General features: G+C 52.3%; 51 protein-coding genes and 1 tRNA gene (2 of these 52 only partly in view). 33 read left to right on the forward strand and 19 right to left on the reverse strand.

The window, feature by feature from the left end; all coding sequences use genetic code 11:
• Positions 1–264, reverse strand: partial view of a bifunctional serine/threonine-protein kinase/formylglycine-generating enzyme family protein gene (locus ONV78_RS07590; protein WP_216737135.1) — the beginning only. 1,923 nt of this gene lie to the left of the window's left edge; the window shows 264 of its 2,187 coding nt (coding positions 1–264); it begins with the start codon at positions 262–264; its stop codon lies beyond the left edge, outside the window.
• A 21-nt stretch (positions 265–285) separates the two neighbouring features.
• Positions 286–588: a hypothetical protein gene (locus ONV78_RS07595; protein WP_279502322.1), complete on the reverse strand. Its 303-nt coding sequence runs from the start codon at positions 586–588 to the stop codon at positions 286–288.
• A 499-nt stretch (positions 589–1,087) separates the two neighbouring features.
• Here ONV78_RS07595 and ONV78_RS07600 point away from each other — a divergent pair, with 499 nt between their 5' ends.
• From ONV78_RS07600 to ONV78_RS07615, 4 genes are all read left to right on the forward strand, one after another.
• Complete coding sequence (locus ONV78_RS07600) at positions 1,088–2,932, forward strand: carotenoid oxygenase family protein (protein ID WP_279502324.1); 1,845 nt, start codon at positions 1,088–1,090, stop codon at positions 2,930–2,932.
• A 73-nt stretch (positions 2,933–3,005) separates the two neighbouring features.
• Positions 3,006–4,619: a D-arabinono-1,4-lactone oxidase gene (locus ONV78_RS07605; RefSeq protein WP_216737138.1), complete on the forward strand. Its 1,614-nt coding sequence runs from the start codon at positions 3,006–3,008 to the stop codon at positions 4,617–4,619.
• 150 nt (positions 4,620–4,769) lie between these two features.
• Positions 4,770–5,804, forward strand: a complete 1,035-nt coding sequence (locus tag ONV78_RS07610) for a hypothetical protein (protein ID WP_279502325.1) — start codon at positions 4,770–4,772, stop codon at positions 5,802–5,804.
• Positions 5,805–6,174: 370 nt separating this feature from the next.
• Positions 6,175–7,575 (forward strand): undecaprenyl-phosphate glucose phosphotransferase, encoded by a 1,401-nt coding sequence (locus tag ONV78_RS07615; protein WP_216737184.1) that lies wholly within the window; start codon positions 6,175–6,177, stop codon positions 7,573–7,575.
• Here the strand turns inward: ONV78_RS07615 and ONV78_RS07620 are convergent.
• The 4 genes from ONV78_RS07620 to ONV78_RS07635 all read right to left on the reverse strand — a co-directional run bounded on the left by ONV78_RS07620 (position 7,572) and on the right by ONV78_RS07635 (position 12,302).
• On the reverse strand, positions 7,572–7,799 hold the full coding sequence (locus tag ONV78_RS07620; protein ID WP_279502326.1) for a hypothetical protein: 228 nt from the start codon (positions 7,797–7,799) through the stop codon (positions 7,572–7,574). The two genes, ONV78_RS07615 and ONV78_RS07620, sit on opposite strands and share 4 nt — an antisense overlap.
• 388 nt (positions 7,800–8,187) lie before the next feature.
• Positions 8,188–10,476, reverse strand: coding sequence for a polysaccharide biosynthesis tyrosine autokinase (locus ONV78_RS07625; RefSeq protein WP_216737140.1), 2,289 nt, complete (start codon positions 10,474–10,476; stop codon positions 8,188–8,190).
• On the reverse strand, positions 10,477–11,052 hold the full coding sequence (locus ONV78_RS07630) for a polysaccharide biosynthesis/export family protein (protein ID WP_216737141.1): 576 nt from the start codon (positions 11,050–11,052) through the stop codon (positions 10,477–10,479).
• A 59-nt stretch (positions 11,053–11,111) separates the two neighbouring features.
• Entirely contained in the window at positions 11,112–12,302 is a 1,191-nt protein-coding gene (locus ONV78_RS07635) for an outer membrane beta-barrel protein (RefSeq protein WP_279502327.1), read from the reverse strand.
• Between the two features lie 867 nt (positions 12,303–13,169).
• On the opposite strand from ONV78_RS07635, the gene ONV78_RS07640 reads away from it, so the two are divergent.
• The 9 genes from ONV78_RS07640 to ONV78_RS07680 all read left to right on the forward strand — a co-directional run bounded on the left by ONV78_RS07640 (position 13,170) and on the right by ONV78_RS07680 (position 24,293).
• Positions 13,170–14,507, forward strand: coding sequence for a UDP-glucose/GDP-mannose dehydrogenase family protein (locus ONV78_RS07640; RefSeq protein WP_216737143.1), 1,338 nt, complete (start codon positions 13,170–13,172; stop codon positions 14,505–14,507).
• Positions 14,508–14,630: 123 nt separating this feature from the next.
• Positions 14,631–16,493 carry a WecB/TagA/CpsF family glycosyltransferase gene (locus tag ONV78_RS07645; RefSeq protein WP_279502329.1) on the forward strand — a complete coding sequence of 621 codons (1,863 nt, stop codon included), beginning with the start codon at positions 14,631–14,633 and terminating at the stop codon, positions 16,491–16,493.
• Positions 16,490–17,614 carry a glycosyltransferase gene (locus ONV78_RS07650; protein ID WP_279502331.1) on the forward strand — a complete coding sequence of 375 codons (1,125 nt, stop codon included), beginning with the start codon at positions 16,490–16,492 and terminating at the stop codon, positions 17,612–17,614. The genes ONV78_RS07645 and ONV78_RS07650 overlap by 4 nt, the downstream gene beginning before the upstream one ends.
• 41 nt (positions 17,615–17,655) lie before the next feature.
• Entirely contained in the window at positions 17,656–18,966 is a 1,311-nt protein-coding gene (locus ONV78_RS07655) for an O-antigen ligase family protein (RefSeq protein WP_216737146.1), read from the forward strand.
• A 70-nt stretch (positions 18,967–19,036) separates the two neighbouring features.
• Positions 19,037–19,711 carry a sulfotransferase family protein gene (locus tag ONV78_RS07660; protein ID WP_279502332.1) on the forward strand — a complete coding sequence of 225 codons (675 nt, stop codon included), beginning with the start codon at positions 19,037–19,039 and terminating at the stop codon, positions 19,709–19,711.
• A gap of 30 nt (positions 19,712–19,741) precedes the next feature.
• Positions 19,742–20,773 carry a glycosyltransferase family A protein gene (locus tag ONV78_RS07665; RefSeq protein ID WP_279502333.1) on the forward strand — a complete coding sequence of 344 codons (1,032 nt, stop codon included), beginning with the start codon at positions 19,742–19,744 and terminating at the stop codon, positions 20,771–20,773.
• A gap of 130 nt (positions 20,774–20,903) precedes the next feature.
• Positions 20,904–21,890 carry a glycosyltransferase family 2 protein gene (locus ONV78_RS07670; RefSeq protein ID WP_216737149.1) on the forward strand — a complete coding sequence of 329 codons (987 nt, stop codon included), beginning with the start codon at positions 20,904–20,906 and terminating at the stop codon, positions 21,888–21,890.
• Positions 21,890–22,834, forward strand: a complete 945-nt coding sequence (locus tag ONV78_RS07675; RefSeq protein ID WP_216737150.1) for a polysaccharide pyruvyl transferase family protein — start codon at positions 21,890–21,892, stop codon at positions 22,832–22,834. Before ONV78_RS07670 ends, ONV78_RS07675 begins: the two co-directional genes overlap by 1 nt.
• Before the next feature lie 37 nt (positions 22,835–22,871).
• Positions 22,872–24,293 (forward strand): oligosaccharide flippase family protein, encoded by a 1,422-nt coding sequence (locus ONV78_RS07680; RefSeq protein ID WP_279502335.1) that lies wholly within the window; start codon positions 22,872–22,874, stop codon positions 24,291–24,293.
• 95 nt (positions 24,294–24,388) lie between these two features.
• Here the strand turns inward: ONV78_RS07680 and ONV78_RS07685 are convergent, their stop codons facing one another.
• Complete coding sequence (locus ONV78_RS07685; RefSeq protein WP_216737152.1) at positions 24,389–25,321, reverse strand: glycosyltransferase family 2 protein; 933 nt, start codon at positions 25,319–25,321, stop codon at positions 24,389–24,391.
• 699 nt (positions 25,322–26,020) lie between these two features.
• Here ONV78_RS07685 and ONV78_RS07690 point away from each other — a divergent pair.
• The 6 genes from ONV78_RS07690 (at position 26,021) to ONV78_RS07715 (ending at position 33,707) form a co-directional block, all read left to right on the forward strand.
• A complete protein-coding gene (locus ONV78_RS07690; RefSeq protein WP_279502338.1) occupies positions 26,021–28,036 on the forward strand; it encodes a hypothetical protein in 2,016 nt (671 codons plus the stop codon).
• Between the two features lie 406 nt (positions 28,037–28,442).
• Positions 28,443–29,999, forward strand: a complete 1,557-nt coding sequence (locus ONV78_RS07695) for an MBOAT family O-acyltransferase (RefSeq protein WP_279502340.1) — start codon at positions 28,443–28,445, stop codon at positions 29,997–29,999.
• Between the two features lie 36 nt (positions 30,000–30,035).
• A complete protein-coding gene (locus ONV78_RS07700; protein WP_279502342.1) occupies positions 30,036–31,058 on the forward strand; it encodes a hypothetical protein in 1,023 nt (340 codons plus the stop codon).
• 352 nt (positions 31,059–31,410) lie between these two features.
• Positions 31,411–31,680, forward strand: a complete 270-nt coding sequence (locus ONV78_RS07705; protein ID WP_127969502.1) for a LysR family transcriptional regulator — start codon at positions 31,411–31,413, stop codon at positions 31,678–31,680.
• Between the two features lie 172 nt (positions 31,681–31,852).
• Complete coding sequence (locus ONV78_RS07710; RefSeq protein ID WP_279502343.1) at positions 31,853–33,136, forward strand: cytochrome B6; 1,284 nt, start codon at positions 31,853–31,855, stop codon at positions 33,134–33,136.
• A 178-nt stretch (positions 33,137–33,314) separates the two neighbouring features.
• On the forward strand, positions 33,315–33,707 hold the full coding sequence (locus tag ONV78_RS07715; RefSeq protein WP_216737157.1) for a hypothetical protein: 393 nt from the start codon (positions 33,315–33,317) through the stop codon (positions 33,705–33,707).
• 307 nt (positions 33,708–34,014) lie between these two features.
• Here ONV78_RS07715 and ONV78_RS07720 read toward each other — a convergent pair whose 3' ends face one another.
• Complete coding sequence (locus ONV78_RS07720) at positions 34,015–34,581, reverse strand: outer membrane beta-barrel protein (protein WP_279502346.1); 567 nt, start codon at positions 34,579–34,581, stop codon at positions 34,015–34,017.
• Positions 34,582–34,923: 342 nt separating this feature from the next.
• Here ONV78_RS07720 and ONV78_RS07725 point away from each other — a divergent pair, with 342 nt between their 5' ends.
• Entirely contained in the window at positions 34,924–36,288 is a 1,365-nt protein-coding gene (locus tag ONV78_RS07725; protein WP_279502347.1) for a DEAD/DEAH box helicase, read from the forward strand.
• 58 nt (positions 36,289–36,346) lie between these two features.
• Here ONV78_RS07725 and dbpA read toward each other — a convergent pair whose 3' ends face one another.
• From dbpA to ONV78_RS07760, 7 genes are all read right to left on the reverse strand, one after another.
• Entirely contained in the window at positions 36,347–37,735 is a 1,389-nt protein-coding gene (gene dbpA, locus ONV78_RS07730) for an ATP-dependent RNA helicase DbpA (RefSeq protein ID WP_279502348.1), read from the reverse strand.
• Between the two features lie 182 nt (positions 37,736–37,917).
• Positions 37,918–38,127, reverse strand: a complete 210-nt coding sequence (locus tag ONV78_RS07735; RefSeq protein WP_011398470.1) for a cold-shock protein — start codon at positions 38,125–38,127, stop codon at positions 37,918–37,920.
• A 506-nt stretch (positions 38,128–38,633) separates the two neighbouring features.
• Positions 38,634–39,101, reverse strand: coding sequence for a hypothetical protein (locus ONV78_RS07740; RefSeq protein WP_279502350.1), 468 nt, complete (start codon positions 39,099–39,101; stop codon positions 38,634–38,636).
• A 17-nt stretch (positions 39,102–39,118) separates the two neighbouring features.
• The gene (locus ONV78_RS07745; protein ID WP_279502352.1) at positions 39,119–39,847 is read right to left on the reverse strand and encodes a DUF5818 domain-containing protein; all 729 of its coding nucleotides are present in this window, start codon (positions 39,845–39,847) and stop codon (positions 39,119–39,121) included.
• Between the two features lie 37 nt (positions 39,848–39,884).
• Positions 39,885–40,385: a tetratricopeptide repeat protein gene (locus ONV78_RS07750; protein ID WP_279502353.1), complete on the reverse strand. Its 501-nt coding sequence runs from the start codon at positions 40,383–40,385 to the stop codon at positions 39,885–39,887.
• A gap of 112 nt (positions 40,386–40,497) precedes the next feature.
• On the reverse strand, positions 40,498–41,421 hold the full coding sequence (locus tag ONV78_RS07755; protein ID WP_216737164.1) for a metallophosphoesterase: 924 nt from the start codon (positions 41,419–41,421) through the stop codon (positions 40,498–40,500).
• Complete coding sequence (locus tag ONV78_RS07760) at positions 41,418–42,335, reverse strand: LysR family transcriptional regulator (RefSeq protein ID WP_216737165.1); 918 nt, start codon at positions 42,333–42,335, stop codon at positions 41,418–41,420. Before ONV78_RS07760 ends, ONV78_RS07755 begins: the two co-directional genes overlap by 4 nt.
• Positions 42,336–42,431: 96 nt before the next feature.
• Between ONV78_RS07760 and ONV78_RS07765 the strand changes: the two genes are divergently transcribed.
• The 6 genes from ONV78_RS07765 to ONV78_RS07790 all read left to right on the forward strand — a co-directional run bounded on the left by ONV78_RS07765 (position 42,432) and on the right by ONV78_RS07790 (position 48,091).
• A complete protein-coding gene (locus ONV78_RS07765) occupies positions 42,432–43,415 on the forward strand; it encodes a putative sulfate exporter family transporter (protein WP_279502355.1) in 984 nt (327 codons plus the stop codon).
• A 282-nt stretch (positions 43,416–43,697) separates the two neighbouring features.
• Positions 43,698–44,213 (forward strand): hypothetical protein, encoded by a 516-nt coding sequence (locus ONV78_RS07770; protein WP_279502358.1) that lies wholly within the window; start codon positions 43,698–43,700, stop codon positions 44,211–44,213.
• Positions 44,188–45,441 carry a hypothetical protein gene (locus tag ONV78_RS07775; protein WP_279502359.1) on the forward strand — a complete coding sequence of 418 codons (1,254 nt, stop codon included), beginning with the start codon at positions 44,188–44,190 and terminating at the stop codon, positions 45,439–45,441. The genes ONV78_RS07770 and ONV78_RS07775 overlap by 26 nt, the downstream gene beginning before the upstream one ends.
• A 24-nt stretch (positions 45,442–45,465) precedes the next feature.
• The gene (locus ONV78_RS07780) at positions 45,466–46,101 is read left to right on the forward strand and encodes an Imm5 family immunity protein (protein ID WP_279502360.1); all 636 of its coding nucleotides are present in this window, start codon (positions 45,466–45,468) and stop codon (positions 46,099–46,101) included.
• Positions 46,102–46,189: 88 nt separating this feature from the next.
• Complete coding sequence (locus tag ONV78_RS07785; protein WP_279502361.1) at positions 46,190–47,071, forward strand: hypothetical protein; 882 nt, start codon at positions 46,190–46,192, stop codon at positions 47,069–47,071.
• Positions 47,072–47,341: 270 nt separating this feature from the next.
• Complete coding sequence (locus tag ONV78_RS07790) at positions 47,342–48,091, forward strand: protein-tyrosine phosphatase family protein (RefSeq protein ID WP_279502362.1); 750 nt, start codon at positions 47,342–47,344, stop codon at positions 48,089–48,091.
• 279 nt (positions 48,092–48,370) lie between these two features.
• On the opposite strand, the gene ONV78_RS07795 is transcribed toward ONV78_RS07790, so the two are convergent.
• The 3 genes from ONV78_RS07795 to ONV78_RS07805 all read right to left on the reverse strand — a co-directional run bounded on the left by ONV78_RS07795 (position 48,371) and on the right by ONV78_RS07805 (position 50,424).
• Positions 48,371–48,461 (reverse strand) — tRNA-Ser (locus ONV78_RS07795).
• 124 nt (positions 48,462–48,585) lie between these two features.
• Positions 48,586–49,410, reverse strand: a complete 825-nt coding sequence (locus tag ONV78_RS07800) for a protein-glutamate O-methyltransferase CheR (RefSeq protein WP_216737842.1) — start codon at positions 49,408–49,410, stop codon at positions 48,586–48,588.
• A 69-nt stretch (positions 49,411–49,479) separates the two neighbouring features.
• Positions 49,480–50,424 (reverse strand): chemotaxis protein CheV, encoded by a 945-nt coding sequence (locus ONV78_RS07805; protein WP_011398482.1) that lies wholly within the window; start codon positions 50,422–50,424, stop codon positions 49,480–49,482.
• Between the two features lie 179 nt (positions 50,425–50,603).
• Here ONV78_RS07805 and flgA point away from each other — a divergent pair, with 179 nt between their 5' ends.
• The 3 genes from flgA (at position 50,604) to ONV78_RS07820 (ending at position 52,237) form a co-directional block, all read left to right on the forward strand.
• Entirely contained in the window at positions 50,604–51,314 is a 711-nt protein-coding gene (gene flgA / locus ONV78_RS07810) for a flagellar basal body P-ring formation chaperone FlgA (RefSeq protein WP_279502365.1), read from the forward strand.
• A 125-nt stretch (positions 51,315–51,439) separates the two neighbouring features.
• A complete protein-coding gene (gene flgM / locus ONV78_RS07815) occupies positions 51,440–51,754 on the forward strand; it encodes a flagellar biosynthesis anti-sigma factor FlgM (protein WP_216737738.1) in 315 nt (104 codons plus the stop codon).
• An 18-nt stretch (positions 51,755–51,772) separates the two neighbouring features.
• Positions 51,773–52,237: a flagellar protein FlgN gene (locus tag ONV78_RS07820; RefSeq protein ID WP_216737739.1), complete on the forward strand. Its 465-nt coding sequence runs from the start codon at positions 51,773–51,775 to the stop codon at positions 52,235–52,237.
• 120 nt (positions 52,238–52,357) lie between these two features.
• Here the strand turns inward: ONV78_RS07820 and ONV78_RS07825 are convergent, their stop codons facing one another.
• A complete protein-coding gene (locus ONV78_RS07825; protein ID WP_279502368.1) occupies positions 52,358–53,116 on the reverse strand; it encodes a type II secretion protein ATPase in 759 nt (252 codons plus the stop codon).
• A gap of 346 nt (positions 53,117–53,462) precedes the next feature.
• Here ONV78_RS07825 and ONV78_RS07830 point away from each other — a divergent pair, with 346 nt between their 5' ends.
• The 4 genes in view from ONV78_RS07830 to ONV78_RS07845 are tightly spaced (at most 53 nt apart) and all read left to right on the forward strand, a layout consistent with a single transcriptional unit that may run on beyond the window.
• Positions 53,463–54,743, forward strand: a complete 1,281-nt coding sequence (locus ONV78_RS07830) for a GGDEF domain-containing protein (protein ID WP_279502370.1) — start codon at positions 53,463–53,465, stop codon at positions 54,741–54,743.
• Positions 54,743–55,333, forward strand: a complete 591-nt coding sequence (locus ONV78_RS07835) for a peptidylprolyl isomerase (protein ID WP_279502372.1) — start codon at positions 54,743–54,745, stop codon at positions 55,331–55,333. Before ONV78_RS07830 ends, ONV78_RS07835 begins: the two co-directional genes overlap by 1 nt.
• A complete protein-coding gene (gene mnmC / locus ONV78_RS07840; RefSeq protein ID WP_279502373.1) occupies positions 55,330–57,210 on the forward strand; it encodes a bifunctional tRNA (5-methylaminomethyl-2-thiouridine)(34)-methyltransferase MnmD/FAD-dependent 5-carboxymethylaminomethyl-2-thiouridine(34) oxidoreductase MnmC in 1,881 nt (626 codons plus the stop codon). Before ONV78_RS07835 ends, mnmC begins: the two co-directional genes overlap by 4 nt.
• Positions 57,211–57,263: 53 nt before the next feature.
• Positions 57,264–57,671: the 5' portion of a CBS domain-containing protein gene (locus ONV78_RS07845; protein ID WP_279502375.1), read on the forward strand. Its footprint extends 168 nt past the window's final position; the window shows 408 of its 576 coding nt (coding positions 1–408); it begins with the start codon at positions 57,264–57,266; its stop codon lies off the right edge, out of view.

A 57,671-nucleotide genomic window follows, 5' to 3' on the forward strand; every position in this document is an offset into this window, starting at 1 on the left:
CATGGAAATAAAGAACGTGTCTTCAAAAGGCGCAATGTCGTATATCTGGATGATATTCGGGTGATTCAGCTTGGCGGTGATTTGCGCTTCCTGAATAAACCGTTGACGAAACTCTTTGTTGAGACAGATAGCCGGAGAAATAATCTTGATGGCGACGATGCGGTCCGCGAGAAGCTGTCTGGCCTTAAACACTTTGGCCATTCCGCCTTCAGCGACTTCATCAAGCATTTCATAGTTGGGAATTTGAGGAGATACGGTGATCACGCTGCAGCTCCAGTCCATTAGTCACTTATCGGTCATTCGATGTTCAAGCATACCGGCGTAAACGGAGCTTGAGTCCTTTCCTTCAGAAAGCGCGTGTGCACGCATTTTCAGGGTATGTCGGGCGCGAAGCGCGCCGCTGATGATCCGCGCCCTAACCAAGGGCGACATGCCCGCATTATGACAAACAGAATTTAGAACGTGAAGCATTGCGCCTGAAAGCCCTCCCATAATTAATGCAGTGATCATCATGGCGACGGAAATTGACTGGGCAGTTAGGATCCGCATCCATAAGCGATAAGTTATCACCATTACTTTCAACAACATGGACAACGCGTCGCGGGACCTTCCTCCGCACGCTATTTCAAGGGCGACACCTTAATCAGTTTCGGCGCTGAGCTCGATTGGCCGTTTACCCTAGGGACTGTGGACAATCGTTAATTCCGTCGTTATATCCGACAAAAACGAACTTATTGCTTTCGTTAATTGGACATTTAATGGCCATATGCTATCCCTTATAACTGTGATGCGACTATCAGTCATGTTTTCTTCATTCGAAGAAGCGTGAGTCAGATGTAATCCCAAACGACCGGATCGAACGACCGGCCGGACAGGGACCAGCGCCCTGCCCCGCCCAAGGTTATGCACATGGATAAGTTGGATCGCCCCATCGCAATATCCTCTTCATGTCGCCTCGCCCGGATTGAATAACTACGCCGTCTATTAACTACGGAGAACACCATGCCTTGTTCATAGGGCGCCCAGCTCTTTTTATTTAACACCGTTCATATTTAACGTTTCTATTCATAACGCACAGGGAAAGAGCATGAATCGAAGAGATTTCATCAAGACAGCCGGAGCCGTCTCACTACTGCCTAATGCGGCGCTGGCGTACTATCCCTCTTTGCCGGAGTCCTCATTTCCGACTTCGATTATGCAAGGAGATCTGACCCCATCCGAGGGGGTGCTGGACATCATCGCCGGCGCCCTGCCTGGCGACATACATGGCCATGTATTTATGGCGGAAGGAATTCCGCTGGAGCGCAATCAGCTGACGCCCACGGGCAAAGGCGCCCTCACCCGCCTCGACTTCGGCCCCAATGAGACAGCCTTCAAACGCAAAATGATCGAAACCCATTCGTCCATCATGCAGGAGCATGTCAGCGGGTTATTCGACAAATTTTATTTACTGGGAGGCACGGTCTATTACAGCCCGAATCTGGGCTTTATGAACTACTGCAACACCGCGCCGAATTATATGGGAGATAACCGCTTCGCACTGAGTTACGAGGGCGGCCCTCCCTATGAGTTTGACGCCGTGAGCCTGGACTTGATTACGCCTGTCGGCAATCCCGGCGAGTGGCGCACCAGCCTTCCGCCCATCGCAGACGCTCTGACCCCAGATAAGTGGCTATTCCCTCAAGTGCGCACCACCGGGCATCCGTTCTTTGATCTGGAGCGCAGCGAATGCTTCACCATCAATTACGGCGGAGTCATCGGCGAGCTGGGAACTTCCGACGGTTATCTACGCCTGATCAGGTGGAATCTGCAGGGGGCGCTGGAGGCCTGGAACGTGGTCAGTCGTCAGGGCGCCAACGCTTATTTGACCGCCACCGCCCACTCCCTTGGCGTCACGCGCAACCATATTCTCATCTTCGAAACCGCGGCCAGGGTGGAAGCCACCCGCATCATGGGAACCCGCATCGTCATTCCGCAGAAGCACCGCACTCCCGTGTGGATCATCCGCAAAGCGGATCTGGCCAGCGGCGCGGAGCAGGTCGTTGCGGATTATATCGAGCTGGACTTCGATACCTCCGACATCATGTGCAACTACGACGACTACGATGGTGAAGTCACCCTATACGGACAGTATCTGGGAGCGATGGATAAGTCCGAACAGCAGTTTTACCTTGAGTTGCTGCACTTCGGCGGCTGGGTTCCTTCCGAGGTAGCCGGGTATCCCACCGCGCCGGTGGATGTCGGCGGACTGGTGCAGGCGCGCATTAAAGTCAGCGCTGATTCCGCCTGGGAGATCAAAGAAGATTTTCGCCTTATCCGCGATGAATATCTGTTGTGGGACATGAACGACCCGGCCTATCGGGGGCATTTCCAGTTCCCAGAAACCTTTGACCATATTTACTGGGCCGCTATTGGCTATCGTCCCGAACACCTGGTCAAACGGGTGGCTGACGCCTATCGCAAATATCCCAACCGTCTCTTCAATAACGACAACCTGCCGCAAACCGCCATTCCTTCTGCGCTGGTGCATATGGATTGCCGCAACATGCTCATTGCGGACGCCTATCAGTTCCCCGAAGACTGCGTTATGCGCACGCCGCAGTTTATGTCGCGGCCAGGCTCTCTGGCTCAGGATGACGGCTATATCTTCACCGCCGTCGTTCGCAAACACCCCAGCGGCCCTCAGTCCAATGGCAAAGAGTTCTGGCTGTTCGACGCGCGCAATCTGGCGCAGGGACCGGTGTGCATACTCGGACACCAGGATCTGAGCTTCGCCACCACCAACCACGCCCTATGGCGGCCGGAAATCGGGCCGCGCCCGGCTGACGCCTACAAAGCCGATTACGCCGACTTTTTCCGCGAAAAAATGCCATGTCACTCACAACAAGTCAGGGAGGTCTTAGAAACCTACATTCTTCCGAGATTCAGCTAGACGCATATCAGGCAGTTCATGAATGCGCTGGTTCGGCCCACAAAAAATAAGCATAAGTTTTTGGAGAACGAACATGACGCGTATAAAAACCAGTCTTTTATTGCTGATCCTAATTCTTGTTTCCGGCTTTTCCGTATCCTTGTACTCCCGCAATCAGGAGTCCGAAAAACTTCAGAACTACCAAGGCACCTATGAGTGCTCGCCTGGGGCCATTTATGACCCCGCATCGATAGAAGAAGTACAGGACATCGTCCGCAACGCGCTGGCCGAAGGCCACACTGTGATGACCGGCAACCGCAAGTTCGCCAGTCAAATTGACGCCGCCTGCACGCAGGACGGCGAGGTCCAGATCACCTTGAAAAACATGGACAAGGTCGTCTCCTTCGACGCCAGTTCCAAAACTGTCACCGTACAGGCGGGCATGCGCTTCAATGACTTGAACGAATTCCTGCGCAGCCAGGAGTTGGCGGTGAATATGGTGACGGAGCTCGGCACCTTCACTATCGGCGGCATGCTTGGCAGCGGCACCCATGGGTCCACCCTGGCCAAGCCCAGCAATATGATCGCCGATTATGTCACGGAGCTGAAAATCGTCGACGGACTTGGCGATGTGCGCACGCTCACAGGCGAACAACTTAACGCCGCCCGGGTGAATCTTGGCGTTCTGGGCGTGGTGGTGGAAGTGACCATCCAACTGGAAGACGCCTTTAAAGTCGCCGCCAGCGTGCAAGGCTTTCGCTTCGACGACAAGCTGGAAGACGTTATCCTCAATATCGCCCGCAGCAACTATTCCGCCAATATCGCCTGGTTCCCCGGCCTCGGCAGATACACTGTCACCACCTACAACCCTGTGCCGCTGGATACTCCCGGAAACGCCTACAACGCTCAGGCCGACGTCTCCGACGCCCAGGAATTCTTCTTCGGATTGCTATTTGACGCACTGCACGAAGTGCCAGGGTCCGGCTTGCAATGCCTGGCGGCGGCGGTGAGATTCAGCAGTCGCTCCACCTCTTATTATCGCGATGTGGACACAGGGAAAGTGCTGGAGTCCCCCATTGGCCACTCTGATCGCATGCAATATTTCAAATGCAGAGACCCCAATAAATGCATCTGGGATCGCTTGCCAATCGCCCTGCAGGAAGTCGCAATCCCTATTGACGATTTACCTTCATGGATCGCTGACGTTAGAAAAATACTCGCTGCGCATCCACGCACCTGCTTTCCTCTAAACGGCATTTACTTTCGTTTCGGCAAAGCCTCTCCAAGTTATCTCGGCATGAACGCAGGGCGCGACTCCGCCTATCTCGGCATCGAATACACGCTGAGACAGGAAGGCGCGGCGGTTCCCAAAAACTATTTCGTAAACCTTGAAATAGAACAAATGTCCTTACGTAAATATCACGCGCGACCGCATTGGGGGAAAAACTCCGTGGCGATATTTGAGGATATGCCGACTCGCTATCCTAAATGGAATGACTTCCTCGCGTTTAAAGCGGAAGTAGATCCTTACAATATTTTCACAAATCCATTCTGGCGCAGAGTCAGCGGCGAAGATCCGCTCAACAATTATTTAACTCCAGGCTGTAATGCAAGAGGCGAATGTTATTGCCAGGCGGATGAACATTGCGCAACAGGAACCTCCTGCACCTCCGGAGCCTATTACGGCGACGCCAATATATGTCGATAAAGAAATATATATAACGATGTATTAATTCGGCAAAAAGACCGCCAGCTACGTCAGTTCAATATATGTACGCCGGCGGTTTTTCAACCTACCTGGAACTAGACCAAAAGATATAAATCTTTTTATGGATAGCAATTTATCCGGAGATTGAAAATGATATTACGCGCCTTAACCGTATTAATGACTTTGTTCATTAATTATGCTGTCGCCACCACTTTGGACGATATTAAGCCACATTCACCAACACAAAGCCCTTGGAATGAGCAGTGGTTTTATTACATAAACGATCCAGCCGTAGGCTATATAAAGGTGAGCCTGCAGACTTACATCATGGGCGACGCACCCAGCCTGCAGGAAAAAGGCTATATTCACGTGGTGTTTACGCCTCGGGTGGGGGCGACCAGGGTCTATGACTATTTTTTTGACGATGTGCAGCTATCTGACGGGGACCCAGAGGAACCCTACTCATTCAGCTATAGCATTCCAGGTGTGGTGGAAGCGAATCAGAACCGCATTGAGCTGACCCTTCCGGACCTCTATTTCACGTCCGAGAAGCTAGGCTCCGACAAGCATTATTGGGGTTGGCCAAACCCAGGAGCGAGCCCCTTTGGATTATTAGCTGCGCTACCTTTTATTGAAAATCAATGGTTCGTTTTCAGCCTGGGAACGCCGACCCGTTATGTTTACAGCGACCCTAATAGTAGTTTTTCTGGTTCAGGCACGGCTTATATTGATCGGCAGTGGAGCGTTGATCAAGCTAGTAGCTTTGCCTTCATTATGGCTACAGATAAAGACGTGAACCTTTTAGTTTCAGGCGGGCGCGATGGAGCGCTGCCACTTGAGCTATGGGCTGGTAGATACCTATCAGACACCCAAAACGTGACACTTCATCCATCTTTACAAGGTTTAAGCGTACATAGAACAATCAATGCGTGTGAAGGTAAAATAACAGTTGAATTTAGTAAACTTACGCATAAACTTGTGGTCCAGGCCGAGGCCGACCCGGCAGACTTTTATGTTTCCGAAATGCCGTCCACAGTCGTTTTTAATTCAGCCCAACCTGCTATGAAAACGATGAATGCAGAAATATCCGTTGACTTATACCGCTTTAATAAACTGGTGGAGCAAACGCATTTGCCGCAGGGAATTTTAGAGTTTGGCGGAGATTGGTATTGCGGTCGCAAATAAACAATCTAATTGAAAATATGGCTAAATGTCCGATTTACGGAATACAAAATAATCGTTAGTTTAGTCGCCGATCCTCGTTCTTAGTTTTATTTAATAAAAAATATGTAATCTGATCACTGTATAGTTAGCCGAACATGTACGGAGTTGGGTCACAACGTAATAAGCAGTCACCAAATCAGTGCATTTATAGCACTGTGGAATGTACGCATATATATAAATAAGCGCAGTTTATGTTGTGGCCCGGAAAATGCCTTTATAAAGAGAGTCTAGCAGGCCGGAATCCTGTTTCGCCGGCGTCCAGGAGGAGTTACTGATCATGGGAATCTTTCAATTTAGCGGTTCGAAGACTGAACCGGAGCTAAGCTCTGGCATGTCGCCACTTATTCGGCCGCAATATTCAAAAATTCTCGCTCTATTTCGCGCAATAGATAGCATAGCTATCCATTTTTGCTTGCTGGGAACGTTAGCGCTTTTTGACGTGGCCTGGAATGAATCTTATTCCTGGTTGAGCATCATGTTCGTTATTACGTTCGGCTTTTGTGCGGAAATTAGCCAGATTTATTATCTTATGCGCGGACTGACCACCGGCAAGCTTGCATGGTACGTCGTTAGATCCTGGATGTTCGCATTAGTGCTGATCTCGCCTTTCGCCATCCTGGGCCTGCTGCCGAATATTAATTTGGAAGCGCTGGCGTATTGGGCGATCGCGGTACCGACAGGCCTGGTAAGTCTGCACTTGTTGCGGCGCGTAGCGCTGTTCAGCATCCGCAGACGCAACGTCAGCTCCAAACGGGTAGGTATTGTCGGCGCCACAACTCTGGGCGTCAGACTGTACGACTCTTTGAGCAACATGCCCTGGCTCGGCTATAAAATCGCCGGCTTTTACGACGACCGCATAGATATGACGGATTTGACACGTCGCGTCACTATTGAAGAAAAAGCCCTGTGCGGCGGCTTCGACAAGCTCTATGAGGATGTCCATAGCGGCAAGGTGGACACGATTTACATCACTCTGCCCATGTGCGCTGAGCGTCGAATCAAAGACATGATGGACAGACTCGCGGACACCACCGTCACCGCTTACGTCATTCCTGATTTCTTCAGCTTCAACCTGCTGTACTCGCGACTGACCACCATTCGCGGCATTCCCGCTATCAGCGTTTACGACTCTCCGCTGGTGGATCACGGCTTCGCCAAGCGTATGACGGATATTGCTATGGGTCTGTTCTTTATACTTGTGACGGCCATTCCAATGCTGATTATCGCTGCGGCGGTGAAGCTGACTTCACCGGGCCCCGTGCTCTTCAAGCAGACTCGCTACGGCATTGGCGGCGGCCCGATCAAGGTTTGGAAATTCCGCTCAATGACGGTCTGTCAGGACGGCGACAACATTCAACAGGCCACCAAGAATGACTCCAGATTGACCAAGATTGGCGGCTTCTTACGTCGCACTTCTCTGGATGAATTGCCGCAGTTTTTTAATGTTCTTGGCGGAAGCATGTCTATTGTCGGCCCTCGCCCTCATGCCGTTGCGCACAACGAGTATTATCGCCAACACATTAAAGGCTATATGCTGCGCCACAAGGTCAAACCCGGCATTACCGGTCTGGCCCAGGTCAACGGCTTCCGCGGAGAAACAGCGGAAATGAAAGATATGTCCGGCCGCATTTGGTATGACTTGGAGTACATTCGCCACTGGTCTCTGGGCATGGACTTCAAGATTATATTCATGACCGTCTTTAAAGGTTTCGTGGGCAAAAAAGCTTACTAAGACCACTCCGAATTCAGGCCTTTCCCACCAATCCGGGAAAGGCCGCCCTCTCCTCTCCCCCACGCTATTTTCATTCCTGCAAAGCTTTGTAATTTCAACAAATAAGCATCAAGAAACACAACGCCAAACTGGTGGTCCAATGATGGATTGGAAGGACGGGCATTACCCGCCAGCTTATGCTCACACACCTCAATCTGCACATCAGCCCAGTCATATCTCAACATCTCTATCCATGCCCGCCAGCCCTTAGCAACGTCTCTCTTATTTCTTACTTCTTAATCCTTCTCTACCCCAACCACACTGCCGCCTCCTGCGGAACAAACAAAACTATAACTACAGCTAAGACATAGTTTATAACGGTAGTTTTCAGGCCCTGATGACGAGAAAGGGACAAACGATAAAAGAAGCGCCTTCCTCTATATAAGTCTCATAAGGCGTATATGGATTGATATATGACGAAGGAGCAGCAAAGAGCTGAGCTCCTCGCAACTCCAGCCCATGCATGAATGCTAACGATAGGATGCTAAACGACAGTGTTCGATAGGGCTTAATCTCACGCACAAAAAAGCCCGCATATAAGCGGGCTTCGCGTGATTCAGATTACTGGAGCAACTACACTCCGGTTGGCTCAACCCGACGCTTGGTTTTCGCCGCCGTCACGCTCGTTTCCTTAAGCGGATAAGTGTTGTAGGAAGAATAATGAATGTACTCATGCTGATTCTTACGCTTCGCTACATCAATCTGATTCAATACCGCGCCTACAAGGTTGGCGTTAACTTCACGCAGACGCTTGATGCCTTTCTGAATGAGCGGCGCCGGCGTATCTTCAGACCTGATGATATAAACCACTGCGTCTGAATAGGAAGACAATACCAACGAGTCACTCACCGCCTGAGTAGGCCCAGAGTCGATGATAATGCGATCATAACGCTTCTTGAGAACAGCAAGAACCAAGTGGAAACGATTACTGGAAATCATCTCCAACGGATTAGTGGGCTGCGTCCCCGCTGTCAAAACACTTGCCTTGGTGCCATTGAGGCGGTGCAGACAGTGCTCCACTTCCGCAGTGCCAGCCACCAGGTCAGACAGCCCAGGCGTGTCTGGCGACAAACCAATCGACTTGGCCAGCATAGAGCGGCGCATATCGCCATCTATCAACAGCACTTTTTCGGTCTGCCCCAGAGCTTCCGCCAGATTCAACGCCACAGTGGTTTTACCTTCACCCGGAACCGTAGACGTCACCAGAATCACCTTATACGGCTGATCCACACGGGATAGAATCAAGCTCGTGCGCAAGCTGCGAATAGATTCCGCAAAGTGACTATGCATGGAGGACAGGAAACCCTCAAACGCCGCTTTCGACTTCTTACTTTTCACTAATGGCAGCAGCCCCAATACCGGCAGACGGAACTTCTCCTCGATATCAGCAGTACTGCGAATAGTGTTATCCAGAGCGTCACGAATGAAAGCGCGCACAATACCCAAACCAAAACCGGCCATGATCAGCATAAGGAAGATCATTTTCTTGTTGGGCTTGTAAGGTGAGCCAGGCGGAATGGCGGAATCGATGATGCGCGCATGCGCCGCCTGCAAGCCTGTCGCCTCGTGAGTTTCCTTAGCGCGCGACATGAACAGATCGTATAGCTTGCGGTTGGTCTCCACCTCTCTTTCCAGTTCACGCAACTGGAACTCCTTCCGGTTTACGCCCTGCAAACTGTTCTTAGCCTGATCAAGCTGTCTGGCGATAGAGCGCTCGTTTTCCACCGAAATCTTATAGGCGGATTCAATGCCCCGCGCAGCGCGCTGCAACTGAGTTTCCAACTCTGATTTGATGGACTTCAGCTCCGCCATCGCAGAAATCATTTTCGGGTGCTTCTCGCCGTAACGCTTGCTCAGCTCATCCACTTTACGCTGAGCATCGTCCTGCCTTTCCTTCAGAGAACGTACCAACGGGTTCTCCAGAATCGCCGGCAACTCCAACAGATATTCAGGAGGCGGCGTTTCGCCAAAAATAGTCATCTGCTGATATACGTTGGCGGCTTCCATACGCACCCGACGCGCTTCAACATTACGTTCGGTCAGTTTGGACAGCTCTTCCGCGTTCAGGGTTTTAACCCCTCTTACGTCCACCAGTTTCTCCGCCTCACGGAACTCCTGCAAACGCTTCTCCGACTCACGCAGCTTCTCACGCAACCCTTCCAAACTCTCGCCCAGCCACATGGTCGCCTTCTCCGTCAGCGCCATTTTCGCCGCCAGATGACTTTCAATAAACTGCGTCGCCGTAGCATTGGAGATCAACGCCGCCACCTTGGGATCTCTGGCGTCAAACCGAACTTTCACCAACTGAGTATTGCGCACAGGATCAATCGTTAACCGCGACATAAATATGCCGACAACGGCTTCAAACTTGGCCTTTTCAGACAGCGGTTTCTTATTGATGCGCAGGAAGTCGAGCGTTTCAGGTTCAAATGGCCACACAGACTCAATCTGCTCCAGCGGCACCCACTCTTTCCAGTTGAAAGCCTTTTGGCGGAATGGATCAAACTCCGGCATATTGACCAACTCCAGCCGCTTCACCACTTCTTCGGCCAGACTGCGGGAACGCAGAATCTCGTATTGGGTTTGCAGGTATTCCTGGTTATTGCTGTTCAGGCCATATACATCCTGAATGTTAATAACTTTAGGCTGGTTGTTTTCGATCAGTACAGTGGTGGTCGCCTGATACATCGGCTTGATGTACTTGAGCGCCACATAGCCGGCGCCGCCCGCCAGCAAGACCAGAAACACGATGCCCCACTTGTATTCAAGAATAGCGTTCCAATAACGTCGAAGATCGATGATCTCTTTGTCGCCGGGCGTGTCCGCCAGATGTCGCGGCGGCGTTGATCTTAAGTTATCCATTTAAAAGAAACTCTCTTCCACAATAATAATGTCCCCTGGATGCACGCGCGTGCTCTGGTCCGCGGGACGCTGGGTTTGATTCGGATCGTTTTCGGTAATGATAAAAATCTTGTTCTTGTTTGCGCGGTTGGTGAAACCGCCGGCCAATGACGCAGCCTTACGCACGGTCAGCCCGGGCTGATAGGAAAATCCGCCCGGATTCTTTACTTCGCCGTTAATAAAAAACTTCCTGTACTCCAATATGGTGACGCTGACCTTGGGATCGACCAAATACCCGTCCCTCAAACCATTTGCGATAAGCTCCTGCAATCGACTCACCGTCAAACCAAGCACCTTAATCTCGCCCAAAAAGGGATAAGAGACCGTACCTGCATCGCTGAGCCGCGCCTCCAGCGTCAAATCGCTTTCGCCATACACTTGAACACGCACATAATCTCCTGAGCCAAGCGTATACTCAGACAACCCCTCTTCCGCAAAACTCCGTTGCGCCGGAATCAATATTGAAGCCAGCAGCATCAAAGCGGATAGAAACACACCGCTGACCATGGCTACCCAATGCTTCCTGTAATGATTCATCCAAACACCACACCTGTATAAATTTCGACACGAACAAGATACTTTATCCGCATTTAACTTTAAAACCCTGCATTAACATATATGGTCGCCAGATTGCGTGTATGCGAATAGCTGTCCAATGTTGAATCTCTGTCTTTAAAGTTCCATGACGCGCCGACGTTCAACCATGCCCTGAATGCGTAATCCAACGCCAGCGTCGCTTCGGAGGTATCGTCCTTACGGGACTCTGGGTCATTTTCGTACACATCGCGGGTCCAGTTGTATGCGACCTTGCTCGTAATCCGATCGTTCCAGTTGTGGGTCCAGGATGCGCCAACGCGCTTCTCGTCAATAAAGTCGCCTCTTCCATATGACTCTTCAGCGCTACGCTCTACTGTGAATCGCAGCTTTGAATAAGGCTTCAACGCCCAATCGACAATGGTCTCCCAACTGGCGCCGGAAAAGTCTTCGCGACTTTCATCTTCAAAACGCTTTTCCGCGCGGCCGACTTTAAACGTGGCCTTGGTGATATCTGTAGCGGCCCAGGAAACCCCGGCTAAAAACTTGTAGTAATCGCTGTCTTTGCTGCCGCCCGCGCCATCTGCAGGAGACGGGTCATTCATGTAATCCGTGTGTGTCCGCGACACATCCAGCACCAGACCGGTCTTGTTCCCCACCCGCCAGAAAAAGCCAGCTCCGGTTTCGAGAGTGCGGCGATCACGCAGACGGGTTTCGTCCCGCTGATTGGTGTATTCAGTCTGTGCACCAGCCAGCTTCAGCGTCAGGCGGCCATCAGAGGTCTTGGAGCCGAAAGTATAGGTCAACGCAGCAGCGGAGCGATCATACTCAATCAGGTCTTCCAGTGGCGCCACGTCAGGGCCCTGCTTAATACCGGTGCCCCGATCTTCATGCCCTGCTTCAAAACGACCCAGCAACTCCAGCGTGTTGCGATGGTTCAGGGTCCAGAACGCCTTGCCGTTGACGAAATGGTCGATGTAGTCGTCGGTGTGGGCGCTGGCGTAACTGCCAGAACTCATTTTATAACCGAGATAGTAGCTATCATCGCCTTTCAGCGCCTCCAGCATCACGCCGGTGGAGACGATAGTGACGAAGGACTCTTTCTTGTCGTCCTTCTGCAGATAGATGTTATCGTTATACTTTTCTTCCACCTTCACCTGTGGGTAAACATTGACAGGCCCGGCGGAGAAAGAAAACGGCTCCGCAGCCGCCCACGCCGAAGAGCCGCTCAGTGCGGCGATGCAGGCAGCCAAAATACGAAGCTCGCCGCGACGATCGCGGACGGATTTTTTTATATGCTTGTTAAAGTTAAAAAGAAGTTTAGATTTGGTACTACCGCCAACTGTCATTCTTCATAGTCCTTTAGCATTACTTGAGATTGTTAGCACTTAAGAAAAACATGATAATTCGTTTCGTCTTGATCATCAGATGACTAAGCAGGAAGCATGCCTGCGGCAAAAAAACGCCGCGCGCATTAAAACATGTCCACTCTTAAGTTCATTATGAAAAATTTTATAAGGTTCCACTTCTGTGAGTGGGTCGCATTATATCGTTTAATACGGATGAAACCTTATAAAATTCAGCAAGAATGTACTCCTATACGTATAAAATGCCGGAAACACACACATATATTTCCTTTGTACTAGCCAAAAAGTTCTATAAATAACATGGCAGTACTTCTGGTATTGTAATAGGGGTCTGTATTCGTCCGTGAAGCAGCTTTTAACACAATAATGTTTCGGAAAGACAATTTCATTTCATGAAAGGAATTTAATGTATCTTCGCGTATTACAGCTTGGTTACGGCGGCTACAGGCCCCGCGCCGCCCCAAAGAGGAGCGGTCGCGACAGAATGTATTCTCTGGGGCTCCATTTTGATGCAAAAAGAGTTTACATCTCAAATTCTTTAAGCAATTTTATGGCGGCCTCAACCTGATACAACCCCGACTCTACTATTCCGGGGTGCGATTAATGAACAATTTCATGCTGTAAGTAAAACCTGTAATAAATCTGGCGTATTTTTTGTAAGTCTTCATTTAAGCGGAATGTCGAATATTATTTACGCGCCGCCGAATACAAAAAAACAGCCAATTGCTGAATTAATCTTCAAGGAGAAGAGAATTGAAAGTAACAGTATTTGGAATCGGTTATGTAGGCCTTGTTCAGGCGGCCGTGCTTGCCGATGTCGGACACGATGTAATGTGCGTCGATGTCGACGAGGCGAAAGTTGAGAACCTGAAGAAGGGGATCATTCCAATTTACGAACCTGGTCTGACGCCTATCGTAGAGGCTAACTTTGAAGCGGGCCGGCTAAAATTTACGACCGACGCCAAGTTGGGCGTCGAGCATGCTGAAATTCAGTTCATCGCTGTCGGCACGCCGCCGGATGAAGACGGCTCCGCGGACCTCAAATACGTTCTGGGCGTCGCCGCCACCATCGCCAGCTACATGACCTCGCCAAAGCTGGTAATCAACAAAAGCACCGTTCCAGTCGGCACCGCGGACAAAGTAAGCGCCGCTATCGCTGCGAAATTGAGCGAGCGTGGCGAAAACATTGACTTCGACGTCGCCTCCAACCCTGAGTTCCTGAAGGAAGGCGCGGCGGTCACCGACTGCATGAAGCCTGACCGCATCGTTGTAGGCTCTGAGAATCCAGGGTCCGTCGAAAAGCTGCGCGAACTCTATGCGCCCTTCAACCGTAACCATGATCGTATGATTGTTATGGACGTACGCTCGGCTGAACTGACAAAATACGCCGCCAACTGCATGCTGGCGACGAAAATCAGCTTCATGAATGAAATCGCCAATCTGGCGGAAAAGCTCGGTGCGGATATAGAGAACGTACGTAAAGGCATCGGATCTGACCCACGTATCGGTTACCACTTTATCTATCCAGGCTGCGGCTACGGCGGCTCCTGCTTCCCTAAAGACGTGCAAGCCATGGTTCGCGCCGCAGACAGCATCGATTTCGACGCGCAGTTGTTGAAGGCGGTGGAGTCGGTCAACTACCGCCAGAAAGAAACGTTGTTCAAAAAAGTCAGCGCCTATTTTGATCACAAGCTGGAAGGCAAAACCATCGCGTTATGGGGACTGTCTTTCAAGCCCAACACCGACGACATGCGCGAAGCCTCCAGCCGCGTGCTGATGGAAGCACTGTGGCGCGCAGGCGCGAAAGTCCGCGCATATGACCCGGAAGCCATGGAAGAAACCCAGCGTATTTACGGGGCCCGCGACGACCTGTCTCTGGTGGGCACCAAAGAATCCGCGCTGCAGGGCGCCGACGCGCTGGTGATCTGCACCGAATGGAAGTCTTTCCGAGCGGCGGACTTTGCAATGATCAAACAAACATTGCAGAGCCCGGTCATTTTCGACGGTAGAAACTTATACGATCCTGAAACCGTGAAAAAGTACGGACTGGATTACTACGGCATCGGCCGCGGTCTCAGCATCGCTCGCTAGTCGTATACGCCCACGCCCGCCTGTAACGGCGACGTGGGCGCGGTTCGCCTCAGGGCGGCGACACCGGCCTGTTATTAACTCAAACACCAGATATTGATCTCAAAGTTTTAAGGGACTGTCAGAATGCTTAACGAAGCCACAACCACCAACGTCGGCGGAATCAGGACCAGTTGTCTCGACCGCAAACAACTCGCGTTGCTGGTGGGGGAAATCTGCCAAAACTACACTCCGGACCAGTCGGCGTTTTTGATTTTCTCCTCGAATGGGCAAGCGATTTCATTGGCGGGCTCCGACCCCGCTTACCTTGAACTGATGAACAATGTCGATCTGGTGCATGCGGATGGACAAAGCGTCGTAACCTTGTCCCGTTGGTTCTCTGAGCGCCCTATCGCAGAACGTTCGGCCACTACGGACATGATTCACGACATCCCGGTTCACTACGCCCCTACTCTCAAGCACTTCTTTTTGGGCGGCCTCAAGGACGTTGTGGAACAGGCGGCGAAAATCTACAGCGACACCTACGCCAACGCAGAAATCGTAGGCGTACGCGACGGTTATTTTTCAGCGGCGGACGAATTGAACATCGTGGAGGAAATCAACCAGTCCGGCGCAGACGTGCTTTGGGTTGGTCTGGGCAAACCCAAAGAGCAAGAGTTCTGTATTCGCCACAAAGACAGATTGAAAGTACCGGTGGTGATCAGCTGCGGCGGTTGCTACAACTTTTTAACTGGACACTATAAAAGAGCGCCGGAATGGGTGCAGAACAACGGTCTGGAGTGGGTGCACCGCATGGTCCTCAATCCACGCAAACTGTTCTGGCGTTACTTGATTACCAATCCTCATACGATTTATCTGGCCTATAAAAACCGCTACCGCGGCGACAGAGATACGGAAAGCAAGAAAGTGCTGTTTCTGCTGAAGACGTTCTCCAAAGGCGGCGGCGTGGAACGCGTATCCGCGAATCTGGCCACCAGCTTAAAAGCCCAGGGATACGATCCCGAGTTTTATGTTTTCTTCTCTGGAGAAGAAGACATCAGCCAACTACGTCAGGATTGGCCCGTCACCTTGGTGGAACCAAGCCGCAAGAGCCCGCTTAAACTTATCGGCGAATTTTTGAGATTTCGCCGTCATGTGAAGAATAATCGCATTGGCGTGGTTATCTCATCAAAAGAGACCGCCAACCTGATCAGTCTGATCTCGCTCATGTTTTTGCCGCGGGTCATGAAGCTGTTCACCCGCCATTGCGCCTTTGACGTTTCAGACCAAAAGCTGGCGCCGCGCAGCATCAAAGCGCTGTACTGCATGTACGCGCTGACCCGCAGTCGCATCGTTACTGTCTCAGAAGATCTCGCGCACCAAATCAAGGCGTTCCTGCCCTATAACCGCAACAAGGTCGTAGCGCGGGCCAATCCGATTATTGATGAGCGCATCTTTACCCTGGCGGAAGAGTCCGCGCCGATACAGGGCGACTATCTCTGCGCAGTGGGCAGATTGTGTGAACAGAAAGGCTTCGATTTGCTTCTGGACGCTTACAAACAAGCGCTGACTATACAGCCTGCATTACCCAGGTTGGTTATTGTGGGCGAAGGCGATGACCGCGCAGCCCTGGAAAAACAGGCGGCGGATCTCGGACTGACCGACAAAGTGATCTTCTACGGTTTCACTCCCAATCCATACGCGATCATCAAGCACGCCAAACTGTTTGTCATGTCGTCTCGCCATGAGGGCCTGCCTACCGCATTGGTGGAAGCCATCGCCCTGGGCGTGCCAGTGGTTTCCAGCGACTGTGAAACCGGCCCCCGTGAATTGCTGGACAATGGTCGTTACGGCGGCCTGGCGCCCAACCAGAACCCGACTGCATTGGCGCAAGCCATCGTTGATAACTTAACGACACCCATAGCGCCTGAAGCGGAAGCAGTGAGCAAATACCGTTACGCCGACGCCGCCGACGCTTACATCAAGCTGTTCGGAGAGCGGATGGCATGAAAACCCAAAGCGTAGCCATCGTCCTGCATGACCTGCGGGGCGGCGGCGCCGAAAAAATGATGGTGCGTCTCGCCAATGCGTTGGCGGAACAGAATACAGCGGTGACCATGGTCCTGCTGACAGAGGGCGGTGTAAACAAAGCGGAGCTATCCTCAGCCGTAAAGCTGGTGGAGCTTGGCTCCCCGCGCACCTTGAGTTCCGTACCCAGACTGGCGGCTTATTTGCGTGAAGCGCAACCAGACAGAATTCTATCTGCGCTAACCCATGTGAACGTGGCCGCCGCCCTGGCCTGCGCCATGACCGGCATGCTGCGTCGTCTGGTGGTGAGCGAGCGCAACACCTACTCCCTGGACAAGAAGGTCAACACTGGCGCGGTGATGAAATTCACCTACTGGCTGGCCCCCAAAATTTATCGTCGCCTGCCAAACCCGATCATCGCGGTATCCGGCGGCGTCGCACGTGATCTGATTGAGACTGAGTCGCTGCGTCCCAAAGACATTGTCGTGGCGCCCAATCCGGTTTTAACCGCCAAAGTTCTTACCATGATGGACGAGCCCGCCAGCCACCCGTGGCTACAAGATCCCGCCATACGCGTCGTCGTCGCAGTGGGAAGGCTCAGTCATCAAAAAGGGTTCGACACGCTCATCCGCGCCTTTGCGCAAGTCGCAGATATCGCCAACCTGAAACTGGTCATCTTTGGCGAAGGCGAGCTACGTGAAGAGTTGAGCGCGCTCGTCAGCCAACTGCAACTGACGGAAAAAGTCGATCTACCCGGTTACGCCGCCAATCCTTTAGCGGAAATGAAAGCGGCGGATCTGTTCGTGCTGTCCTCGAGGTTTGAAGGAAGCCCCAACGTCCTGGTGGAAGCCATGGCCACAGGCGTTCCCGTATTGGCGACCAACTGCCCCTCCGGACCGGATGAAATTCTGGACCAGGGTCGTTTGGCCCCGCTGGTGCCGGTTGACGACGTCAACGCCATGGCGCAGGCGTTGCGCAAGTGCATGGAGCACCCCAGCGACAACGCTGAATTGAAAAACCGGGCTGATCGCTATCGCGACGCCCTATCCGCTCAAGCCTACAGTGCGGTATTAAACGGTTCTGTCACTGTCTGGGGGCGTTGAATTCGGATGTCATCGGTTAACTGCGAAAACGGGCGTATCTTGTGACGATTACGCGCAATCAGTTAAGAGATTTTTTTCTCGGCTTGGTCATGTTCTATTACTCCGGCTTTATGTCGTTCCTGACCGGATTAGTGTCCGGAGGCGGCAGAAGCGGCCACGGCGGCGCGGAAATGATCGCGGAGTCCGCTAGCGGCAACATGGTGCGCCAGTTAGTGGGGCTCAGCATACTGGGCATAGGCGGTTATTTCGTGCTGCATCTGCGCGACCGCTCCCTGGGCACCTTTGTGTCGCGACATATTTACTGGCTGATATTGCTCGGCTATATCGTGCTGTCCATTCTGTGGTCGGTCGAGCCCAGCGTGTCGGTGCGGCGTATCATCAGTCTTATGATCGTCTTTGTCGCAGCGCTGGCGCTGTTGCAAGAATACACGCCGGAATACCTGCTCAGCCTCATTGCAAGAATTCTGGGGTGCGCCGCCATCGCCGGGTTGATATACGCAGTGATATCTCCCCAGAACGGCTTTATTCAGGGCGGTCTGCGGGAAGGCGCGCTGCTGGGCATTTTCGGCGACAAAAACGCAGGCGCCCGCTGTTACGTGTATGCGCTCATGACGTTCTATGGCTTGCGCATGTATGAAAGCCGGCAGGATAGAGTCCTCATCGGCGGCCTGGTGGTGGCGATTATTCTGAGTAATTCCGCCACCGCGCTGGCCATGGTGTTTGGCGGCATGGGCCTGACCACTATCTTCAACGGCAGCCGGGTGATCGGCAATTCTCAAAAGACTTTCAATCGCCTCATCGTGGTGACGGTGGGTCTGTTGATCGGCGCCGTACTGGCAAACTATTTCTATGAACTGATTCTGCTGTCCCTGGGACGCGACCCGTCGCTGACCAACCGCACCATCATCTGGGAGCTATTGGGACCAAGTCTGGATGACCGCCCCACCTTTGGCTACGGCTACGGCGCATTCTGGGCCAGCGTCTATGTCGAATCGTTCGTCAAAGTCTGGGGCTTCATCGGCAACGCCCACAGCGGTTACGTCGAGACGCGCCTCAACGGCGGTTACGTCGGACTAATCATTTTGATCGCTACCTTCATGATGTCTTTCTGGCGCATCGCCCGCGCCTTTACCTTCCATCCTGAGTCATCCGTATTCGCATTAATGGCGAGCATGCTGCTGATTCAGGCGGCGGTCAACTATATCGGTTTCATCATCCCGAACCACGTGAGCTTCGACATGTTCATGTTCTCGATCATTGTCATCGTGGCGGGCAAGTACGGGCTTTCGCGAGAACTCTCGCCCACTCCGCTGTACGAAGTGCAGCCGGACCCAGCGGAGGCGCGCGCATGAGTCGCGTCATCCATAGCTGCGCAGGCTTGCGCAGTCGCGTTTTTGATTTGACGCCAGAATGGAGTTAGTCATGGTCTCACATGAATTCAAATGCATTTTTATCCATATCCCCAAATGCGCCGGCACCAGCATTGAAAGCGCTTTGGGACATCTTGACGGATACCAGGGACGCAATGGCCAGGATCACAGATCAATCAGGCTGATGGCGAAACCGCGACTTAACCTGCGCACGTTGACATCCAAAGCGCGCCTGCTGGATATGGCGCGCAGCGTAAGACATCAGCGCCGCAGCGACATGAACCCGAAAAACAAAATCACCGTTTCCGACGAGCAGTACAAAAACTACTTCAAGTTTTCGTTCGTTCGAAATCCTTGGGCGCGTGCGTACTCCATGTACAAAAACGTGATTCGCGACGAAGCCCACAAACGCACTTTTGGCATCGAAGGCGACATGTCTTTCAAAGACTTCATGCACGCTTTCGCCGGCAAAGGCATGCTGCGTCCGCAAACCTATTGGCTCAAGGATGACAACGGCGACATCTCCCTCGACTACGTCGGCCGCTTTGAAAACCTGGAGGCGGATTTCAAAGAAGCCTGCCAGCGCATGGGCGTTCAACACATTGAACTGCCCCATAAAATCAAGGGCGACGGCGAAGATTATCGGCAGTATTACGACGAGGAAACCAGGCAGCTGGTAAGTCGGATATACAAGGACGAGATCGAGTATTTTGGCTACACGTTTTAAGAGCCGACGGCAGCAATCAGGAATACTATCGTGACAACAGCAAACTCCGACATGACCGCAGAAGCGCCACTGGTCTCCGTCATCATGCCCGTCTACAACCGGGAAAAAACGGTTGCTCAGGCGATAGAGAGCGTGCTGACGCAAACCTTCGCCGACTTTGAGTTAATTGTGGTCGACGATGGCTCTACGGACCGCTCAGCGGAAGTCGTCAACGGCTTTTCGAAGGATACGCGCGTGCGTTACCACCTGCAGGAAAACTCCGGGCGCCCTTCCCTTGCTCGCAACAGCGGCCTGAAACTGGCGCGGGGGCAATGGGTGGCGTTTCTCGACTCCGATGATCGCTGGACGCCCACCAAGTTGGAGCGTCAGATCGCACTGCTGGAACAGTGCGCAGCCCAGGGCGTCAGTCTGGATCTGGTGATCAGCGACTACGAGGTCATGGAGAACGAGGTTGTGAAACATTCGTCGTTCTTCAAAGCCTATAGCGTTAACCAGCGTCTCGCGGGAGCTGTCGAGCAAACCTTTCCAGACGGCTGGACTTATCGTCAGCGCCCCTTCCTGCAAGCTCTGTACGGCCTGGGCTTCGCCGCCACGCAAGCGGTGCTGGTGCGCAGATCGCTACTGGAACGAGTCGGCGGCTTCGATAGCGAACTGGTGTTCGCAGAAGACAACGACCTGTGGATGACCATCTCTGAGCAAGGCCGGGTTGGCTGCTCCAAAGGCATCGCCTATACCTACGTGCATCACGGCGACAACATCACCAGCGTTAAATCCGACCGATTCTATACCGACACCATCAACGTGTTGTTTAAACATCTGGCCACCGCCAGAAAGTTAGGGGTGCCAATGGAGCCCCTGAAAGAAAGATACGCCAACTACTACTTATCTCTGTGCCGCAACAGATTGCGGGAGCAGCGCTGGAAGGAAGCCGCTTCGGCCTTTTACAGCGGCCTGCCCGGGCTGACCAGTAAACGCAACTGGAAAATGACTGCGCGTATTGGAATCACTGCATTGCAGAGCCTAACGACGAAACGCGCGCGACGTTCGGCGCAGCTGAGTTGAGCGTAAACATGACGCATCGAAGCCAACAAAAGCAAATCAGCGTAGAGAAACCTGGTATACGGAATGCCTGCAAAAAGGCGGTTCCGCTTGAACATTTTAGACAACCTCACACCATGGAGCTGGGCGACTTATGACGACAGTGGACATAACCATACTATCCTGGGACCGGCTGGAAGACACCAAAGCCGCGATCGCCAGCGCACTGACGCAAACCGGCGTGGAGCTACGCGTAATCGTTGTGGATCAGGGCTCAAAAACAGAGAGCCTGAATCAATTGCGCGCATTCTGCCGCCAATATCCGAACGTGGACCTCGTTTGCAACGTTAACAATCTGGGTGTTCCAGGCGGACGCAATCAGGCCGCCTTTCAGGGCAACGGCGACTATATCGTCGCATTGGACAACGACGCGGAGTTCACCGACGAACACCAAATCGCCAATGCGGTTGAAATCATGGAGCGACAAAAAGATCTCGCCGCCATTGGCTTTCGCATTCTGCGTTTTGGCACCCGCTGCGAGGACCTGAGCAGCTGGAGCTATACCCAAAACGCCCACGAATGGGGCGACAAACCATTCTATACCACGCATTTCGTTGGCGCGGGACACATGATTCGTCGTAGCGTGTTCGATCAGGTAAACGGCTACGACGACTCGCTGTTTTTCCTGCAGGAAGAAGCGGAGTTGTCGCGTAAGCTGATCAACTGCGGCTACAAAATCCGCTATTCGCCAGAAGTGGTGATCGGTCACAAGGTCGCCGCGGAGCGTCGGGTCAACTGGAACGGACCCCGCTGGCGTTTCCATGTGCGCAACCGTTTCTATATGGACGTTAAATTCAGAACGCCTTTCGCCTCTTTGTGCCTGGGCACACTGCTTACGTTATACAAAGGCTTACGCGCCGGACTGATCCTCGACTCCACCGTCGGCTTCATGCAGGGGTTAGGCATGCTGCCGCAGGCCATTGCCTCCTGGAAACTTCCCGGCGTCGCGTCAACGCCCGCGTCCAAAGCCTATATCGCCTCCTGTTCCCAGAACCAGGGCGTATCCAGATGGCGTCGTATTCGACATCGGTTCAAGAAGGCCGGCGTGGCGCCGGGCCAGCAAGCAGCGGAGAGCAAATAATGGGACAAATGATGGAGCCAACCGGAATCAATTCACTGCAACCTAACCGGGCGCGCTGGCGCGAACTGAAAGCGCAGTTACTTGAAACCTTCGGCTCGGAGCTGCGCGGCAAGAAAGTTGTCTATCTGGATTATCCGTTGCACCTGAATCTGGGCGACCTATTGATTTACAAAGGTACGCTGACGCTGCTGGAGGAACTGGGCGCGCAGGTGGAAATGAGCTTCTCCACCAGCAACGCCGACCGCTTTTTCCGCACGCGCATTCCAGAGGATCGAGTGCTGTTGTTACATGGCGGCGGCAACTTTGGCGACATTTACAGTATTCACCAGGCGTTGCGGGAAAAAGTAATTAAACAGTTTCCCAACAACCCTATCCTCATCATGCCGCAGTCCGTGCACTTCAATGAGCCTGAGAAGTTCCTGCAAAACTGCGCGCTGTATCGCGAGCATAAGAACCTCAAAATGTATGTGCGCGATCAGGAGTCCTTTAACTTCATGGCGCAGGCACTGGCGCCGGAGCAGCTGTTCATGGCTCCGGATCTGGCCACCATGCTGATCGACGAGTGGACCTGGCCGCAGCAAATGCCGGAACGCACGCTGATGTTCCGCCGTAAGGACTGCGAGTCCGTATCCAGCGCAGCCGCGGCGGACGCTTTCGACTGGAACTCCTTGTACACCTCTATGGATATGAAGAAGTTTCGTCTGTTCAATCGCGTTTCAGGACTGGAGCGTAAACACGACGTCAATCTGTTCACGTCGCCGCTGTGGGTGCGCTTCAGCGACGCCTTGATCAATAAGGCCGTGAATTTTTACCAGAGTTATGGACAGGTCGATACGGATCGTCTGCATGGCGCAATACTGGCTCTGCTGTTAGGCAGACCGGTGCTTTTATCGGATAACTGTTACAACAAAATCGACCGCTACGTGCGTTGTTGGCTGGTGTAATGGCGTTTTCGTCAGTTTGTAATACGGAGTCAATAGTGTGTTAAACCATCGGGCATGGAAGTTGATGTGGGTTTTCGTTGAAAAATTCAGCATCGTACTCATTTCCGTTTTCACTTTCTTCATCTACGCCAAGCTGCTGGGACCCGGCGAGCTGGGTCTGGCGCTGTTCGCCCTTTCCATCGGACAAGGCATCGGCGTTATTTATGTGGCTTTTCTGGAAGACCCGTTGGTGCGGCAAAACGATGTTCAGGCCGCTCACTTTGACTCCGCCTTCTGGGGCGGATTAGTAGTGAGTCTGGTCACCGCCACGGCCGTCATGATCGGGAGTCTGTTCGCCAGCGACGACGTACGCTTCCAATGGCTGATGTTCATCTCCGTGCTGCACATTCCCCTGCTAACCACCGGCCATATCTATGTCGCGGATCTGCGCCGCAAGGGCAAGTTCAAGTCTCTGGCGAAACGCACCATGGGCGGAAAGCTCATTGGCGCCGCAGTGGGCCTGACTCTTGCCTGGACCGGATACGGCAGCTTCGCCATTATCGTCCAGAGCGTCATTATGGCCCTCGTAAGTCTGGTGATCATGATGCGTACAAGTGAGCTGCATATTGGCTCCCAGTTCCGCATGTCCGTGTTTGGAGAGCTGTTGTCCGTCGGCTGGCCGCTGGCGTTGCGAGGCGCCAGCTGGGACGCCATGAACCGCGGCATCGCGATTATTTTGGGCCTCACCGCCGGTTCTGCGGCGGTAGGCGTATACGGTCTCGCCCGCAGAATGATAGACATGCCTCGCAGCGCTATTTATGGCGGCTTGCTCAGCTACGCCCTCCCGGCGTTCTCCAGAAATCAGCATGATCTGCCCAATTTGCAGAAAATGTTCTGCTTCACCACTCTCACCACCTGCTTCATCGTATTGCCGATGTTCGTAGGACTGGCCCTGGTGGCGCCGTACTTGATTCCCACATTGTTCGGTGAAGAGTGGCGTCCGGCTGCGCCGCTGATTCAGATTCTGGCGCTGGTGGCGGCGGTGGGCAACACCTTGATCTATGTTCCCACAGCACTGACGGCGGTCGCCAAGAACAAACTGACGCTACCGTCTGAGTTGATCGCCGCCGGTTCCGCCCTGGTCTTTACGGCGGTTATGGGTGCGGAAATGGGCGCCCTCGCAGGAGCTTGCGCCTTTATCGTGCATACACTGATCGCCTCGCCGGCAAAAGTAATTGGATTGAAGAAGGCGCTGCATATCGAGCCCAGCGAATGGCTGCGGACAGTGTACAAAAGCATCGTCGCCGCCACCTGTATGGTCGGCGCCGTCTACGCTTTCGTCACCTATTACTCCACACTGCATCCAGCGTTATTGTCAGCCACCATTATCGCCATCGGCATGATGACCTATCTGACCATGTATACACTGTTGCACAAAACCTGGGTCTCCGATCTGAAAGCCTTCCTGATGAAGTCTTAACGATCACGCTCAAGGGATACAAAAAAGCCGTTCCGGGACAATCCGGAACGGCTTTTTATTTGGGTCTTGAGTCGTCCTGAGTAGCGAGTCGGCGCTTAACTTTTGCCTGTGATCGCCAGCAGTTTCTGACGCCCCATCACCAGAGCCATGGCCGCCAGTGCCTTAGGGTGCGAAGCTAGAAGGTGCAGATCTCCACATGCCCACATCTTGCCGCCCATTTCCGCCGACTTCACATAGTTGCCGCGACGGCGATAGGCCATTAAAAAGTCAGCGAACATCCATAGTTTCATCTTGGCGACTTCTTTCTTGGGCAGCTGGAATTCACGCTCCACATGACGAATAAACTCCAGCTTGTGCTGCAGATTTTTCTCCATGTCGTCAGTGAGATTGTCGCCTTCATGGTTTTTGATCACCAGAATTTCCGGGACGGTATAACAGCCGCCCGCACGCGCCAGCGCCAGCCAGACAAACCGGTCTTCCGCAAAACGATAAGTCTCGGGAAATCCACCGACCTGCAGCACAGGGTCTTTTTCACAAATCACACTGGAGGTGCCGTTAATGGTGTTCTCCAGAATCAGGCCCTCAAAGCTGGGGCCCGTCTTCACGAGCTTTCTATGCCACTTCACTACACCGTTACATGACGATGACGTAAAGGTATCCAGCATCACGCAATCTTTGCCTTCCCGCACCAATTCATTCCACTTGGCGATCTGCATCTCCAGCTTGGCCGGCAGCCAATCGTCGTCGGAGTCCAGAAACGCCAGAATACGGCCGGTCGCCATCGCCATCGCGGTATTTCTCGCTGCGCCGGGACCGCCGTTCTCCTGACGCTTGAACTTGATGCGCGGATCATTGAATTCTTTTACGACCGCTTCCGGGTCATCTTTCGAACCATCATCCACCACCACAATTTCTCCGGGCAGGACGGTTTGCTTGTAAATGCAGTTAAGAGCTTCTCTCAGCTTATCGGCTCTGTTGTAGATGGGAATAATAACGCTGATATCAGCGGCGGATATTTCCTTACTCATGCAGCTCTCTCGTTTCCGTAATTCATGCTTTACCGGAATGCAGTTTTGTCGAATGGGGCACACTTTAAGTGCATTAACGATAATTTTCTAATGTTTCATTTCGCGTAAAAAAGTGACGACATGGTGTCTATTAACAAGTGAAACATTAGAAAATCCAGCATTGGCGCGGCGGGCTTGGGGCTCTTAAGCAAAATGCGCATAGATTCTCTTACATAAATTTAAGTTTCAACAAGCCTTATACCCTAGGCTTACTGGCCAGGACTATGCCAAGCGGGAAATTTAAGCATTTTTATCAATGGCTTATAGTAATTACCGAAGCAATAAAAACGCCATACATGATACCGCGCCGGAGATTTTTTCGTTGTACTCGTCGCACCTGTCGGTTGACACCCGCCACATGGCTGGCGTGATAGGTCGCGCATTAAGCTCCTTGTTAATGTTGTCTCGTGGAAAATCAGGTTTTGGCGTCCTATATTGACTGAAGGTTCTGTTTTTGCAGGTAAGTCGGGAACCAGCCGGTTCCTGTTTGATCGTTCCGCCAATGAAAGCCGGGCTCAACCCCGGCTTTATACATTCACCAGGGAGCCGGCCGTCTTTCCGACCGCCAGCTTCGGCATAAAGGGATATTTGATCATGAGACATCGAGTAAACAGCTCCTTCCGTCAGACGATAAATTCACATCGTTTTCGCGGTATAAGTATGTTGTTGAAACTGTTTTACATCGCAGCCATTTGTACAAGCTGCGCATCGCCACCACTCCAGGATGAATCGACGGACAAGGAAACCGTCCCTCCTGTCGTCATCGACGACCTTGAGCCGCCCTCCGCCGGACTGGATGCGACTATTACCGCAACCCCTTTGCTGGAATCCGTCAGTCTGGTTCTGGACGGCAGCACCGATCTACAACAAATGAATAACAAGGTGTACTACCGCAAGAAAGGAAACGGGAACTGGCATGACGCCTATTCTCTTGTTGCGGACCCTACCGATGACGCGCTTGCCGGCGGCATTATCGGCCTGGAGGAAAATACCGAGTATGAGGTAAAGGTATCTTTGCTGGAAAACGGCTCGGTTATTCAATCCTTCCAGGCGGAGTTTAAAACCTGGCCAACGGACCCGCCCATCAATCCGGAGAAGGTGTATTCCATTGCGGACATCTACGATGGGGGCATGCTGGATCTGGAAGCGCTAAATATCTCTGGGACAGCGGATGGATGGGCCAAAATTGTCGGCGACGGAAAAACCGTGATTGATGGCGGTTACGACAATTACACCGCCATTAAAATCGGCGGCGCCAGCTACGTGATGTTTGAAAACCTGAAAGTCAAAGGCGGTAGACTGCATGCCATCCACAGCCTGAAAGCTCATCACCTGCGCTTCCGCAATCTCGACGTCGCTGGCTGGGGCCGCACTTCCGGGGCGGTTAACGACGGTATCTCTTATGAGAAACCCAGCGATGATGACCCCATCAATTATGATTCCGCGTTCTGGCTGGAATCAACTGGCGTTGTCGTCGTCGAGCGCAGCTATGTGCATGACCCAAGAACCGGCGCCAACACCTGGGAGTTCGGACATCCATCCGGTCCCAATGCCTACCTGATCTCCACTAAGCATTCCGAACCGGCTTACCGCGGACAAGTTGTGTTGCGTTACAACGACTTCGTCGGCGGCGACAAGCATCGTTTCAATGATGTAGTGGAAAGCCGCTCCAACGGCTCCCGGGACGGTGGGTTTATTCGCGACAGCGATATTTACGGCAACTATTTCGCTTTCAGTAACGACGACCTGGTTGAGCTGGATGGCGGGCAGCACAATGTGCGCTTTTACGGCAATCGTTTAGAAGCTGGTTACAACGGTGTCAGTATCGCTCCCAACATGCGCGGCCCCAGCTTTATCGCCGGCAACCTGATCCACGACCTGGGGGACGAACGCGGCATGGCCTGGACCGCCTTCAAAGCGGGCGGGTTGACGGTCAAACCGGAAGGCACAACCTACCTGTTCCACAATACCGTCTACGCCAAGGCCAATAGCCTGCACGGCACCGGTTACTCCGGCGATCGCGCCTTCAACGCCGTCACTCGCAACAATCTGCTGGTCAGCAGCGCCGGGTGGTCAGAGCGTCAGTACAGCATTCGCGATATTGCCCAGGAGCCCGGTTCCGACTTCGATTTCGACCTGCTTTACAGCACGCAGGCGGCGACGGCCGTAGTACAAGCCTACGGCGGCGCGGAGGAGAACGGCGTAACCAATGAAACGCCGCACTTCCGTGACGCGCCTGCAGGCAAGTTCAATTTGTTGGAAGAAAGCGCAGCCATCGACAAAGGAACATATATCGCCAACTACTCCAACGAAGTGGTCGGGACCGCCCCGGATATCGGCGCCTTCGAGTACGGCGTGGCGAAAATGATCCCGGTGCGCCCAATCAAAATCACGTCGGATGCCTATCGCGTGGATCTGGACGCCCAGTCTCCCGGAGCCCAAACCATCAAGCTCAGCAACAGCGGTTCAGACACTGACTTCAAAGTATTGATCAATCAGCACGCGGACTGGATAAAAGTATCGCCGTCGAATGGAACGATATCCGGGGATGGAACCAAAGAGCTGGAAATCAGCATTGATTCACAAAAGATGGGGGGCTCCGATTCCAGAGCCGGCGCCATCATTATCAAGTTTGATGACGGCTATTCAATTCCTGTCTCTGTATATGCGGATTAACATGACAAGTTAACAACTTTTAATATACAAATTTTGCGAACCAAAACAGGGCGTTAAATATATAAAATGCGCCCTGATTGCACGCTTAATTATGAAAGTCTTCTCACTCTTTGATAAGTGAGAGGACTTTTGTCTCTAATGGTCTTTTTATTGCAGCAATCTGCTCGTAAACTAACGCCCGTGACGCATTCCTCACGCCGCCGCACAAGAGGAAAAGCGGACACTTTGTTATTAATTTCATAAGGCGCGGAGCAACAGGCGGCGCTCTGCTCAATCAGAACAACACCAGGATTTAATCCAACTTCCGCAACCATCAAACCTTGTTTTGACGGCGGCTTCTTATGGATTGAATTTGCTATTGTTTCTGCCTGCGCCCAATTAAATAATGCAGGGACGTTATTTAAGTATGCTATTTAATTCAAACGAATTTTTATTTGTATTCCTGCCCCTGTCGTTGTTGCTGTTTTATCTGGCGCGTAGAGCGCTGGGGAAACGCCCGGCGTTTATAGTTCTGTTTATTCTCTCCCTCGGCTTCTATGGCTGGTGGGAGTGGCGTTATCTGCCGTTGCTGATCGGCTCGCTGGCGGTCAATTTGTGGATCGCCGAACGCATACGCACCCGCAAGCAACGCAGCGACCTAGTGGTCGGCCTGTGCTTTAACCTGGGGTTGCTGGCCGTTTTCAAATACCTCGGATTCATCGAAGGCAATATCGAAGCCCTGTTCGGCATTGAGCTGGACTGGCCGAAACTGGCGCTGCCCATTGGTATTTCCTTCTATACCTTCCAGCAGATCGCCTTTCTGGTTGACGTTGCACGCAGCGACAGCGATGAAGCCACCGACCCCGCCCGCTATGGCCTGTTTGTGAGTTTCTTTCCGCAGTTGATCGCCGGCCCCATTGTTCATCACAAGGAAATGATGAACCAGTTCGAAGCGCCGCCGTCCAATGACAAGTTAATGCGCCTCGCCGCCGTCGGTCTGGCGATATTCGCTATTGGTCTGGCGAAGAAAACCATGATCGCCGACCCCTTGGGCGCATTCGCGACGCCATTCTTCGCCCGGGCCACCGAGGGGGGAGATATTCACTTCTTCATCGCATGGGCCGCCGCCCTCGCCTACACATTCCAGATCTACTTCGATTTCTGCGGCTACTCAGAAATGGCGATCGGCCTGGCGATGCTGTTCGGGGTGAAACTGCCCGCCAACTTCAATTCCCCATATAAGTCGCGCTCCATTATCGATTTCTGGCGTCGCTGGCATATGACCTTATCAAGGTTTCTACGAGACTATCTCTATTTCCCGCTGGGCGGAGGACGCGTATCGCGCTGGCGCCGCTACATCAACCTGATGATTGTCATGCTGGTGGGCGGACTCTGGCATGGCGCCTCCTGGACTTTCGTCATCTGGGGCGGCCTGCATGGCTCCTACCTGATGATCAACCACGGCTGGCGCGCCATTGCTGACAAACCGATGCTGAAGCCGCTGAAAGGCCTGATCAGCAACCTGTCTCTGCCAATCACGTTCTTCGCCGTGGTTATCGCCTGGGTGGTGTTTCGCGCAGAAAGCTTTGACGCCGCCATGGCGTTCTATAACGCCATGTTCGGTTTCCACGGCCTCTCCGCGCCGGAAGAATTCCGCCCGCTGGTTGAAGCATTGGGACTGCAGAACTCCGTTTTCCTGTTCGCCGAAAACTACCGCACGGATTTCTACATGGGACTGATCTGGACGTTTGGCGCCGCCGTCATCGCGTTCTTTGCACCCAGCACTTTGGAGCTGCTGCGCTCGGAGCGTCCCACAGCGGATTTCGACGAGATCGAAAGATCCTTGCCGGCGCCGCGCCGCTACCTGCCATCGCTGGTCAGTATGCGGGCGTGGAGTTCCATCGCGGTAGGCGTGCTGCTGTATATTTCCCTGCGCGCCATCAACGCGGCAGCGGAAACAGAATTCCTTTACTTCCAGTTTTAAAGCATCAGGACTCGTAACACGGAAACGACGTAAATCATGACCAAGATGAGTAACGAGACACCAGGCTCGCACGTACAAACTGATTCGCAACAGGAGCGCGGCAATCCGCTTAAGTTTATTATCGGCGCGCTGGCGACCGCGGCCGCCCTGATGGCGATAAACACCGCGATTACAGCCAGCACTATCGGCCGTCCGACCGCATCGTCGCAGACACTGTGCGATCAAGTGAACGCCCGCATAGACCTGGCTGAGCGCATGCAAGGACCCAATCTGTTGCTTATCGGAGGCTCCGGCGTACGCGCCGGATTTTCCGCGCAAATGCTAAGCGACGAACTCAATCTCAATGCGCTGAACTTCGGCCTGCAAGCCTCCATGGGTCCAGACCTCACGCTGAGTGAAGCCAAGCGCGCGCTGAAGCCCGGAGACACCGCATTACTGGCGTTTGAGTATCCCCAGTATAAGCACGATAGCTGGAATCCTATTGAGCTGAACTACGGCTTGGGTTGCGCAGCGACCTGGTTCAAACAGAAGCCGCTGCCGGAGATTGTCGAAGGACTGATGGCCACAGACCTCACCCGGATTGTTGATGTTTGGCGCTTTGCCTCTAAAGAGAACAAATCGCTTAATACCTTCGACTCCAACGAGCATGGCGACAGACTGCCGGAAAGTTTCCCCGCCGTTTCAGACAAAGTGAAGCGCCGGTTGTCCCTGTATCAGCCAGTGAACATCGGCATAGATACGGAATCCCGGGGGGCTCAGGCTATCAAAGCGTTTGTTGAATACGCCAAGGCCAACAACATCAAGGTTTACGCTACTTGGCCAAACACCATTGATTTTCCCGAGTATCGCAAGACATCCGGCTTTCAGCAGATTAAAGAGTTTTACGCCAACTTGGGCGTACAGATGATTGGCGAGCCGCAGTTGGGCCTGTATCCCACCACTGCCTTCTATGACACGCAGTATCATCTGGACTACGCCTCAATTAAAAAGCGTACCCAGGATTTCATCACCGCACTCAAGCAAGAGCACATCAATTTCTCCGCCGCACAGGGCGGTTGAGTTCCCCTATTCTTCTCTCCCGTTCTCTCTGGCTACGTGATTGCTTCATGCAGCCGGAGAGAAGCTTGATCACTTACTGTCACAGCCCTCCGCCTTACCCGCCTACTAAGCCATCAAAAATATGAATGCATAGCGACATGGCTATCTGAGCCGTGTCACTCCACCCGATATTAGACCAGCGCAGATTAGTTCCATTTAAAAAACCTATTCTCAGGCTATGCGCAATCAATTGGAGCCTCTTTTTTAACGATTTTAATCTTGTGTCTGATACGCCGCCGTTTGTTTTTATTCTGCCGCAGTCACACCAGCGGCGCGGAAGTCGCCACACCTCATAACAAAAAAGGAGCTCCTGATGACGCTGAAGGAACTGGCCTACATCGTAGCGGTCGCAGAGGAATTACACTTTCATCGCGCAGCAGAGCGCTGCCACGTCACGCAATCCACTCTCAGTATTCAGTTGAAAAAATGTGAGGATTACCTCGGGGTCCAGATATTCCGACGTAACCGGCATTTAGTGGAAATCACACCGGAAGGCAAAGAGATTGTGCGCCTTGCGCAGAAGGCGTTAGCAGCGGCGGAACAGATACGCAGCCTGTCCAGAGACCTGCGAGCAATACGGTAATTTAGACAATCAATCACGCGATTTGGGGGCAATGTGTAGACTGGCTTTCACTGGTTTGGATAGGGGATAAGTCATGAAAAAACACAATGGATGCGCATTTGCCGCGAGCCTTTTAACCTTAGCTTTGGCCTCACCGTTAAACGCCGCGGTAGGAAACTCATATGCGCCAGTCGTGGACTCAGAGTCCTTCGACAGCGTCAAACAACGCATGGAAGGCGCCAAGGATGAAGTCGTCGCACGTCATAAAACATTGCTGGAAGAACGCTACGATCTGGCGGACAAACCGTCATCAGAGATAACCATGTCCAGAGGCAAGCCAGTGCAAACGGGCGTGCGGGTGAAGCTGGCCAATGGCGTGACCTGGGAGCAGCTCACCACGATGACGCCGGCGCAGATCAAACAGAAAGGCGTGTTTCCAAAAGGATTCCTACCGCTGCCGCATCCGAATCACAGTGAAGGTGGCATGCTGTTTCCGCAGTTTCATATTGATGAAATTAAAAAGCAGGAAGGCCGGGACCTGGCGCGTTTCGATCTGGATTTTGTCATGCCGACTCATTTTCTACCGGAGTTTCCTGCGCCCATTTATCTCACCACCCGCCCGGACCTTGGCGATGTCTCTCATGGCGAAGAGGTGACCCTGCAGAACTACTATGAAATGTTTTCCGGCGTTCTCAATCCCAAACAGCTGGAAGGGTTGCGCTTATTAGTCACGCCTTTTCCGCAACAACAGTTCAACGCCACAACGGATCGACGTTCCGCTCAACCCAGCATGGGCGTCGCCTGTTTTGACTGCCATACCAACGGGCATACCAACGACGCCACTCACTTGGTCGGAGATATACGCCCGCAGGAGCGTCGCCACCGCATCAACACGCCCAGCCTGCGCGGCGTCAATGTACAACGCCTGTTTGGATCGCAACGCGCGCTGAAGACGGTTGAGGATTTTACCGAGTTCGAACAACGCGCCGCCTATTTTGATGGCGATCCGGTCATCGCCACCAAGAAAGGCGTCAATATTCTGGAACGAGGCAGCCAGGTTCATTTCATGGGCGAGTTTCAGGCGTTACTGGATTTTCCTCCTGCGCCCAAACTGGACCTGTTCGGCAAGCTCAATCCTGACAAGGCCACGGAGTCCGAACTGCGAGGACAGGAAATTTTCTTCGGTAAAGGCCAGTGCGCGGCATGCCATGTTCCGCCTTACTACACCGACAATCTGATGCACAATCTTAAAGTAGAGCGCTTTTACAACGAAGAGATGATCAATGGCATGCTCGCTGGCGCTGATGGCCCCATCAAGACCTTTCCGCTTCGGGGCATAAAAGATTCGCCAACCTACCTGCACGACGGCCGCCTGCTGACATTGGAAGACACAGTAGAGTTTTTCAACCTGGTGCTCGGCGTTAAATTGAACAAGCAGGAAAAACAGGATTTGACGGCATTTTTATACACCCTGTAAGAACCTTGCGGTTTTCGCTTAACCGATCAATGGTTTATAGGGCTGACGCCTCCGCCATATAAGAGTGTTTACGGTGGGTAATCTCAGCGCGGAGGCGGTTATAACTGGACTCTGGCCTGCGATGAGGGGTACAGTACCCCCCTCCCTCTCATTAACCCACCGTGGACACCACACCTATATGGCAAGAGAATTCCAAGACACCCACTTCCGCGTAAAAAAACTGAATGGTTATAAAGTACGAGAATTTAAGGCTTTATTGGAAGCCAACAGCGCCGACGATACGCCGGTTCTACTCAACCTGAAAACAGACCACAAGCTTTGGTTCCGCTTTTTCCTGGATGAAGGCAAAGGTTTTTGGGAAGAGTGGGAAGATTTTGACGATAAGCCAGGCGATGGAGAAAGAGAAGTCGACTATGCGTCGCTTTTCAACATCAAATCCAAGACTATCAAAGATATCTGTTGTGAAAACGCCAGAATCAAAATCAGATTCGAAGGCGGCGGCGAGTTCTGTCTGAAATCGAAAGACGAGAGCAACCACGACGCCGAAAGCCAGGCGACATTCCGTCGCTAAGCGGTTAACAGCACTTCTGTTCGATCCCTTTCTTTTTAGCGCTTTTCGCCCACAGGGCGCGCGCCCTACGAAATTCCGGGATAAATCAGTCGCCCACCGTCACACAATGCCGGTTTGTATCCGGTATGACTTACATTAAAAATAAATCGCGGCCGTTAAGGCATGAGCGTATTTGCACGCTCAGCATACTGCTCTAAACGGCCGCCAGACTCTACCTTTAACAGGACGCAGTCGGCTCCCCGCAGACGCAAGTCGACGGACTCGCTCATTGGGGCATGAGTTAAAGCGACTACGGAAAAGGAAAGTGCTAGAAGGTGTACGTAATGCCGGTAAGAAAGACGTTAGAATGCGAGCCTTTAGGCAAGCCTATATATTGATATTCCAGAATCGTCACCCCGAAACCACCTTCTTTTCTCTTCCAGTTGAGACCCAAACCACCATACGGACGCACGCCAGTGTATGTCTTGTCTTCATCCTGCTTATCGCGATCCTTATAGTCGATACTCACGCCATAATCAGTGTAAGCGCCGCCGACTTTGGCAAATGCATTAAATCTCTCTGAAAGCGCCGTCTCGCCTTTGATACTCAGAGCAAAGCCATCATATTCGGTAGATTCGGTATACTCACCAAGGCTGCCAATATAAGAAGTAAAGCCGGAAGTGATATTTTGCTGGGCGAACCAAGTGGCTTCCACCGCCAGAGACGGATGGAAATAATAGCTATAGTTCAGCTGTACGTGAAAGCCGACATCAGAGTTGTCACCACGGGTATCGCCAAAACCCAGAGAAGCGCCTAATTGGTGCTCGTATGCGTTCGCACAAGCTGAACTTAAAGACATAACCACGGCGAAAACCACGCTTGTGGATCTAGACATAAACATCCTCAACATAAAAATACAATCAATACAAAGACCTGGCGGTCTACGCTCCATTAAGCGCAGCATTTTACCCTAACGCTACAGGCGCCACCGTTACTGTATTTTACCTACGCTCCCCTGCGTAAATTACGTACGCCCCGGCGAGATGAGAACGAAGCACACCCGGCTATTCCTGGGTTAGAGCCCAGGAAACAACGTTAAAATAACTTATCGAGACCTTTGTCAATCGGGGCATGTCCTCTGCTCAAATGATGGTCCTGAGCGAACGCTTACTGTAAGCTGCACGTCCGCCAGCGAGGCTGGCTCCAACACTGTATCAGCAAGAAGAAGTTATCCTATATGAGCTTTGCCTCCCTCGGCTTGTCCGCCCCCATTCTCGACGCTATTTCTGAACAAGGCTACACATCGCCCTCCCCCATCCAGCTGAAGGCGATACCTGTCGTACTGGAAGGCAAAGACGTCATGGCGGCCGCGCAGACGGGAACCGGTAAAACCGCCGCCTTCACGCTGCCCATTTTGGAACGCCTGTCTAAAGGCGAGCGGGCGCGCTCCAACCAGGCTCGCGCCTTGATCCTCACCCCAACGCGGGAGCTTGCAGCTCAAGTCGGCGACTGTGTGTCCCTTTACAGCAGCAAACTGCCTCTGCGCTCCACCGTGGTTTTTGGCGGGGTAAAAATTAATCCGCAGATGATGCGCTTGCGTCGCGGCGTAGATGTGCTGGTGGCGACGCCTGGACGCCTGCTCGACCTGTACAATCAAAACGCCGTGCGCTTTCAGGATCTGGAAGTGCTGGTGCTGGATGAAGCCGACCGCATGCTGGACATGGGCTTTATCCACGATATTCGCAAGATTCTGGACATTTTGCCGAAGCGTCGGCAAAACCTGATGTTCTCCGCCACCTTCTCTAACGATATTCGCAAGTTAGCGAAGGATCTGGTTAACAACCCGGTGGAGATTTCCGTGAGTCCGCCCAACACCACGGCCAAAACGGTCAAGCAGTGGATTCACCCGGTAGATAAAAAGCAGAAATCCGCACTATTGGCGCAACTCATCCGCGACAATAACTGGGATCAGGCTCTGGTATTCAGCCGCACCAAACACGGCGCCAACCGCCTGACGCGGCAACTCAGCGCCAAAGGCATCAATGCCGCCGCCATCCATGGCGACAAAAGTCAGAACGCCAGAACCAAAGCACTGGCGGATTTCAAAGCGGGAAGCGTACAGATTCTGGTGGCGACGGACATCGCAGCGCGCGGCATCGACATTGATCAACTGCCGCAGGTCGTGAACTTTGATCTTCCCCAAGTAGCGGAAGATTATGTACACCGTATCGGACGCACAGGCCGCGCTGGCGCGGAAGGACAAGCCGTATCGCTGGTCAGTGCGGACGAGTTCAAATTACTCGCCGATATCGAAAGACTGATTCAAAAGCGCCTGCCCCGTGAAGAAATCGACGGATTTGAGCCTGAACAACGGCTGCCGGAGTCGCGTCTGCCGACTCAGCCCGTGAAGGCGCGCAAGCCGAAGAAACCTAAAGTAGCCAAAAATGGGGATCAGCGCGGTCAAGATAGAAAGGGCGAGAAAAAAGGTCCTCGACAAGACGGCGCAGCGAGAAATAATACAAACGCGCCTCGCAGACAACGCAGAAGAGGCGCTGGCGGCGCTGGGAGACCTGCGCCACGCAAAGAGGCTAAGAGTAACTAGTCGCTTCTTAGATCTCAGACTTCGGGGCTGACTTGTAACAGTAAGCCCCGACTTCTCATCAATTCCTGATCTTTCTAACCCGAAACGATCGCCCTTTCATTTTTCCTTTGCCCAGTTTATCCATAGCAAGTTTGACGACGCTGCCCGCGACGGCGACATATGCGCAGTTGTCAAAAATGTGAATTTTGCCAACCAGTTTGCCGTCAACCCCGCTTTCCCCTGTCAACGCGCCGAGAATATCTCCTGGACGCACTTTCTGCTTCTTACCGCCATCGATCTGCAGGGTTTCCATTGGCGGTTTATACGCCGTGTTCTTCAGCAGACTGGTTGCTGGCGCAGGTTCTGCGCTGACAATAATCTCCTGATACTCTTCCAGACGAGCAATTTTGTACATCTCGGACTCACTATAGAGAGTACAGGCAACACCGCTCGCGCCAGCGCGGCCGGTGCGCCCGATACGATGCACATGAACCTCTGGGTCGCGGGCGATATGGAAGTTGATGACGGCATCCAGAGCGTCGATGTCCAGCCCGCGGGCGGCGACATCGGTAGCAACCAGAATAGATGCGCTTTTGTTAGCAAAGCACACCAGCGTCTGATCGCGATCTCTCTGCTCCAGATCGCCATGCAAGGCGACAGCGCTGAAACCGTGGCTCACCAGCATATCCGCCACTTCCTGCGTCTCGCGCTTGGTGTTGCAGAATACGACGGTGGATTCTGGCTTATACTGCAGCAGTAACAGTCGCAATACTTCCAAACGATGCGCATCGCCTTCCACCTTGTAGAAATACTGCTGAATACTGGTGTCGTCATGTGAAGACTCCACCTTGACCATCACGGGGCTGAGCATGACTCGCTCCGCGATGGACTGAATCTGGCTCGGATAGGTAGCGCTGAACAGCAGCGTTTGCCGCTGCGCCGGCATCTTTTCCACGATAGCGTCCAGCGCCGCCTGAAACCCCATGTCCAGCATGCGGTCCGCTTCGTCGAGCACCAGGGTATGCAGTTCGTTTAGAACCAATGTTCCTTTACGCAAATGCTCTTCAACACGTCCCGGCGTCCCTACAATGATGTGCGCGCCATGTTCCAATGAACCAATTTGTGGCCCAAACGGCATACCACCGCATAGTGTTAATACTTTGATGTTATGAATCGCTCTCGCCAAACGGCGAATTTCTTTGGCGACCTGATCCGCTAATTCCCGCGTGGGGCATAAAACCAGCGCCTGGACGCAAAAGCGTTTTACATCGAGTTTGTTCAGTAATCCCAAGCCAAAGGCCGCCGTCTTGCCAGACCCGGTTTTACCCTGAGCGATAACATCCTTTCCCGCCAGTATCGAAGGCAGGCTTTGCGCTTGAATAGCCGTCATAGAGTGGTACCCAAGCGTGGACAGGTTCTGCAACAGTCCTGGATGCAATGAAAGAGAGGAGAAAGCGGTGGCGCTCAAGGTGAAGTTCCTTTGGATGGTATAACTGCGGTGCGTCGCTGGCGTCGATTAGTCACCGCGCGATGTGATGTATCAAACAACAAAAAAGGGCAAGGCTACAAGCCCTGCCCTTTGTGTCTCATCTGTCGATCAGACGGCGATCCCTTTGCAGTATTTGCTCAGGTTCGCAAAAAATACGCCGCTTACAGCGGAACGATGTTCTCTGCCTGAGGTCCTTTCTGTCCCTGAGTAATTGTGAACTCGACTTTCTGGCCTTCGGTCAGAGTTTTGAAACCAGAACCAGTGATGGCGCTGAAGTGAGCAAAAACGTCAGGACCGGATTCTTGCTCGATAAAACCAAAACCTTTGGATTCATTGAACCACTTTACAGTGCCGGTAACAGTATTGGACATAGTCATATCCTAAATAATCTTGAGTAAATCAATGCCTTGCATAAGGCCGCTTTGCTGGAAGTTTTTCTATTACTTATGAAAACAGGACGAGGACTATAGACAGGACTTCGAAATGGTATTGCATAAATATCAGATTTACTTACAGACTGCTCAAAGTATATGCAGGGCGATTTCGGTGTCAAGATGGAACAGACATATCCTTTCGTCTTCGTGGCCAAGTTTTCTAATTTTTGATCTATTTATAGCAAACGAGACGGAATTCCCCCCACTTTTACCCCGGCGGCGCCCTTGCCAGACAGATAAACGCAACGGCTGACTCATGATCAAACTAAATACAATCTGGATTGTCTGACATTCATGCATAGAGGCTTCAGAGGCAAGAAAGTATTTAGTCGTCAAGAAACAATTCTACTCTCCAAATAATTGATCGTTGTTCAAATAAGCAAGCACTTCTATTTCCTGACCGAATGGACAGATATAAATAGAAACAGCGTCAACGTTTTTTGTTACGTATAGATTTCGCCAAGCATTCCTGCAGCCTGAGCGGGCTGAATTGCATCAGCCGGGATATAGATAAACGGACCATAGCTTTCCATGCGAACAAACATACCTGTTTCGGTTTTAAACACCGGCTCAGGCCACTTTTTCTCATCACCCGCTCCGAAACCAATACCGTCTTGGTAAAAACGAACCTTGATTTCAGCAACGCGCTTCCCGCTCTTCATTCGATGGGTAATCCATCGCTTTTTTTGAGCGGGAATTGCAATGAAAGCGCCCGCGCCATAAATCAGCGCAACCACGCCAAAAGATAAAGGGTAAACGCCGCCAATCACGCATGACACAGCGCCTGCCGCAAGCAGGAAGCCCGCCCATAAGGGGGCGAACTTCCTCCAACGGTCAATGTGTTTGAGCCACTGACTATATTCTTCTTCGTAATAGCGTTTTGACTTGCTGAAATGCGCTTCGTCGATCATTTACCCAACTTTGCCAATTAATCGGCGTTCTGCTGCTGGGTGACGTCATAGCAGTTCGGAGCGGAAGCGCCGATATAATCGACGGAGATAGTGACGCCCTGCATGCAGAATGAATACTCCGCCGCTTCGCCCGTGACATACACATCATCTCCCGGGCGATATCCACTCAAATCACCGCCCAGAGTGTAAAGACGCCCTTGTGTGTCCCTGAATGCAGGACACTCAACACCCTCCTCGGTAAGCCGCCCCTTCAGACAGACTTTCTTGGATTGCGACACGTCAGATTCCCCCAGCATGGCCGCCTTCGAGTTACTCTCCGCATGAACGCGAACGCCTTTCAATCCATCCGGTATCACCGCCATACGATATGTCACGCTCATAGAGGAAATGACTTCCGCGGCCGGCTGATCCGGGGGCATGGCGACAAACCCAAAGTCGTAGATTCCGTCTGGGGGCGCCTGTATGTATTGGAAAGCAACCAGCTCAGCATTGCTCCAGCCTGCGGTAGGTATCATCCCTTCCGCCCGAATCTCCAGCATAGGCGGATAACTTTCCAGTATGTTCACCTGTACGTTATCGACCCGGTATACCATGGATTTCGCAGCAGATTGTCTTTGGTCTGCGGCGTCCCCATCCGCCCAAACCTCCGCCGGCGCCGCCAAAAGCAGCGGCAAACAGACGGCCATATGTCTCAGATTTACTCGCGCCCCAGTGAAAAGACTGACGCCTTTATTTATTCCATTCATTTTTTCGTCCTTTTTGAGTCAGTATGAAAATACTCTTTCATTCCCGCCAAGTTCTCGTCAGATCTTCAGAATAAAGAGCGATGGCTCTTCGGTATTCCTGCACATAGGGGTCCTGGGAGGTAGCGGCGATCACTTTCAGCAGCGTTTCAACAGACTGCCTGGATTCCCCTACATTGAACAAAGCCATGGCTTTGAACACGTGCAACTCATGCGCTTCAGGAAACTGCGCCAGCCCTTCATCAAAGGTATTCAGCGCCAGCTCATATTCTCCCAGTGCGCGATAAGTGCTGCCCAACCCCAAATATGCGCCTCGCAGCAGCGTCTCCGATAACTCTCCGGAGATTGCGTTGAGATAGTACGGAACAGCTTCCGCCTCCAATCCCAAATAGTCATGAACGCAGGCGGCCTCGTACTGTAGCTCAGCGTCTGTAGGAAAATCTTCCGTCAATTGCACGGCAAGGTTACGCGCATCTTCATGACGCCCTTGCTCCCGTAGATATCTAATGGACTCTGCATTCATCATACTTTTTACTGTCACTCCGTCTGAAAACTCCCCTTCAACATCCCGGAAGGAGATTACGATCACCCGGCTTCACGCCGCATTCTGCTGTATTTCATTTTCCCCAAAACTGACTGGGAACAATTCACGCTTAAGCATGAATAAAGTTTTCTTTCCGTAATACCGACTCGCCACTCCAGCGGTACGCCACCAACTTCCCCTGCTTGGCCACTGAATAATCAAGGCAAGCCACATTGGAAGCCAACGGCTCCGGTTCGCCCGCCAGCCAATAATGACCAACAAAACAAGGCGGCCGTTCTTCTCCATATCTGGGCATCGTTGCCGGAGCCGGAAGTTGTGCGGCGTCGCCAATCTCCAAACCAATAGGCAACGCCACCTCTCCTAAAGTCTTCGCATCGCGCCGCCACCACTGCACGCGAATAGCGCCCCTTTCGGTTCCATCTTTGTCATGAAACACGATTCCATCAGGCAACTCTACCTCTACCCCCTTAATCAGGGTTTCAACGGCAGTGAACATCTGGTGTCCTTCAGTGGAGGCGTCAATCAGCATGTCCAGATCCAGCAACCCGGAGGGCGAGCGCGTACGAACGATGTCGATGTAGTCATCATGCCAACAGGCGTGAATAACTCGCAGGCCGTCCAACTCCAGCCAGAGCGGCAAGCTATGGAAAAACGCCAGCACGTCTTTTTTCAATTCAGGCTCAGATTCAAACTCGTTCAGAAAAGCCTGATGCTGGCGGATATTCTTTTCCGTACGACGGCGCAGATACTCTCCCTGGTGTAAGGTGTGGAACGCCAGCGCATTAAATTCATGATTCCCCATCACCGCCAACGCATGACCATTACTCACCATTTTCATGACCAGCGCCAACAGTTCACGGTGTTGCCGCAAGTGTTCTCCGCGGTCAATAAAATCTCCGAGAAAGATGACTTTGCGCTCTGGATGCGCATAACCATCGCCAGTATCCACATAGCCAAGCAGTCGCAGCAATTTGATCAGTTCATCCGCATGGCCATGAATATCGCCAATAATGTCGTAATACTGCCTTTTCATATTCGTTCTCCCTCTCCAGTAGGGTGACGGTTCGCCTCTCGCTCCCTCTCCTGCAATAACGCAATAAACGCCTTAACCACGGTCGACTCTCTGTTGTCCGGCGAAATTATCCACGAGAACTGGCGCGTCAGATTAAGGGGTGTGCTCAGCTCAACCAGCAGACCCTCGCGCACTTCGTCCACAATCGAAAGCCCTGACAGACAGCCTACGCCCAGCCCCGCACGCACAGATTGCTTGATCGCCTCCTGTCGGGACAACGCCAGAGCAATGCGCGGCCGCACGCCCATGGCTTGCATCGCCGCATCAAACACCGCCCGCGTGCCAGACCCAGTCTCGCGCACGATCCACGGAAACTGCTCCAGCGCTTCCACTCCAATGTTATCAACCTGCGTCAAAGGATGTCCCGTCGCGCAGAAAATCGCCAACCTATCAGACTGCCAGGGTGCGATGTGCAATGTGGGGTGCAGGGCTGGCCCCTCAATCATGCCAATGTGCGCACGCCCTTTTTCAAGTAAAGCAAGCACCGTCTCTGTATTCTGTATCTGCAAATCGGGCTCTACTTCAGGATAGCGTTTGACGAACTCCGCCAACAGTGAAGGAAGCAGATAGGAAGCAATTGTAACGCTGGCCGCCACACGTAGAGGACCAGCCACTTTTTCAATGTCAGGCAGCGCCAATCCATCCACCAAACCAAGAATTCGTCTTACGCGCGGCAGTACACGCCTACCAGCGTCACTCAGCTCCAGCTCCCGCCCCACTTTATTGAGCACAGCGTAACCCAGCGCCTTTTCCATTTCCCGAATGGACTGGCTTGCCGCTGACTGACTGAGACATTGCTCCTCAGCCGCCAGAGTTAATCGCCCCAATCTGGCGGTAGCCTCAAACACTCGCAATTGCCGCAGACTCACATTCATCGATTTTTCTAAACTATTACTTAAAAAACATCCAATATACTTATCATAGACGTTTTCTTAAAGTCCCCTTAACGAAAATATAAAGGGGCTCACGCCATGCTAATCCGCCTGATCGCGCTTGCTGTTTGCGCTATCCTACTCGCTCAAATTCCCTTTATCGCCGCCTTGGGACTCAGCGCCCTTCCCCTGGCCTCACTGCTGGGTCTGCTTTATGGCGCAGCGACTACCCACAACACCCAAAGCGCCGCCACTACCCTTAACTTCTGCCAACAGAAACTGCTGCGCCTGGGCATCATCCTGTTCGGCTTCAACCTCAGTTTTCAGCAAATAGCCGCTATTGGCTGGCGCACTGTATTGCTCGACGCCATCGTTATCATTTTCGTGCTTTCTGTCGGTATTTATCTGGGGGTCAAGCTCCTGCGCCTGCCCAAGGAGATAGCAACGCTTACCGCCATAGGCAGCGCAGTTTGCGGAGCTGCCGCCATCATGGCCGCCGAACCTGTCGTTCGCGCCAAAGAGCAGGATGTCGCGGTCGCAGTGGGAACAGTGGTCGTTTTCGGCACTCTAGCCATGTTTATCTACCCCGTCATATACCGCTTTACTGCAATGGAACCATCGCTATTCGGGATTTATATCGGCAGCACCGTACATGAGATCGCCCAGGCTGTCGCAGCGGGACAATCGATCAGCGGAGAAGCCATGCAATTCGCGGTAGTCGCCAAACTCATCAGAGTGATGTTGTTGGCCCCGGTCATCATCGCTCTCAGCGCCCTGCTATTCCGCGCACCCGCCGGAGCCCAGACTCAAACAAGGATCGCCATTCCCTGGTTTGTCTTGGGTTTTATCGCCGCGGCAGCCATCAACAGCTTGATCACCCTACCTGAGTTTGTATTGGAAGCATTGAAATGGACCTCCCAGCTCGCCCTCACCCTGGCCATGACCGCTCTTGGCGTCAAAACCCGCTGGAGCGACATACGCCAAGCTGGCGCAAAGCCCATCGCATTATCGTTGATTCTGTTCATCGTATTACTGGCAGGCGGATTTGGATTGAACGCATGGATGCTTGAAGCGACGATTTAGAGGTTGCTATCGCCCTCATGCGCACCAGTCATTACAAATAATTATTTAAAGCCGATTTGCATGCAGGGCGGAGCTCGTCTGCGATTATACTCCGAGTCCAAACTTCGCCTGTTATGTCTGCTATTTCACTGGGGCTTACAGGCAGTCGAGCTAGCGCCCAAACGCCAATCCGGCAAACTTGCATAGGTTCATCCACCCACTAACCACATGACTCATTTAGCCAGGATCACACAACAGATTCGCAAAATATTCCAAGGGGTTAAGAGCGCAGAAGAAAGTGTTATGAAGAGCTCAAGCTTCTCACAATGCATGCGAGGGCTCTTTTATGGCGTCTTTCTTATTCCATTAACCGCATGGGCCATTTTAGACAACCTGACCTCCAACGAGACGCCTGGCGATCCCTCCACTTGGTCAGATGGCTTGTTACTGATGGTCCTCCCCATTCTTCTGCTCGCTATCCTTTTAGCTGCAATGACGATAGAAATACTGATTTTTTCAATCCTGGAGAACATTGCCTTCAGGAAAAACACACCGCATCCACTTTACGCACGCCTGGGAGTCGTATCCTACTCCATCATTGGCATTTCTTATTCTTCCTTTACTTTGCTCTATTGCCTCAATGGTCTGTTTAGCCTCGCGATAGCAGTCAATCCAATTACCGCCAGATTAGTCATCATGCTGGTGAGAAGCAGTTATGAGGGTAGACGTCGATTGAGTCCATCTGGATACCTTTTCGTTTTTATATCTTCCCAAGTCTTAGCGAGGAATATTCATGGGTTCGTGGAAGGACATATTTAACAGAGCTGTTTCGCTATGGAGTTCAAGGAATAGACTCTTAGAAAATATCTACTCCGTAGACGACGAAGAGGTGGGCCAGCTAGTAAGTACAGAAGCTGAGTATGAAAACAACATTCAGGAGTTAGCAAAAGTCTCTCATGCAGAGGAGTGCCGATCTGTTATTGCTGATGCCCTGAAGGGAAATGAGCTTCGTTGTACAGTTGCCTGCCATATCATAATCGAATCCCATAACTCTGATCTTGAGAGCCTTCTGCTAGAAAGGATTCAAGACAAAAGCTCCTACACACATCGAAGAATGGCTGCAGCTTTACGGGTTTGTACAAAAGACACAATCCTAAGATTTGGTCAAAAGGCGCTCGAACTCAATAGGCTTTGGATTGACGAAGCTCTATCCAGTCTTGTTGCTAAAAACATGCTGCATGAACTGTTACCTTTCTACATTACAGATAACAGGCTAAAGCACGTATCCACAGACTTTGTCTCCATGATCGGATACTTGGGAGCAAAGAGTTGCCTCTCCCAAATACGAGCACTCATGAATGATAGCTCCAACGACATCTATACAAGACTAACTTGCGCCCAGAGCCTTCTAATGGCAGGCGATGACGAAGGCCTGCAGTTTTATATAGAAGCACTTACAAACAAGCTTGATGATGGAACTCTTGCTTTTACTATCGCTGAGTTTTCCTCTCCTCGTATCTCATTGGAGCTATTAGAGAGAGAGGCCAACACTCACAGCGCTATTGAGAGCGATCTCGTTAGTATAGTTAAAGCCCTTGGCCTTACCGGAAGCATCAACGCAATCGATAAGATCAAACCTTATCTGTCGCATCATAGCGAAGAAGTTCGAGCCACAGCGAGTCTAGCCCTCACTGAGATTACCGGTGAATGGGACATTGATGAGTACTCCGATGCCGGCGAGCTGACTAGCTTCTGGAACGATTGGCTAAATATCAATCTTGCTAATTTTGATCCAAAAGTGCGTTATACCAAGGGAGAAGTATTCTGCCTGATGACAAAGGCCGAAAACATGCTGGATTCAGACCAGGAATCAAGGTCAATTTTTCATGACGACTTAATTGTTTACTCAGGTCTACACTTGCCATATGACTCAAAGAGCTACTTTATTATCCAACAGCAACATGTTGAAGAATGGAAATCTGCAATTATTAATGGAACTCCGATAACTACAGGGCTGTGGCTGAGGAACGGAAAGAAAGCAGAGTAATGCAAAAAAGCGTTAGAGGTCTTTATGCTGCCACAACAGCTCGTTAGCCACTTGGATCAGGCCAAGCAGTACTTAGACAACTCCATTGATGGCGACCTTCCCCTTCACCAGAGAGCGCCAATACTAAAACTAATGGGAGAAGGACGCCCGGATTTAGAGGCATCCTACCCCAGCTATGCTCCAGGCCATGTTCGACGCTATAGATTAATGAAGGCATGTGCGGAAAAAGTTCTTTTTATTTGGGAAGACATAGTCCCTATTGATAAGACACCTCATTTAACACTTCAAATCGCCGACGAGTTTATTCAAAGAGACTATCCTCCAGACGATGGCGAGATGAAGCCTTTACTGAGTCGTATTATCTCTTGCGTTGAAAGCAATCCTGACATTGGTCTGGTGACCCTTTCTGGCTGGTCTATTATTAATGCTTTCCAAATTTGCCAATTGGACACTGATATCTGGGAAAATGAAAATGCTGACGCAATAGAAGATATTGATGATGAAATTTACGGTTGGAGTGCGGACTTCTCCGCAAGTCTAGCCTACGCAGGGGGCTTCTCAGGAAATCCCGGCGCAAACAACAATAAGCGTCGCGAGTTCTGGGAATGGTATTTAAACCAAGCTGCTGAGGAAGCTTACAAAAGCGTATGCCAAAAGTAGCACAGGTTATCTTCCCTATGCATGTTGGTAATGAGCAAGCCAAGCTTCGATCGCCCCAAGTCAAAAGTAATAAGCAGGAGGTAAGCTAATGACAGCGCACTACAAAACTGCCGAAGCTCTTATTCACCTGGTTAAACGCTCCCCTTTCATGAGCTTTGTATCAAGCGAAGACGTAACTATTGGGTTCCGATTCGATAACAAGGACGCATATGTGCTGGGTTTTGGGGATGAGGATGAGCCAGAGATCAAGCACTATCTCGATTATCGTGATACTGATGCTGTCGATTATTGGGCTTATTTGCAGCTGGATGACTTATTCAGTTCGCTTGAAAGTGGGACCGGGCTGAGCGAACTCAAACTCATTCGCTCAGAAGGGGTAAATGATATTCACCCAAAAGTGGACAGCCTTGTGATGAAATGCCTGGCGGAACTGGGCCCTTACCCTCTCTCTGACAGAGAAGACTTTGTTTATGGGTCTCTTTTTGGCTATGACGATCCACAGGTGATTTGGCAATCAGAGCACTCGCCGCTCAGGGTCCTTCGCTATTGTGACGAGGAAAACGAGCTAGACATCCTGGTCACATCTGGCTTCAGCGATCAAAACTCCGAAAATTGCTTTGAGCTTTTGATGATCACTGACCCTGATTCTGCGCCACTTATCAGGCAGTTTGTTGGCTGGGCGATTAATTTTGAACATCAGTTTGATACCCTTGAGGTCGGAGACTTCCTTCAAACCAATGAGGAGCGAATTCCAGACACCATCTACGGCGGCTTTTTGGTCCTTCCTCCCGTATCCATTAATGAAGAGTTTCCGGTTGGAAATCATATGAGTAAATGGCGCGTGCTTTTGGGCGCCACACCCAGCGAACTTGCTATAGCAAAAACTGAAGGACCACTTCATATAGCACAAAAAATCTTTGAGGCAGGCTACTATGACACAACTCCAGATTGTCGCGAGCCTGTTGCATAACGCAGCAACCGTATAAGCGCATTAATTCAGTAACGCCATGACCAAAAACATCAAGGCCGTTTTGTGTTCATGCATCAGACTTTTCGCCTCCTTTCGTTTGACATAATCAAGCCACGCGCAATTTCAGACACTCTGTTCCATCGGGATTATTGAACGTCATCTGAATCCCGGTAATCAAAAAAATCAGGAAGCTCGCATCCAAATGCGTCTTCGTTGTCGTCTTTGAAAGTAACAAAGATTGATGCACGAAAGCCCATTTAGGAGACGATCATGATTTACGGTTTAAACAATTATCAAAGTATCGGCCACACAGCGCAGTTTGGATTCCGCAATTTTCAATGGGTTCTACCTGGTGTTCTGGTGCGCTCATCTCAGCCAAATTATGCAGGGCATGACCAACCCCATACGCTTAGCTTTGTTCAAGTCGACTTCTTAAAGAAGAAAGGCATTACTTGCATAATCAGCTCTAACGAATACGCGTTAGAGGAGCACTCAAAGACGCTTTTGAAGACTTACGGAATCTCTTACTACCACTTCAAAATCGCAGACTTTAAAGCGGCCACTCCTGCACAACTTCTAAAGGCAGCAGAAATCATTGAAGCAAACAGGAAAAGAGGAGCCACTCTCGTGCATTGCGGCTACGGAGAGGGTCGGACAGGAACCATCGTCGCCGGCTGGGCGATGACCAAACACATGAAGACCCAGACAGGCGCGGACATCAATGCAATGTGTAACTCGTTGAGCTTAAAGGGGAACTTTGGCGTCGAAACGGCAGACCAGGTCGAATCGATTCGAGCAGCGGCAAAGCTACCAAGTAATCCTGCGACAACGCCTCTTACTCTGGGGTTAGGTTCAGGCGCCAGCTTTGGCGCACCAATGGGGTCTGCCCCAAGCTTCACGGGTCCAAATGGGTCAGGCGTTGGATTTTTCGGCCCCTCAGGATTAGGCATGCCAGACGATGCGAGCATGCCAGGGTTCTTTTACGCCAACTTTAGTTCGGGCAATAGTGGTGGGTTTTAGCCATACACCCTCACCGCACTCAGAGAGATAAGGGGGGCACTATGCCCTCTTGCTCAACAACTGAATCTGAATGGCGCTGATGCTCACTTGCTCCAGCCAGAAACAGCTAAGAGAACTCTCAGATTCGCCCAAAAATAGCCCAGAAAAAAATCAGATTTTTTCTTAGTAATCAGAAGGTTATATGGGACATAGAAGATCTAGAAACTTGCTGTATTAGCCCAGAATTAGCCCAAGCCGCATACGTTAATTTCTAAGTGATTGAATTAGAAGGGAATTCAATGGCGGTGAGGGAGGGATTCGAACCCTCGATACGGGGTGACCGTATACACGCTTTCCAGGCGTGCTCCTTCAACCGCTCGGACACCTCACCAGAGAACCAAAACAGGATTATTGCAACCCGTGTTTTGAGGTGCGCTAATGTATACGAATGCCCCTCGAAAGGCAACCTCTAATATTCCCTATCGCGCAAATATTTCACTGCGGCTTGCGGTGGGCTACTTCGCTCTATAAATGATGCCCGGGCTGCAGTGCACCATCTCGAACTTATCCGGGAGATTCCCCAGGGACTCCGAGGCGCCGAGTATCAGATAGCCGCCCGGCTTCAGAGCGGAGTGCATGCGGGACAGAATGTCCTTCTTCAGCTCCGCCGAGAAATAGATCAGCACGTTGCGACAGAAAATCACGTCGAACTTTCCTAATAATGAATAGGAGTCCAGCAGGTTCAATGATCGAAACTCCACGCAACGAGCAACCTCCGGCTTGATTTTCCAGGAACCGTTGGGGGTCTTGGTGAAGTAATTCGTCATGCGCTCCTTGGACAACCCTCGCCCAATGGCCAGCATTTCGTATTCGCCCTTGCGCGCGGCGCTGAGCACACTGGCGGACAGGTCTGTCGCCACAATGCTGAGGGAAGCGCGCATGCCGCCCAGGTTTTTACGACGGTATTCATCCGTCACCATGGAAATGGAATACGGCTCCTGCCCTGTTGAGCAAGCCGCCGACCAAACGCGAATCTGTGTGACGCCTTTGTTGGCGTTCAGCTCTGGGAGTATTTTTTCTTCCAGAATCCGGAATGGATGAACATCCCTGAACCAAAGGGTTTCGTTGGTGGTCATCGCATCGACCACCGCCTCCCGCAAAGGTGAGCGCATGGATCGACTCATTTTGTCGACCAGCTCGCCCACGGTCTCAATCTTTTCATCCGCCATAATTCGCCGCAGGCGGCTTTGCACTAAGTATTGCTTGTTATCGCCTAGTACAATGCCACATGCTTTTTGGAGGAAATCCCGAAACTTATCGTAGTCTGCGTTATTAACCAGAAAATATCCTGCCCTGACCGGTTATGCGCCAAGCGCGTCGACAGCTGAAGGTAATTACGCCAGCCGGTGTTATTGTCTTCTTTCTTCTATCGTTTTCAGCACAGATGTCACTCGCTGCGCCAGCTCATCGGGGTTGAACTTGGCCATGAAATCATCTGCGCCGACTTTCGCCACCATCGCCTTGTTGAAAACGCCGCTTAAAGACGTGTGCAGCATGATGTACAAATCCTTCAATGAAGGATCATTTTTGCAGTTGGTCGTCAGCGTATAGCCATCCATTTCAGGCATCTCTACGTCTGAAATCATCAGACTGAGATGATCGTCAATGCGACTGCCGTCGGCGACCAGCGAACGAAGATAATCCAAGGCCTGGCGACCGTCATTTTTGGTGACTACCTCAACGCCCACCGCATCCATACAATGTACGATCTGGCGGCGCGCCACAGTGGAGTCGTCCACCACCAGCACTTTATGCTCAATCGCCTTGGCGGCCAGTTCCTTATCGATGAATTCATCCGCGACGGTATCCCGAGTTGGAGAGACCTCGGCGAGAATCTTCTCCACATCAATGACTTCAATCAGCTTGTTTTCCAAGCGGGTCACCGCCGTCAAATAATTGTCTTTGCCTGCGCCTTTTGGCGGCGGATGCATATCTTCCCAATTCATATTGACGATACGCTCCACCCCGGACACCAGAAAGCCCTGGGTCTTACGGTTGTATTCCGTGATGATGACAAAGCAGTTGTTGACGTCTTTTTCAGGAACGGGCATCTGCCCGGTGGCCATTCCCATGTCAAGTATAGGGATGGTTTCACCGCGTATATGAGCCACTCCCCTGACCACCGGATGTCGTTTAGGCATCATTGTCAGCTTCGGGCATTGCAGAACTTCCTTAACCTTAAAAACGTTAATTCCGTATATCTGCTCACCCTGCAGCCGAAACAGGAGCAACTCCAGGCGGTTCTGTCCGACTAACTGAGTACGTTGGTTTACGCTGTCTAATACCCCGGCCATAAAGGGCGCTCCGCTGTTTGTTGTAGATTACCGAACTATCGGATCGGGGCGCTGACGAGGTGGCGCCCCGCATGAGCTCGCCAGCCCGGCACAGACTTTGCGTGCCTTGTCGCACACCGTCATTTTATTGGCGACGCGCAAGCGGCTACCCGGTAGCTAAGTAAAGCATAGGACAAAAAATGAAAATACGCATAACCGGCTTGATGTATATCGGCATTCTCGTTTTTTCAGCCCCGGCCTTATGCAATTCCATTCCGGTCTGGCGGCAACAAACTTCCGTTGCTGTGGAAGAATTTATGATGCGATTCGCTGCAGCTGCGGCTGAACAGCTTCAGGAACGGGTTGTTTATGAAGTCTCCGAACCTGACTCCCGCCTTAACTTCTCCCCTTGTGAACAGACGCCAGCTGTCAAGGAAGCCAGCTCCAACGGCGGAAGACTGACGCTAAAGGTAAGCTGCGACACCCCAAGCCCCTGGCAGATCTACGTGCCCGTACAAATGGAGCGGTACAGACAAATCGTGACCATCAAATCCGGCGTGCCGCGGGATTACGCGCTGGCGCCAGAGGATCTGGAAACCAAAGAGTTGAATATCATCGACTTACGCTATGGTTTCTACACAAATACCGAAGACGTGGTCGGCATGATCACGCGACGCCCTGTCACAGCAGGCTCCGCGCCCTATCCAAATATGCTGGAAGCGCCTAAACTTATTAATAAGGGCGACATGGTGGTGATAGAAGCGGCCACTTCCCACTTCAGCGTGAAAATGCCGGGGGTCGCCATGGCGGATGGCAGACGCGGCCAACAGATCATGGTGAAGAACAGCTCCAGCAACCGCATGGTGCGGGCGGAAGTCATAGGATCAGGCCACGTCAGAACGCCCCTGTGAACGTACAGGTCGCGCTGTTTCGGGTAGAATGGCGACATTCATAAAATAATTCTGAAAATCTCGCTAAAGTTTCCCTGCATTGAGCCGATAAGTTAGGTAATTAAAGTTTTTAAGAGAGTAAGGCCATGAATATCAAGGGTGTCGGTTCACCTCCAGTGAACGATATCAAGTCCCGGGAAAACCTGCAGAAGACTGAGAAAGTCGATGTAGACGCCGGGAAAAATGCGGCGGCTCCCGAAAAAAGCGGAGATTCGGGGGATAAAGTCGTCCTCAGTTCGCAGGCTCAGAACATCAGGAAAGTCGAACAGCAACTGGCGAAACTGCCCGACGTGGATAGTGAACGGGTGGAAAAGATCAAAAAAGCGCTGGCCGACGGGTCCTATCAGATCAATTCACGCAGTGTGGCAGAGAAATTGCTTAATTTTGAGCAAGACTTCTGATAACACTGTGAGGGCATCATGTCCGCCGATCTGAAAGTATTTATTGATCTGCTTAAACAGGATCTACAAACTCTCTCCCAACTTGAAGATGTGCTGCAGCAGGAACGCGACTCTCTGGAGCAAAGCGATATTGAAACGCTGCAGCGCATCATCGAATGCAAGCTCCCTCTCCTGCAACAAATCGAAAGCCACGCGCGCACTCGTACGCAGTGGGTCAGCAAAACCGGTCTGCCCATCGATCGCTTTCTCTCTCTGCTGAAGGAAAAAGCGCCTCCCGTGATGAAGCTTTACCGCCAGTGCGAAAGCAGCCTCGCCAACATACACAAGCTGAATGAAGTCAACGGACGCATTATCGCCCGCTCACAGCAGCGCACGACCAAGATGATGCAGATCATCCGCGGCCAGTCCCAGCAAATGCAGCTGTACGGCAAAAACGGCGTGGAGAAAAGCGTTGGCGACGCCCAGGCCATCGCGCAGGCTTAGATTCCTGGACATAAAAAAGGCCGCAAACTGCGCGGCCTGAAACAACATCGTCTAAGGAAAAGATCCGCAACCGGCGGAGCGCTCTAACTACCTCGCCCGCCGTGCGGAGGAACCGTCTACTCAGTAGGGTTTCACCACGATATACGAGTTATCGCTGAACTCGATCCCTTCCAAATGAATACTGCCCATGGTGGGACCATCCGCCGATACCCCCATCGGCCGAATATTGTTGAAACTGACCCGCTCGATATGATTCGGAAGCGTCACGTTCATGCCGCCGTCTTCATTAAACAAAGGTTTGATGCGGGAGGGATCGATTTGCACGCCGACCACTTCAACTTCGGCGTCCAGGACATTAGTGATTGGAAGCAATAGTTTTCCGAGAGACCCGAGCACCTGAACCCCGTCCAGCCCAGGCAATTCATCAGGATTATCAGAATTCTGACCTTCCAGCTGGGCCTTCGCGGCCATGTTGTAAAATTGCTGGAACTCTTCAGTGAAACCCTGCGCGCCGACATTGCTCATTTCACTGTCATCCAGCGCCTGCAGCCCCGACGCATTTTGATACAGGGTTTCAGAGGCTACCGGTAAAGATTCATTTTCAGACTGGGAGGCGGCGAACGCCACCATGGGCTGGAACGGCGCCACGGCCATAGCGACGAACGCCGCGGCGTAGCGATACCGGCTTTGGTGCCGGAGGGTACGTTGCAGCTCCTTGTCAGTTATCCAGCCAAAATCTACTAACAATTCACCAAGGCGTTGACCATTAACGGTCTGCGCCGTTAATGCTTCATTAAGCTGACCTTCGGTAATGTATCCCCGGTTCACCAGGAGGCGACCTAGGCGGGATCTTTCAATAGCTTGCTGCTGAGTCGCCATGACTATAACTCCTTTTTTATTGAGTAGTAGCTCTTTAATAATGGAAGATGTTTAAAACTTGTACACCCGAGATAGGTTAATTTTTGTATGGGTTTTGCTATCGCCTACAACCAAGTATTAATGACTTACTACCGAGTATTAGCGGCCAACGCCGCAGCCTCTCTCGCTATGACGCCTAGATGCCTGAAACTTTTAAGGAATTTCTAATAATTTGTCGCTTATAACGCTGGCGGTAAAAGCATGGTTGGTTACACTTTTATAGAAGAGCCGGTTTTCAATACCTGAGACGCTTGCAGCAACCACACCCCAGGGGGCGGATTTGTCATTACCGAACAGTCACCAGGATATGTCCGCAGATACCGCGACCTACGTTCGCAGACTGCTGGACAACGGCATGCACGGACTGCAATTCGAAGGCGAATTGGAAAGCGAGTTTGAGCGTTATCACTTGAACCGTTATCTGCATCTGAACCGGGTATACCCACTACTGGGCGCGCTGGTGCTGGTGTTCTTCACATTCGCCGATCATTTAGTGATTCCCGCTCTATTTGAACAAACCCTGCAAATCAGAGTGGCGGACGCTCTCGGCATCATTCTGGTGACGCTGGCCAGCCGACTCGCCTGGGTGCGCAATCGTTATCAGATGACCCTGTGCCTGGGGGCGTTGTGCATTCACCTAAGCCTGATCGCCATAGCCATGAAGGCCGCCGCCATTGATCAGTTTCATTACCAGACCGGCTCGATCATCTCCGTCATATTCGTCTGCACGGTGCTGCGCCTGCAGTTCCACTACATTTTTCCCTTTGCCCTATTGATGTGGCTGTCCCAGGTGCTGGCGATGCACTTTCTCATGCATCTGCACGCCTCGCAGTTCACTGAGCTGCTGTTCCTGCACACCTTTGTCACGCTGATTTCAGTATTGGTGTGCTATCGGGTGGAATACGAAACCCGTAAAAACTTCCTGCAACAGTTGCTCCTGCTGTATGAGCAAGAAGAGCTGCGCGCCGCCCATGCAGAACTGGAGCGGCTTTCCTTGATGGACAGCCTGACCCAGGTCGCAAATCGCCGCCACTTCAACAAAAGTCTGGAGACGGAATGGAATCGATGTCTGCGCGACGACAAACCTCTGGCGCTGTTGATGGTGGATGTGGACTTCTTCAAAGCCTATAACGACGCCTACGGACATCAGCGCGGCGACGACTGCCTCATTAATGTCGCCGACTGCCTGACGCAAACGTCTCGTCGCGCCGCCGACTTGGTCGCCCGCTACGGCGGCGAAGAGTTCGCCGTCATTTTGCCCCATGCGGATCAGGCGTCAGCGCAGCGTCTGGCGGAACAGATTGTGCGCCAGATCTACGAACTCAACATAGAGAATGAAGGCTCACCGGAGCTGAAACGCCTGACCGTCAGCGTAGGTTTCAGCGCGCTCGCCCCATCCCAAGGCGACGCCCCCAACACATTGATTTCTCAAGCCGACAGCGCGCTTTACATGGCAAAACGAAAAGGTAAGAATCGTGCCCACGGTTTTCCCGCCAACGAGACCTCTGAGACAGCGGAACCCGCCAGCTCAGAGGACGAAGGCGAACCGAACATCCACGACGAATCCGAAAGCAATGGAGAAATCTAGTGAGACACAGCGTAAATGCGGGCAAAAGAGGATTACTTGGCCTGGCTTTCTGGGCAATCAGTTTGACGGCGATGGCCGCCGACCTGCCGACAGCCACCATCAGCACTTCCGAGGGCGACATCAAGATCAAGTTGTTCAGCGACAAGGCGCCGGTCACCGTTGAGAACTTCGTCGGCTATATCAAAGACGGCTACTACGACGGCTTGATCTTTCACCGCACGATTCCCCAATTCATGATTCAGGGCGGCGGCTTCAAGCCCAACATGGAGAAAAAAGACACTAAAGCGCCGATCAAGAATGAATCCGATAACGGCCTCGCGAACGATCGCGGCACCCTGGCCATGGCCAGAACCAATGATCCTAACTCCGCTACGTCGCAATTCTTCATCAATGTTATCGATAACGCCTATTTGAACGGCGCCAAAGGCAGACCCGGCTATGCGGTATTCGCCGAAGTTGTGTCCGGCATGGATGTAGTGGACAAGATCGCCAACGCGCCGACGCAGAACACAGGCCCTTATCAGAACGTGCCAGTCAAAACCGTCACTATCAACTCCATCAAACTGGATGAGGTTGCAAGCCAGCAGTGAAAGGTCCGCAACTTGATTACGCAGACCTCTCCTGGTCCGACAACGGCGCGCCGATCTCCAACGCTTACGGCGACATTTACTTCTCCAAGGAAAGCGGCCCGGAGGAAACAGATTATGTCTTCCTCACGGGCAATCGCCTGAGAGAGCGTTTCAGCAAGGCGCCGCCGGGCTCCCTATTCACCATTGCGGAAACCGGCTTCGGCAGCGGCCTCAACTTCCTGATGGCCTGGGCGCTCTGGCGAGAATGCAGCCCTGCGGACGGCCACCTGCACTTCACTTCCGTGGAATTTTGTCCGCTGACGCTGGAAGATCTGGCTCGATGTCATCAGGCCTGGCCGCAACTGGCGGAGTTCGCCCGGCAGTTACAAGCGCAATACCCCGCCCCTATGCGGGGCGTGCACCGTTGTCGCTTCATCGATCAGGGCGTCACATTGACGTTATACCTGGGCGATGTCGTGGACTGGCTGTCCGATTGCAGCTTTAAAGCCGACGCCTGGTTTCTGGACGGTTTCTCGCCAAAGCAGAATCCCGAAATGTGGAGCGAGTCGTTGTTTCCGCTGATCGCCAGCCACGCTGCGCAGGGTTGCACCGTCGCCACGTTCTCCGCCGCAGGCTTCATCCGTCGCGGCTTAAAAGAGCACGGTTTCAATGTCAGCAAAGCGCCGGGGTTCGGCTATAAAAGAGACATGACCGTCGGCGTATTCCAGACGGAAGAGCCAAGCCAGCCCTCCGCCCTTCCCCGCAAGGAAGCCGTGGTGGTTGGATCTGGCCTGTCTGGCGCTAATGTCGCCTATGCTCTCGCTACGCGTGGCTGGAAAGTAACCGTACTGGAAGCAGCGGATCAAATCGCCCCGGACGCATCAGGCAACCCACAGGGTGCGTTGTACATAAAGCCCGGCGTGGAATGGAGCATCAACACACGCATTCACGCCAACGCCTTTTTGTACGCCAAACGCTTTTACTCGCAGATCGCCAACCTGCCTGCGCCCATATGGAATCCCTGCGGCGTGCTGCAACTTGCGCATAATGACAAGGAAGCCGTCAGACAGCAGAAGTTCTTCCAACACAATCACTACCCAGAAGAGGTTATCCATCCTCTCACCCAGCAGGAAGCGTCGGAACTTGCCGGCGTCAGCCTGCCAGCCAGCGCCATGCATTTGCCCGGCGGCGGCTGGTTGATTCCGCCGCAGCTATGCGCTCGCCTGTTGCAACACCCTAACATTGAGGTGAGATTGAATTCGCCGGTCAGCAAATTAGAGCGCACCAGCGAAGGCGACTGGCGCGTCCATATCGATTCCGGTGAATCCGCACAGAAACTGGAATGCGCTACCGTGATATTGGCCACCGCCAACAATCAGGCCATGCTACCGACTGCAGCGAGCGCCCTCCCCCTCAAACCCATTCGCGGACAAGTCACCACGTTACAGATGGAGCCTGCCGCATTACCGCAGCTGAATACGGTCTTATGCGGTGAGGGCTATCTGATGCCGCCTATTGAAAACCGACTGGTTACAGGCGCTACGTTTAAGCCCAACTGCGCCGACGCGCTGGTGACTGAGGCGGATAACGACGCTAATCTTGAGCAGCTGTTCCAGCTTACTCCCGCCTTGCGCGACGAGCTAACTGAACGCCCACCCAGCCTGCAAGGACGCGCCTCTGTCAGAAGTGCGCTGCCGGATTACCTGCCCGCCATCGGCCCACTTATCCCAGAGCAGGGAGGGAAAGGTTTTATGATCGTGACTGCAATGGGCTCCAAAGGTCTGGCGTTGGCGCCGCTTGCCGGCGAACTGATAGCGGACAGGCTGGAGGGAACGCCAGCATCCATCGAGGACAGTCTTATCCAGCGCGTTTTGCCAACCCGCTTCAGCCAGGAGTAGACTGATTGCATTGGGGCGCCAAGCGCGGCGCCCTGTCGCAAGGAGCTTCGTTCATGCCGATCTACCTGGTCGACGCTGGTCACCGCATCATCACGCCGTTGAGCGTGGACCCTCGGGTCAAATCCGTGGAAGAGCTTAAATCCATCTCCGCCATTCACCCCATTGGTCCTCAAGATCAGGGTGCGCGAGAAAACTTTCCCTACTCCGGCAGCGAACAAGAGGGCGCAGCAGAAGGCGATATTTCCCGCCTTAGCGCCCAGGACGTCATGTCATCGCCCGTGCTTTACGGCAAACAGGAATGGACTCTGGATGAGGGATTGCGCTTTTTACACGAGCACAAAGTAAGACATCTACCGGTGCGGGACGATCAGGAAGTGGTGGGCTTTCTTGTAGAGCGCGAGCTATTGCAGGCGAAACTGGAGCAGCCAGAAGCGACGCTGGCCGCTCTATGCGCGCCTTAC

This window comes from Hahella sp. CR1 (assembly GCF_029813005.1).
GTDB lineage: Bacteria > Pseudomonadota > Gammaproteobacteria > Pseudomonadales > Oleiphilaceae > Hahella.

Bases quoted from the DNA above. Each gene is read 5' to 3' on its own strand.
- ONV78_RS07770 (WP_279502358.1), top strand. From the start codon at position 43,698: ATGAAGAGCTCAAGCTTCTCACAATGCATGCGAGGGCTCTTTTATGGC.
- ONV78_RS07765 (WP_279502355.1), top strand. From the start codon at position 42,432: ATGCTAATCCGCCTGATCGCGCTTGCTGTTTGCGCTATCCTACTCGCT.
- flgA (WP_279502365.1), top strand. From the start codon at position 50,604: ATGAAAATACGCATAACCGGCTTGATGTATATCGGCATTCTCGTTTTT.
- ONV78_RS07625 (WP_216737140.1), bottom strand. From the start codon at position 10,476: ATGGATAACTTAAGATCAACGCCGCCGCGACATCTGGCGGACACGCCC.
- ONV78_RS07685 (WP_216737152.1), bottom strand. From the start codon at position 25,321: ATGAGTAAGGAAATATCCGCCGCTGATATCAGCGTTATTATTCCCATC.
- ONV78_RS07775 (WP_279502359.1), top strand. From the start codon at position 44,188: ATGGGTTCGTGGAAGGACATATTTAACAGAGCTGTTTCGCTATGGAGT.
- ONV78_RS07825 (WP_279502368.1), bottom strand. From the start codon at position 53,116: ATGGCGACTCAGCAGCAAGCTATTGAAAGATCCCGCCTAGGTCGCCTC.
- ONV78_RS07675 (WP_216737150.1), top strand. From the start codon at position 21,890: ATGGGACAAATGATGGAGCCAACCGGAATCAATTCACTGCAACCTAAC.
- ONV78_RS07715 (WP_216737157.1), top strand. From the start codon at position 33,315: ATGGCAAGAGAATTCCAAGACACCCACTTCCGCGTAAAAAAACTGAAT.
- ONV78_RS07740 (WP_279502350.1), bottom strand. From the start codon at position 39,101: ATGATCGACGAAGCGCATTTCAGCAAGTCAAAACGCTATTACGAAGAA.
- ONV78_RS07830 (WP_279502370.1), top strand. From the start codon at position 53,463: ATGTCCGCAGATACCGCGACCTACGTTCGCAGACTGCTGGACAACGGC.
- ONV78_RS07605 (WP_216737138.1), top strand. From the start codon at position 3,006: ATGACGCGTATAAAAACCAGTCTTTTATTGCTGATCCTAATTCTTGTT.
- ONV78_RS07600 (WP_279502324.1), top strand. From the start codon at position 1,088: ATGAATCGAAGAGATTTCATCAAGACAGCCGGAGCCGTCTCACTACTG.
- ONV78_RS07720 (WP_279502346.1), bottom strand. From the start codon at position 34,581: ATGTCTAGATCCACAAGCGTGGTTTTCGCCGTGGTTATGTCTTTAAGT.
- ONV78_RS07670 (WP_216737149.1), top strand. From the start codon at position 20,904: ATGACGACAGTGGACATAACCATACTATCCTGGGACCGGCTGGAAGAC.
- ONV78_RS07660 (WP_279502332.1), top strand. From the start codon at position 19,037: ATGGTCTCACATGAATTCAAATGCATTTTTATCCATATCCCCAAATGC.
- ONV78_RS07615 (WP_216737184.1), top strand. From the start codon at position 6,175: ATGTCGCCACTTATTCGGCCGCAATATTCAAAAATTCTCGCTCTATTT.
- ONV78_RS07595 (WP_279502322.1), bottom strand. From the start codon at position 588: ATGTTGTTGAAAGTAATGGTGATAACTTATCGCTTATGGATGCGGATC.
- ONV78_RS07630 (WP_216737141.1), bottom strand. From the start codon at position 11,052: ATGAATCATTACAGGAAGCATTGGGTAGCCATGGTCAGCGGTGTGTTT.
- ONV78_RS07745 (WP_279502352.1), bottom strand. From the start codon at position 39,847: ATGAATGGAATAAATAAAGGCGTCAGTCTTTTCACTGGGGCGCGAGTA.
- ONV78_RS07645 (WP_279502329.1), top strand. From the start codon at position 14,631: ATGCTTAACGAAGCCACAACCACCAACGTCGGCGGAATCAGGACCAGT.
- ONV78_RS07805 (WP_011398482.1), bottom strand. From the start codon at position 50,424: ATGGCCGGGGTATTAGACAGCGTAAACCAACGTACTCAGTTAGTCGGA.
- ONV78_RS07735 (WP_011398470.1), bottom strand. From the start codon at position 38,127: ATGTCCAATACTGTTACCGGCACTGTAAAGTGGTTCAATGAATCCAAA.
- ONV78_RS07755 (WP_216737164.1), bottom strand. From the start codon at position 41,421: ATGAAAAGGCAGTATTACGACATTATTGGCGATATTCATGGCCATGCG.
- ONV78_RS07820 (WP_216737739.1), top strand. From the start codon at position 51,773: ATGTCCGCCGATCTGAAAGTATTTATTGATCTGCTTAAACAGGATCTA.
- ONV78_RS07705 (WP_127969502.1), top strand. From the start codon at position 31,411: ATGACGCTGAAGGAACTGGCCTACATCGTAGCGGTCGCAGAGGAATTA.
- ONV78_RS07690 (WP_279502338.1), top strand. From the start codon at position 26,021: ATGTTGTTGAAACTGTTTTACATCGCAGCCATTTGTACAAGCTGCGCA.
- ONV78_RS07650 (WP_279502331.1), top strand. From the start codon at position 16,490: ATGAAAACCCAAAGCGTAGCCATCGTCCTGCATGACCTGCGGGGCGGC.
- ONV78_RS07790 (WP_279502362.1), top strand. From the start codon at position 47,342: ATGATTTACGGTTTAAACAATTATCAAAGTATCGGCCACACAGCGCAG.
- ONV78_RS07695 (WP_279502340.1), top strand. From the start codon at position 28,443: ATGCTATTTAATTCAAACGAATTTTTATTTGTATTCCTGCCCCTGTCG.
- ONV78_RS07780 (WP_279502360.1), top strand. From the start codon at position 45,466: ATGCTGCCACAACAGCTCGTTAGCCACTTGGATCAGGCCAAGCAGTAC.
- ONV78_RS07610 (WP_279502325.1), top strand. From the start codon at position 4,770: ATGATATTACGCGCCTTAACCGTATTAATGACTTTGTTCATTAATTAT.
- ONV78_RS07785 (WP_279502361.1), top strand. From the start codon at position 46,190: ATGACAGCGCACTACAAAACTGCCGAAGCTCTTATTCACCTGGTTAAA.
- flgM (WP_216737738.1), top strand. From the start codon at position 51,440: ATGAATATCAAGGGTGTCGGTTCACCTCCAGTGAACGATATCAAGTCC.
- ONV78_RS07620 (WP_279502326.1), bottom strand. From the start codon at position 7,799: ATGTTGAGATATGACTGGGCTGATGTGCAGATTGAGGTGTGTGAGCAT.
- ONV78_RS07700 (WP_279502342.1), top strand. From the start codon at position 30,036: ATGACCAAGATGAGTAACGAGACACCAGGCTCGCACGTACAAACTGAT.
- ONV78_RS07725 (WP_279502347.1), top strand. From the start codon at position 34,924: ATGAGCTTTGCCTCCCTCGGCTTGTCCGCCCCCATTCTCGACGCTATT.
- ONV78_RS07760 (WP_216737165.1), bottom strand. From the start codon at position 42,335: ATGAATGTGAGTCTGCGGCAATTGCGAGTGTTTGAGGCTACCGCCAGA.